The following is a 55,625-nucleotide window of genomic DNA, read 5'->3' on the forward strand; positions in this document are numbered from 1 at the left end:
GCCGGCACTACCCGGGTCTGGATGTGCGGGGAGCCGGCCAGCGGCCGGCACTACCGGGGTCTGGATGTGCGGGGAGCCGGCCAGCGGCCGGCACTACCCGGGTCTGGATGTGCGGGGAGCCGGCCAGCGGCCGGCACTACCGGGGTCTGGATGTGCGGGGAGCCGGCCAGCGGCCGGCACTACCCGGGTCTGGATGTGCGGGGAGCCGGCCAGCGGCCGGCACTACCTGGGTCCGGATTCACTAGGAGCCGGCCAGCGGCCGGCACTACCCGGATGGTGCATGCTTCGGGCGGCGGTTACGCCGCTTCCGGGGCCGGCTTGTTCAGGCCGAGCCAGCCGCCGATGATGCCGCGGGCCTCGTCCACGCCCTGGCGGGCCGGGCCGGAGAAGGACTGCACGCTGACCGTGTCGCCAAAGGAGGATTGCAGTTCCTTGCGCACCTTCTGCAAAGCGATACCCTGCTGGCCGCGGCCGAGCTTGTCGGCCTTGGTCAGCAGCGCGTGCGCGGGCAGGCCGCGCTGCACCGCATAGGCCAGCATCTGGCGGTCGTAATCCTTGAGCGGGTGACGGATGTCCATCACCACCACCAGGCCGCGCAGCGCCTCGCGCGTGCGGAAGTACTGGTCGATGAAGGCCTGCCAGTGCGCCTGCAGGTCCAGCGGCACCTTGGCATAGCCGTAGCCAGGCAGATCGACCAGCTTGGCCTCCGGGGTGACCTCGAAGAACACCAGCTGCTGGGTGCGGCCGGGGGTCTTGGAGACCCGGGCCAGGCTGTTCTGGCGGGTCAGGGCGTTGAGGGCGCTGGATTTGCCGGCGTTGGAACGACCGGCAAAGGCGACTTCGGCCCCGACATCCTCCGGCAATTGCCGGGTGTTGTGGGCCGAAAGCAGGTAGTGAGCACGTTCGAGGAGCAATGACATGCCCATAGGATCGCATGTCCGGGCCGGATTGGCGCTGTCGGCGCCGGTTTTGCTGCACCCTGCGTTGACCTTGGCGCGAAACCGCATGGATAATCGGGCGATCCCCGCAAGTGCAGCCTGCACCTGCCAGGCCGGTCCACACGGAGCTTCCGCATGCGCCATGCTCGCGTTCTTGCCGTTTCCGCTGTTGCTGTCTCATTGCTGGCCGCCGTCGCGGTGGCCCAGACCTCGATCACCCCGTTGCCCGACAACGGTCCGATCAAGACCGCCTCGTTGGAGGTGGACTTCAGCAAGACCACCTGGGGCGACCCCAAGGCCGGCCAGACCAAGGCCGCCGCCTGCGCGGCCTGCCATTCGGCCGACGGCAATGCCACCGTGGAGATGTACCCCAGCATCGCCGGCCAGAGCGAGCGCTACGTGGCCCAGCAGATGGCGTTGATCGCCAACGGGCAGCGCACCTCGGGTGCCTCGGCGGCGATGGTGCCGTTCGTGCAGGACCTCACCCCGCAGGACATGCGCGACATCGGCGCCTATTTCGCAACGCAGAAGGCCAGCGCCGGGCTTGCCGACGACGGCCTGGTCGGCGAGGGTCCGTATGCCGGCAAGAAGTTCTACGAGATCGGCCAGCAGCTGTATCGCGGTGGCGATGCCGCGCGCGGCATTCCCGCCTGCATGGCCTGCCATGGCCCCACCGGCGCCGGCAACCCGGGCCCGGCCTACCCGCACATCGGTGGCCAGCACGCGTCGTATGTCGCGCGCCGGCTGCAGGAGTACCAGGCCGGGGTCACCCAGGAAACGGACAAGGCGCACTTCCAGATCATGGCCACCATCGCCAGGCAGCTCAGCGAGCAGGAGATCCAGGCGCTGGGCAGTTACCTGCAGGGCCTGCACAACCGCGCCGACGACGTGGCCGCCGTTGGCCAGCAACCGGCCAGGGCCCCCTAGGCACCGCTCGGCGGCTGGCCGGCCGCCCCGCCCTCGCGGCGGGTTATGTTCAACGCCACGCCGGCACTGGGCCGGCGTTGTTTTTTCCGATGGAGATGGATGTAGATGAAGTTGATCCCCCGCGTGATGCTGTTGCTGCTGGCCCTCAGCCCGCTGTCCACCCTGGCCGCCGCGCCGGTCAAACTGGTCGAAGGCACCGACTACGAACTGATCGAAGACGCCGGCCCGTATGCGCCGCTGGCCGGCAAGATCGAAGTGGTGGAGATGTTCGGCTACACCTGCCCGCACTGCGCGCGCTTCGAGCCGCAGCTGGAAGCCTGGGCGGCCAAGCTGCCCAAGGACGTGCGCTTCACCCCGGTGCCGGCCGCGTTCGGCGGGATCTGGGATTCGTTCGCACGTGCCTACCTGGCCGCCGACCAGCTGGGCGTGGCCAAGCGCAGCCACCGCGCCATGTTCGATGCCCTGCATGAAACCCGCTCGGTGCCGATGCAGAACGTGTCGCCGGAAGAACTGGCCGCCTTCTACAAGGCCTACGGCGTGGCGCCGGAGCGTTTCCTGGCCACGATCAAGGGCGATGCGGTGGACACCCGGCTCAAGGCCGCACGCGCCTTCGCCCAGCGCACGCAGGTGCCGGGCACCCCGGCGCTGGTGATCAATGGCCGCTACCTGGTCAAGGGCGATTCGTTCGAGGCCATGCTGCGCAACGCCGATGCCCTCATCGCCCAGGCACGCACCCAGCCCAAGCGCTGAGTGCAGCCTCGCTGAACCGTCACCTACCGTGCACGCAGGGCGCGCATTGCCGCGTGCCATCATTCCCCCCTGGCTGGCGCATGAAGCGCCGGCCCAATCCGTTCCTCCGCTGGAGACGCCTAGATGAAGACCCGTTTCGCCCTTTCGCTGATGGCCCTGCTGCCGATCCTGGTGGCCTGCAAGGCCCAGGACGGCACCGCCAACACCGCCGCGCCGACCGAACCGGCGGCCCCGACCGCCGCCCCGGCCGCCGAGACCACCCCGGCCACCAGCGAAGCGCCCGCCGCCAGCGGCGAAACGGCTGCGGCTGAAACCGCTGCCGCCGAGGCCACCACCCCCGCCCCGGCACCGGCGTCCTCGCGCCCGACCGGCCCGGAGCCGGTGGCAGGCACCGACTATGTGCTGATCGAAAACGGCCAGCCGTTCCAGCCGGCGACCGGCAAGATCGAAGTGGCGGAAATCTTCGGCTACGTGTGCCCGGCCTGCGCCGCCTTCCAGCCGCTGATCGGGCCGTGGAAGGCGGGCCTGCCCAGCGACGTGAACTTCGTCTACGTGCCGGCCATGTTCGGCGGCACCTGGGACAACTACGCGCGTGCCTTCTATGCGGCGCAGAGCATGGGCCTGCAGGAAAAGACCCATGAGGCCCTGTATGCGGCCATCCACGCCGACCAGACCCTGAAGGGCGAGCGCGGCCGTGATTCGGTCGAGGACATCGCCGCCTTCTACGCCAAGCACGGTGCCGATGCCAAGCAGTTCGCCAGCACCATGAGCAGCTTCGCCGTGGGTGCCAAGACCAACGCCGCCAAGAACTTCGCCCAGCGCAGCCAGATCACCGGCACCCCGTCGGTGATCGTCAACGGCAAGTACCTGGTCAAGGGCAAGAGCTTCCCGGACATGCTGCGCATCGCCGATCACCTGATCGCCCGCGAACGCGCCGCCAAGGGCGGCTGATCGAGCGCCCCTTGGCAACCGTCGTGAATTCCCCCACCACGCGGACCCTGCGCCTGCTGACGGCCAACATCCAGGCCGGCAGCAGCACCCGCCGCTACAGCGACTATGTGACCCGCAGCTGGTCCCATGCGCTGCCGGCGGGGCGCAAGCGCACCAGCCTGGACGCCATCGCCCAGCTGGCGCGCGGCCACGACATCGTCGGCCTGCAGGAAGCCGATCCGGGCAGCCTGCGCTCGGGTTTCACCAACCAGACCCACTACCTGGCCGAGCGCGCCGGCTTCAATTACTGGAGTCACCAGCCCAACCGCCGCATGGGCGGGGTCGCCTCCAGCGCCAACGGCCTGCTGAGCCGGCTGGAGCCGGTGGAAGTGCAGGACCACGCCCTGCCCGGCCGCATCGGCGGGCGCGGCGTGCTGCTGGCCAAGTTCGGCGAGGGCGCCGAAGGGCTGGCGGTGGCGGTGGCGCACCTGTCACTGGGCACCAACTCGCGGATGTCCCAGCTGGCCTTCATCGCCGACCTGCTGAGCGACCACCCCAACGCGGTGCTGATGGGCGATTTCAACTGCCTGGCCGACCGCCCGGAAATGCAGGCGCTGTACCAGAAGACCACCCTGCAGCCGCCCGGCTGCGCGGTGCCCACCTTCCCCAGTTGGCGCCCGGACCGGGCCATCGACCACATCCTGCTCAGCACCGGGCTGCAGCAGCGCAGCGCCGAGGCGGTCCCGGCCGCGTTCTCCGATCACCTCGCCCTGGCGATGTCGATCGACGTGCCCGGCAACGCCCTGCGCTGAATCCGACACCCCGCCGCCCTGGTGCGGCGGGCATCGCCGGATGTGCACACGCAGCATCCACGGCCGCTGTGCGATAACGCTTCGCCTGAGCCCACCGTGGCAGCGCGAGCAATCCCTACCCCATGAGTACCGTGGAGCCGCATCCCTCGCCGGTGCGCACGCTTCGTCCCGTGTTCCTGCTGGCGGCCACCCTGGTCACCGCCTTCGCCGTGCTGGTGGCCGTGTTCCCCATCCAGGCCGGCGCGCTGCTGCTGGATGCCCAGACCTGGGCCTCGCGCAACGTGGGCTGGTATTACCTGCTGGCGATGACGGTGTACCTGGTGTTCGTGGTCGGGGTGGCCTTGTCCGGCTATGGCAACGTCAAGCTCGGTGCCGACCACGACGAACCGGAGTTCAGCTATCTGTCCTGGGCCGGCATGCTGTTTGCCGCCGGCATCAGCATCACCCTGTTCTTCTTCTGCGTCTCCGAACCGCTCACCCACTACCTGGTGCCGCCGCAGGGCGGCGTGGGCAGCGGGGAAGCCAGCGCGCGCCAGGCCATGCAGCTGCTGTTCCTGCACTGGGGCCTGCACGGCTGGGGCGTGTTCGCGCTGGCCGCCATGGCGCTGGCCTACTTCGCCTACCGCCACAACCTGCCGCTGGCGCTGCGCTCGGCGCTGTATCCGCTGATCGGCAAGCGCATCAACGGGCCGATCGGCTACACCGTGGATGCCCTGGGCATCGTGGCCACCGTGTTCGGCCTCGGCGCGGACATGGGCTTTGGCGTGTTGCACCTCAATGCCGGGCTCAACACCCTGCTGCCGGTGCCGCACGCGGCGTGGGTGCAGGTGGGCCTGATCGTGCTGATGATGGGCGCGGCGATCACCGTGGCCGTGTCCGGCGTGGAAAAAGGCGTGCGCTGGATGTCCAACATCAACATGCTGCTGGCCATCGCGCTGCTGCTGTTCATGCTGTTTGCCGGCCCCACCCAGTACCTGCTCAACGCCTTCATGCAGAACATGGGCGACTACCTGGGCAACGTGGTCGGCAAGAGTTTCGACGTCTATGCCTACGGCGGCCGCCCGGACTGGCTGGGCAACTGGACGGTGTTCTACTGGGCCTGGTGGATCGGCTGGGCGCCGTTCGTGGGCCTGTTCATCGCGCGCATCTCGCGCGGGCGCACCATCCGCGAGTTCGTGCTGGGCGTGCTGCTGATCCCGCTCGGGTTCACCCTGGCGTGGCTGTCGATCTTCGGCAACAGCGCGCTGGACCAGATCCTGCACCACGGCCATGCGCACCTGGCGCAGATGGCCGTGGACAATCCCCCCACCGTGCTCTACGCGCTGCTGGAAAGTTACCCGTGGAGCCGGGCGGTGATCGCGGTGACCGTGTTCGTCAGCTTCGTGTTCTTCGTCACCTCGGCCGACTCGGGCACGGTGGTGCTGTCCACGCTGTCCTCGCACGGCGGCGCGCCCGAAGACGATGGCCCGCGCTGGCTGCGCGTGTTCTGGGGGGTGATGACCGGGCTGGTCACCGCCGGGCTGCTGCTGGCCGGCAGCATGGATGCGCTGAAGTCGGCGGTGGTGCTGGCCTCGCTGCCGTTCTCGGTGGTGCTGCTGCTGATGCTGTGGGGGCTGACCCGCGCGCTGGGCGAAGAATCCCAACGCAAGAAGGCGTCGCAGTATTCGCCGATCCCGCTGATCGGCCAGTCGCGGCACCAGCGCGGTTGGCGCCAGCGCATCACCCAGGCCGTGCACTTCCCGGTGCGCGATGAGGTGTACCGCTTCATGGATACGGACGTGAAGCCGGCGCTGGAGGCGGTGGCCGCGCAACTGGGCGAACAGGGCCTGGACGTGCAGACCCGCTTCGAGCCCGGCCACATGGAACTCACCGTGGATCACGGCGAGCAGCAGGTGTTCACCTACCAGGTGATCATGCGCGGCTACCTCACGCCCTCCTTCGCCGCCCAGCGCTTCCGCAACCTGCGCTATTACCGCGCCGAAGTGCACCTCTACGAAGGCGGGCAGGACTACGAGCTGTTCGGCTACAGCCGGCAGCAGATCATCAACGACATCATCGACCAGTACGAGCGCCACCTGCAGTTCCTGCACCTGACCCGTTGAACCCCTGGTCTCCCGCTGCAAAGGAGTCATCGACATGCCCCGTTTCCCCGACCAGCTGCTGTACATCGGCGGCCGCTACGTTCCCTCCCAGGGCAAGCGCACCTTCGAGGTGGTCAACCCGGCCACCGGCGAGGTGCTGGCCAACGTGCACAGCGCCAACAGCGACGACCTGGATGCCGCCGTGGAAAGCGCGCAGGCAGGCCAGAAGGCCTGGGCCGCGCTGACCACCGTGGAGCGCTCGCGCATCCTGCTGCGCGCGGTGGCGCTGCTGCGCGAGCGCAACGATGCGCTGGCCGAGCTGGAAACGCTCAACACCGGCAAGGCGCTGAGCGAGACCACCACGGTGGACATCGTGACCGGCGCGGACGTGCTGGAGTACTACGCCGGGGTGATGCACGGGCTGGAAGGCAGCCAGGTGCCGCTGCGCGAGGGCAGTTTTTTCTATACCCGCACCGAACCGCTGGGCGTGGTCGGCGCGATCGGCGCCTGGAACTACCCGATCCAGATCGCACTGTGGAAGGCCGCCCCGGCGCTGGCCGCCGGCAACGCGATGATCTTCAAGCCCAGTGAAGTGACCCCGCTGACCGCCTTGAAGCTGGCCGAGCTGTTCACCGAAGCGGGCCTGCCCGACGGCGTCTTCAACGTGCTGCCGGGCGACGGTGCCGGGGTGGGCGCGGCGCTGACCGAGCACCCGGGCATCGAGAAGATCTCCTTCACCGGCGGCACCGCGACCGGCCGCAAGGTGATGGCCAGTGCCTCCAGCTCCACGCTGAAGGAAGTGACCATGGAACTGGGCGGCAAGTCGCCGCTGCTCATCTGCGCCGACGCGGACATCGAGCTGGCCGCGGACATCGCGATGATGGCCAACTTCTACAGCGCCGGCCAGGTCTGCACCAACGGCACCCGCGTATTCGTGCCGCGCGCGATGCTGACCGACCTGGAACAGGCGCTGCTGGAACGCATCGCGCGCATCCGCATCGGCGACCCGTTGGCGGCCGACACCAACTTCGGCCCGCTGGTGAGCGCGGCGCACATGCAGCGCGTGCTCGACCACATCGCCAGCGGCACCGCCGAGGGCGCGCGCCTGGTCTGCGGCGGCACGCGCCTCACCGAGGGCGCGCTGGGCAAGGGCTGCTACGTGGCCCCCACCGTGTTCAGCGACTGCCGCGATGACATGCGCATCGTGCGCGAGGAGATCTTCGGGCCGGTGCTGAGCCTGCTGACCTACGAAACCGAGGACGAGGCCGTGGCCCGCGCCAATGCCACCGACTACGGCCTGGCGGCCGGCGTGGTCAGCGCCGACCTGAGCCGCGCGCACCGGCTGATCCATCGCCTGGAGGCGGGCATCTGTTGGGTGAACTGCTGGGGCGAATCGCCGGCGCAGATGCCGGTCGGCGGCTACAAGCAATCCGGCGTGGGCCGCGAGAACGGCCTGGCCACGCTGCGCGCCTATACCCGCACCAAATCCATCCAGATCGAACTGGACCGCTACGCGTCGGTGTTCTGAACCGGCCTGACAGGAGACCACCGCGATGAAGCGCGAGTACGACTACATCATCATCGGCGCCGGATCGGCCGGCAACACGCTGGCCGCGCGCCTCACCGAGGACGCCGGGGTGAGCGTGCTGCTGCTGGAAGCCGGTGGCCCCGACTACCGGGCCGACTTCCGCACCCAGATGCCTGCCGCGCTGGCCTACCCGCTGCAGGGCCGGCGCTACAACTGGGCCTATGAGACCGAGCCGGAACCGCACATGGACAACCGGCGCATGGAGTGCGGGCGTGGCAAGGGCCTGGGCGGGTCGTCGCTGATCAACGGCATGTGCTACATCCGCGGCAATGCGCTGGACTTCGACAACTGGGCCCGCTTTGATGGCTTGGAGGACTGGAGCTACGCCGACGTGCTGCCCTACTTCCGCAAGGCCGAGACCCGCGACATCGGCGCCAACGACTACCACGGCGGCGACGGCCCGGTCAGCGTGGCCACCCCGAAGAACGACAACAACGTGCTGTTCCACGCCATGGTGGAGGCCGGCGTGCAGGCCGGCTACCCGCGCACCGACGATCTCAACGGCTACCAGCAGGAAGGCTTCGGCCCGATGGACCGCACCGTGACCCCGCGCGGGCGCCGCAGCAGCACCGCGCGCGGTTACCTGGACATGGCCAAGGGCCGCGAAGGGCTGCAGATCGTGGTGCATGCCACCACCGACCGCATCCTGTTCGACGGCAAGCGCGCGGTGGGCGTGCGCTACCTGGCCGGCACCAGCGCCGCGCCGATCGACGCGCACGCGCGCCGCGAAGTGCTGCTGTGCGCCGGCGCGATCGCCTCGCCACAGATCCTGCAGCGCTCAGGCGTTGGCGCACCGGCGCTGCTGGCCACGCTCGGCGTGCCGGTGGTGCACGACCTGCCCGGGGTGGGCGAGAACCTGCAGGACCATCTGGAGGTGTACATGCAGTACGCCTGCAAGAAGCCGGTCTCGCTCTACCCGGCGCTGCAGTGGTGGAACCAGCCGGCGATCGGCGCGGAGTGGCTGTTTGCCGGCACCGGCATCGGCGCCAGCAACCAGTTCGAGGCCGGCGGTTTCATCCGCACCCGCGACGACTTCGAATGGCCCAACATCCAGTACCACTTCCTGCCGGTGGCGATCAATTACAACGGCACCAACGCGGTCAAGGAGCACGGGTTCCAGGCCCACGTCGGCTCGATGCGCACGCCCAGCCGTGGCCGCGTGCATGCCCGGTCGCTGGACCCGCATGCGCACCCCTCGATCCTGTTCAACTACCAGTCCACCGACCAGGACTGGCAGGAATTCCGCGATGCCATCCGCATCACCCGCGAGATCATCGCCCAGCCGGCGCTGGACGAATACCGCGGGCGTGAGATCAGCCCGAGTGCGGACTGCAAGAGCGATGCGGAGCTGGACGCGTTCGTGCGCGCCCGCGCCGAGACCGCCTACCACCCCTCGTGCTCGTGCGCGATGGGCACCGATGCGATGAGCGTGGTGGATGGCCAGGGCCGCGTGCATGGCATGCAGGGCCTGCGCGTGGTGGATGCCTCGATCATGCCGCGCATCATCACCGGCAACCTCAACGCCACCACGATCATGATCGCCGAGAAGATCGCCGACCGCATCCGGGGCCGCGCGCCCTTGCCGCGCAGCACCGCCGCCTATTACGTGGCCGGCGATGCCCCGGTAAGGCGCTGAGGCACCACGCCAAGGTAGTGCCGGCCGCTGGCCGGCTCCACGCACCGCTGGATCACAAGGTAGTGCCGGCCGCTGGCCGGCTCCCAGCACCGCCGGACCACAAGGTAGTGCCGGCCGCTGGCCGGCTCCCAGCACCGCCGGACCACAAGGTAGTGCCGGCCGCTGGCCGGCTCCCGATACCGTTGGATCGCAAGGTGGTAGTGCCGGCCGCTGGCCGGCTCCCGATACCGTTGGATCCTGAGCAGCCGGCCAGCGGCCGGCACTACCGGGTCATACGGCCGGCACGGCCGGCGCCACCCGCCGCGCCGTCAGCGTACTCCCCACCGACGCCGCCACCGTGCAGCCGATGGCGGCCCACTGCAGCGCGGTCAGGTGTTCGGCCAGCAGCCCCATCGCCAGCACCGCGGCCACCGCCGGCTCCATGCTGATCAGGATGCCGAAGGTTTCCTTGGGCAGCCGCTTGAGCGCCATCATCTCCAGCGACATCGGGATCGCGCTGGAGACGATCGCCACGCCCAGCCCGAACAGCAGGATCTTCGGGTCCAGCAGCGCCATGCCCGCATGCGCCACGCCCACCGGCACCACCACCAGCGCGGCCGCGCACAGCCCCAGCGACACCGTGTGCCCGGCGTGCAGGTGCCCGGCGCGCTTGCCGAAGATGATGTACAGCGCCCAGCACAGCGCCGCCCCCAGCGCGAACATCACCCCCACCGGGTCCAGCGGATCGCCGTGCCCCAGCGGCAGCAGCAGCAACAGCCCGGCAACGGCGCAGCCCACCCAGACAAAATCCACCGGACGGCGCGAGGACGCCATCGCCACCGCCAACGGCCCGCAGAATTCGATGGCCACCGCGATCCCGAACGGGATCGTGCGCAGCGCCATGTAGAACAGCAGGTTCATCACCCCCAGCGTGATGCCGTAGCGCAGGATCGCCCCGGCATCGGCGCGCGTGGTGGTCCAGCGCCACGGCCGGAACACCGCCAGCAGCACCAGCGCCGAAAACCCCACGCGCAGCGCACTGGTGCCCTGCGCGCCGATCAGGGGAAACAGCTGCTTGGCAAAGGAGGTGCCCACCGACAGGGCAGTGACCGAGCCGAGCACGGCCAGGACGGGAACGAGGGAAGAAAGGCGGGAGGTCGACATCGGCATAGGATAGTCAGCCGCGCGCGAAGCACCGACTCGATTGCACCCCGCCGGCTGCATGTTTCGCTCACCCGGCCGGGCTGGACGCCGATGCGGGCATCTGACACGCTGCCGCCACTTCCCGCCAAGGATTGGCTTGATGACCCACGTCGGCAAACTCGGACTGTCGTTGGCCACGACGCTGCTGTCGCCGCCGCTGGCGGTCATCACCGGCCAGTGGTTTTTCCTGCTGCTGTGCCTGCTCAGCCTGCCCACCTCGATCCTGTACTGGATGGACGTCGGCCGTGCACTGCGCAACGGCGATGTGCCGGGCCGTGCGCGCCGCCTGGCCGGCCTGTTGATGGGCCTGCCCCAGGCGCTGTTCGGCCTGCTGAGTGCAGGCATGGGACTGAGCCTGATCGGCTGGGTGCTGTACAACAGCCTGGTGGAGCGGCAGCCGTCCTACAGCGGTGGCTTCCTGACCTGGGGCCTGGGACCGGCATTGACCTGGATCGGGGTGCACTGGGCACTCTCGGCGTTCCGCCGCGACAGGCCCGCCGATTCCCCGTCCTGATGCGCGCGCGCCGGGGCGGTTGCGTGCATTGACCCGGGCAGGCTCAATGGTCGCTGCCTGCCCCTCCCTGCCGCGACCATGACTGCGCCCCTCCACAGCCCCGACGACTTCGACCGCGCCATCCTGGCCATCCTCCAGCGCGACAACACCACCGCCCAACGCGAAATCGCCGAGGCCGTGCACCTGTCCGCGCCGGCGGTACAGCGCCGGATCAAGCGCCTGCAGGAGGCCGGGATCATCCGCGCGAATGTGGCCGTGCTCGATCAAGCCCGCCTCGGCCGCCCGCTGACGATCATGGTGGAGGTGCGGGTGGCCAGCGAACAACCGCACCGGGTGGCCCCGTTCCGCCGTCGCGTGCAGGACGACCCGGCGGTGCAGCAGTGCTATGCGATCACCGGCGACGCCGACTTCCTGCTGATCCTCACCGCCGCCTCGATGGAGGAGTACGAGGCCATCAGCGAGCGGCTGTTCGGCAACGACGACAATATCGAACGGTTCCGCACGGCGGTGGCGTTGAGCACGTTGAAGCGGGGGCTGGAGGTGCCGTTGGCAGTGTGATCCCGTCAGCGCATGGCCGGCAGCGCCGCGCTGAACAGAGCGTTGGCTTCCCTGATCGTCGCGTCGTGCGTGGCCTGCTGGTCCGAGGTGCCCTGGCAGAGCGCGCCGATGCGCGCATGGCCCAAGGCGGTGCATCGGGACAGGAAATCGTAGTGACCAACGGCCGGCAAACGGGTCAGTGTCGCCTGCGGCAGCGCCGCGGCCACGCTGTCGCTGTTGCTGTCAGGTGCTGCCACCGTATCTGCCGTACCGACGATCATCGATACAGGCTGGGTGAGTTTCTCCAGGTCCTCCGGTGCGAAGGCCTGGATCATCGCCGGCGCGATCAGGAACACCGCACTCACGCCCGCAATCGCGCGATCGTCACCGGCCTTGGCGGTCCACGGTGCCAGTGCGGGCGTCTCCGCGACGATCATGCGGCGGGCCAGCGTCAGCGTCGGGTTCTCGGCCTGCGGTACGCACACCCCATCAGCGGGATGCGCGCGGCAGAACGCCAGCAGGCGCGGCAGCGCCGGGCGGGCACCGGCCGCAACCAGGGCGGTGAACCCACCGGCCGAGTAGCCCGCCACGCCCAATCGCGTGGCATCCGCGTGCGGGGCCAGCACGGGATCGGCCTGCACCGCCGCCAACCCAGCCGCCAGATCGTCCACGCGGTTCCACATCAGGATGCTGCCGGCCTCGGTCATCGGGTCCACCCCGTTGTTGCCGGGATGATCCACCGCGATGACCACGTACCCGGCCCGCGCCATCGCGGTGCCGAACCAGCCCATCATCCGCGCAGTGCCGCCATTGCCATGGGAGAGCAGCAGCACCGGCCAGCGGCCCTTCGCCACGGGAGCATTGGCCGCGGCGGTGCCAACCTCGAACAACGGCGCGTCCGGCGGCCCGATGGTCAGCGCCGTCTCCTGCGCGCCGGCCTGGGCCGGATACCACACCGTGTACCGCACGCTGTCGCGATGCTCGGCATCACGCACGGCCGCACTGGGGGTATGCGCAACGCCGTGCCGCTCGCCAACGGGCAGGACAGTCGCAGCCGCGGACATCGGCAGGCACAGCGCCAGCAGCGCGGCACAGCACCGGGCGGTTATTGGCATGGGGCATTCTCCTTGTCGTGCATCGTATCGGCCAGCGGCAGCCAGATCTCCACCCCGCCGTGGCCGCTGCGGTCATCGAAGCGCGCGTCGTAGCGCTCCAGGTCCGGTGCATCGGCCAGGGTCAGGCCGGAGGCCGGCAGATAGTCGTTCAACAGCCAGTACCAGGTGGAGCGGATGGCGGAGATGTGTCCGCCGTGCCAGGCCACCAGATACGTGCGGGCCGGGATCGAGATCGCCTGCCAGCCGGCAGGGACAGCCGCCAGGGCACCGATACCCACCCCGGCGATGTAATCGAAGCGGCCGTCGGTATCGCTGTTGCAACACACGCCATAGGCAATCTCAGTGCCCAGGCCATGGACCTGGCCCAGGCGCTGCCACTGCGAGGGAATCGAGGCGACAGTCGCCGACGTGTGGCGGGCGCCGATGCCGGCCACGCGCAGGACACCCTGGTGGTGGAGGTGGGGTGCGATCGAGCACGGCGTCGATGTATCCACCAGCTTCAGCGCCTCGACCAGTGCAATACCCGAAAGTCCCTGCGTGCGGACCTGCTCGGGCGAGCAGCCAAACTGCTCGCAGAATGCACGCGTGAATGCGGCATGCGATGCGTAGCCGGCGGCCATCGCCACACTGAGAATGTCGACGGCGCCGGCCGCCAGGTGACGCGCGGCCTCGGTCAGTCGACGGCCGCGCTGATAGCGCACCACCGACGTTCCGGTGGCAAGCTGGAACAACCGCGCAAGATGGAACGGCGACAGCCCGACCACACCGGCGATCTCGGCCAGCGAAGGGGTTTCAGCGAAGTGGCTTTCGATGTACCACAGGGCCCTGCGTACCGCACCCATGCCGCCAGATCCATGCCGATGAACGGGTGCGCAGCGTAACCCGGCCCGCCACGCGCCATTTGATCGTTCTTGCTGCGGGCCTCTTGGAGCGCGGCCAGGTCAGCCGCGCACCGCCGCCTCGATCTGCGCCACGTCGATCCTGCGCATCGTCATCATCGCCTCGAACGCGCGCCGGGCCACCGCCGGGTCCGGGCTGGTCACCGCCTCGGTCAGCACGCGCGGGGTGATCTGCCAGGACAGGCCCCACTTGTCGCGGCACCAGCCGCAGGCGCTTTCCTGCCCGCCATTGCCGACGATGGCATCCCACAGCCGGTCGGTCTCGGCCTGGTCGTCGGTGGCGATCTGGAAGGAGAACGCCTCGCTGTGCTTGAACGCCGGGCCGCCGTTGAGGCCGATGCAGGGAATGCCGACCACGCTGAAGTCCACGGTGAGCACATCGCCCTGCTTGCCGGCGGGGAAGTCGGCCGGCGCGCGGTGCACCGCATGGACGGCGCTGTCGGGGAAGGTGGCCGCGTAGAAGGTGGCCGCCTCCAGCGCGGTGCCGTCGTACCAGAGGCAAAGGGTGTTCTTGTGGATCATCGCGGTGCTCCCAACGGGCCGAGGTCCGGCCACGCTAATGGCACAGGAGTTAAGCGGGTGGAACGGCGGCCAGGGGTCCGAGCGGGCGGCAGAATGCTTCAAGGCATCTGCCATCGATCCAAATGCGGTTGATGATGCGAATGATTCCTTTTAATATTGTGTGATCCCGGTCGCGCAGCGGATGCGCAGCCGGGCCCAGTTCGCGCCCGCGCAGCCCCCTCCAAGGCCCCGCCAGCCGCCCACTGCCCCCACTCTGTGTCGTCAGGCCACCGGGACGCCCGGCCAGACGCCTGCTGCCGCCTGCCTGGAACCGTCCATGACCCGTGCCTCCGTATCGCCCTCCCCTGCCCGCCTGCCGCATGCCCTGCTGATCGCGCTGTGCGCGCTGGCGGCCACGCCCGCCTTCGCCGAGGCCCCCGCCGACGATGCCACCACGCTGGACAAGGTGGTGGTCAAGGGCGAACGCGCCGAAGGCTATTCGGTGCGCCGGACCTCGGCTGGCACCCGCTTCGACCTGGCCCCGCGCGAGATCCCGCAGTCGGTGAGCATCATCAGCCACCAGCGCATCGAGGACCAGAACCTGGATGACATCCTGGACGTGCTGGCCAACACCACCGGCGTGACCAGCACCCAGTCCGACAGCGAGCGCACCGAGTTCTACGCGCGCGGCTTCTACATCGACAGCTACCAGTACGACGGCCTACCCACCCAGATGGTGCAGAACTGGAGCTACGGCGACTCCGGCCTGGACCTGGCCCTGTATGACCGCGTGGAAGTGGTGCGCGGCGCCACCGGCCTGCTCAGCGGCGCCGGCAATCCCTCGGCCTCGGTCAACCTGGTGCGCAAGCACGCCGACAGCGCCGAACTCACCGGCAGCGTGTCGCTCAACGTGGGCAGCTACGGCCGCACCCGCACCACCGTGGACGTGGGCAGCGCGCTGAATGCCAGCGGCACCGTGCGCGGCCGCGTGATCGGCAGCTACCTGGATACCGACGCGCAGATGGACCGCTACAACCAGCACAAGACGCTGGGCTATGCGGTGATCGACGCCGACCTGACCCCGGACACCCAGCTCAGTGTGGGCTACGACTACCAGCAGAAGCGCGCCAACGGCGCGACCTGGGGCGGCTTCCCGATGATGTATTCCGACGGCACCCCCACCGACTATTCCTCCGCGTTCAATCCGTCGCCGGACTGGACCTACTGGGACACCACCAGCAAGCGCGCGTTCGCCACGCTGCAGCATGGTTTCGCCAACGGCTGGAAGTTCAAGATCGGCGCCACCCACGACAAGACCGACGCCAACGACAAGCTGTTCTACCCGTCCTACACCGCGTTCAACAAGACCACCGGCGAGGGCATCACGCCGATGGCCGGTTACTACAACACCCACCGCAAGGTGGACAGCGTGGACGGCTACGTGGACGGCCCGTTCCAGCTCTTCGGCCGCGAGCACCAGTTCATGGCGGGCTTGAGCTACAACAAGCGCGAGTTCGCCAACTACGGTGATTTCCAGGTGGGCTGGGCGCCACTGGACAACTACCTGGGCTGGACCGGCAGCTTCCCCGAACCGAACTGGGCCCAGACCCTGCCGCTGCAGAGCCAGGGCACCATCACCCAGAAGGCCGGCTATGCCGCCGCCCGCCTGTCCCTGGCCGACCCGCTCAAGCTGATCCTCGGCGCGCGCTACACCGACTGGAAGAGCGAGGACGAAGGCAACGACCGCCAGCACAAGGTCACCACGCCGTACGCCGGCCTGGTCTATGACCTCAACGACACCTACTCCACCTATGCCAGCTACACCGAGATCTTCCAGCCGCAGACGCTGAAGAACCGCGAAGGCAGCTACCTGGACCCGGTGGATGGCAAGAGCTACGAGGTGGGCGTCAAGGCGGCCTGGTTCGACAGCCGCCTGAACGCCTCGCTGTCGGTGTTCCGCATCGAACAGGACAACGTGGGCCAGGCCACCGACGAACTGGTGATCGGCGGCACTGCCGGCGAGAAGGCCTACATCGCCGCGCGCGGCACCGTCAGCCGCGGTTTCGAGTTCGAGTTGAACGGCGAACTGGCCCCGGGCTGGAATGCCAGCTTCGGCGCGTCGCGTTACGTGGCCAAGGACATCAACGACGCCGACATCAACACCCGCCTGCCGCAGACCGCGATCAAGGCCTTCACCAGCTACACCCCGCAGACCCTGACCGACCTCACCGTGGGCGGTGGCGTGAACTGGCAGAACGGCATCTATTACGCGGTCAGCGGCGTGGGCCGGATCGAGCAGGACGGCTATGCCCTGGTGAGCGCGTTCGCCCGCTACAAGCTGGCGCCGCAGTTCAGCGTGCAGGTCAACCTCAACAACCTGCTGGACAAGAAGTACTACGCGCAGATCGGCGGCTACGGCGGCTACGGCGACGGCCGCAACGGCTCGATCAGCTTCAACTGGTCGTTCTAAGCGGTCATTGGTTGCGAGGTGGTGGCGCAGAGCGCCGGGCATTGCCCGGCGTTTTGCGTTCTGCACGGCGCGCGCGGGATGCGCAGCCACGCATGGCGTGGCGCTGGTTGGGGCGCGATGCGTCGGCCGGGAGCCGGTAGTGCCGGCCGCTGGCCGGCAACCTCATGAACGATGACGGTCTTGCCGGGTTGCCGGCCAGCGGCCGGCACTACGGCCGCGCGCGCAGCAGCGCCAGCCCGAAGCCGATGAAGATCGTGCCGACCACGCGGTCGAACACCTTGCGCAGCCCCGGCCGCGCCAGGTGGCTGGCCAGCCCGCGCCCGCCGGCCGCATACACCGCATACCAGAACATCTCCATCACCGCGAAAGTGCCCACCAGGATCACGAACTGCGGCAGCTGCGGCTGGGTGAGATCGACGAACTGCGGCAGGAATGCCGAGGCGAACAGCAGCAGCTTGGGGTTGCTGATGCCGATGATGAAGCCGTCGCGGAACAGGATGCGGCGCCGGGCCGGGGCAACGGCCTCGGGGCTGCCCACGTCCAGCGGCGCATCGCCACCACGCCAGGCCTTGATGCCCAGGTACACCAGGTAGGCAACGCCGGCATAGCGCAGCACGTCGAAGACCATCGGCGAGGCCTTGAGCACCGCACCCAGCCCCGCGGCGGAGATCGCCAGCGCCAGCACCAGCGCGCTGAGGCAGCCGGCCATCGCTGCCACGCTGCGGCGGAAACCCACGCGCACGCTGCGGGTCATCACGTGCAGCATGTTCGGGCCCGGCGTGCCGCACAGGACGAAAACGGTGATGGCGAAGATCCACCAGGTATGCAGGTTCATGGCAATGCGCTTGCAGAAGAAGGGGGGCCGGCCACTGGCCGGCTCCCCATGATGCCTGACGCAACAGGCCTGGGCGGCCACAACCACGCGCAATGGCCGGTTCTGGCCACACACCTGTCCGGTATCCAGGCGGCCAGGCATCGCCCGCGCCCAGCGAAAACCGCGGGGCGCCCGGTAAGCGCCCCGCGGCCCCGCACCTCATCCGGCCTCGATCAGAAGCGCAGGTCCGCGCGCAGATACCAGTAACGCCCGCGCGGGATGTCGTAGGTGGAGGCGTCGTAGCCGTTGAGCGAGCACGACAGGCAGATCGGCGGGTCCTTGTCGAACACGTTGTTCAACCCGGCGCTGAGCTGCAGGCCCTTCATCCAGTCGAACTTGTAGCCCACCTGCATGTCGTGGAAGGTGGTGGCATCGAGCGTGTTGGTGCCCGCCGTCTGGTCGCTGCACACCGGGAAGGCCACCGCGTCGCCGCAGTCTTCGGTCAGCTCGGAGATGTGGCGCACGGTCCAGGACGCACTCCACTTGTCCAGCGCCCAGCTCAGCGTGGCGTTGCTGGTCCACTCCGGGATCGAGCTGTCGGCTACTTCCACGCCCGGCTTCTGCGGCTGCCGCTGGCCGGCGGCGCCGAGGGCCTCGTAGCGGCCCACGAAGGTGTTCTGCCAGCCCAGCTTGAACTGGCCGATGTCGCTCTGCGGGAAGGTCCAGAACAGGTCCACGTCCCAGCCATCGGTCTTGATCGAGCCCAGGTTGGTGAGGCGGTTGTTGAAGCTGCTCACCGCACCGGTGGAGGCGCGGCCGATGCCGGCGCAGTAGATCGGGTCCAGGGTGTCCACGCACAGGTCGAGCTGGGTCTGGGCGTTGATGGCCTGGATGGCGCCTTCGATGGTGTGACGGTAGAAGGTCACTTCCACGTCGAAGCGCTCGGACCAGGCGGCATCGTTGCCGAACCACGGGCTCCACACGAAGCCGGCGCTGAAGCTGCGCGAGCGCTCCGGATCGAGCTCGGCGTTGCCGCCGGTGGTGACCGAGATCTGCGAGTTGGCCTGCTGGAAACCGGCCGGCACGCCAAGCGCGGCGCAGTTGGCCGGGTTGCCTCGCGGCGCGGTGCCGCCCAGCCCGATCGAGCACGGGTCGAACAGCTGCAGGTCCGCGCGCGCGGCCGAACCGTACAGCTCGCCGATGGACGGGGCACGGAAGCCTTCGGCGTAGCTGGTGCGCAGGACCAGGTCGTTGGTCACCTGCCAGCGCAGGCCGTACTTGGGGGTGAACTCGCCGCCGAAGGTGGAGTAGTCCGAATACCGCCCGGCCAGGCTCAGGTCGAGCTTCTCGCCGATCGCACTCTTGGCGAAGATCGGGATGCTCAGCTCCAGGTAGGCCTCGTTGACGTCGTAGGAACCGGAGGTGGGCAGCGACGGCACGCCGTTGTAATGGCCGATCACGGTGAGCGGATCGGGATCGTAGCGGCCCTCGTACTTGCGGTGCTCCAGGCCGGTGGCGAACGCGAGCGGGCCGGCCGGCAGGTTGAACAGCTCGCTGCTGAGGTTGGCGGTGAACAGGGTGAGTTCGTTCTGGCTGCGGTCGCGCACCACCGGCTGGATCCACGCCAGCATCGCCGGGGTGATCGACCCGGCGCCGCCGAAGATGTTCAGCGGCACGCAGCCGGGCGTGGCCGCGCAGATGGACGGATCGCCCAGGGCCATGTTGACCTTGAAGATGTCATAGCTGCCGTAGTTGGTCTGTTCGGCCTTGTTCTTGCTGTACATGCCGTTGACGTCCCAGAACCAGCTGCGGTCGCCCGCCTCGAACTGGCCGACCAGGCCGGTGGCGAAGTACTGGGTGTTGACCTCCTGCTCGAACACGCGCGCGCCGCCTTCCACCGGGCGCCGGCCGATCAGGCTCATGTTGCCCGAGGACACCAGGTCGAACCCGAACGGGTTGTACGGGTTGAGCGCGGACACCACGATGTTGTCGGCCAGCGGGTTGCCGGTGGCACCGTCGGGGCCGAAGAACAGCGGCTCGGGGCCGGCCTGGTTGGTCGATTCGCGGCGGTTGCCCAGCGCCTTGATGTACCACTGCACGTTGTCGGTGAGATCGAAGCGGAACTGGCCGAACAGGCCCTTACGTTCGGACGGGGTCAGCACCATGTTGTATTCGGCGAAGTTGAAGCGGTCCGCCGAGGTGAAGCAGTGGTAGTCGTCGGTGCGGCTGCACCCGGCGCTGCCGTCGTAGCGCGGGTTGCTCACCCCGGTGTTGGGCACGATGTCCTGCTCGGCGCCGGTGTTGGGGTCCACGAAGGCGAAGCGGCCCTGCGGGATGCCGCCGCTGCCGAAGGCCAGCCCGGTGCCCGGGATCGGGAAGCGCGACTGCTCGCGGTCGCGCGCATAGACCGGGTCCTGCTTGGTGAAGCTGGCCCCCAGGAACAGGGTGTAGCGGTCGCCGCTGGTGCCCCAGGCCAGGTCCACGCCCTTCTGGGTGCCATCGCCCTTGCCGTACTCGCCGTAGTTGAGCGTGACCTGGGCGCCATCGAACTGGCGCCGGGTGATGATGTTGACCACGCCGGCGATGGCGTCAGAGCCATACAGCGAGGAGGCGCCGTCCTCGAGCACTTCGATGCGCTCCACGATCGCCAGCGGAATGGTGTTGAGATCGGTCGCCGCGCCCACGCCGGAGGCCGAGGATTCGTTGACCCAGCGGATGCCATCCACCAGCACCAGCACGCGCTTGGCGCCGAGGTGGCGCAGATCGACCTGGGCCGAGCCGGCGCCCACGCCGCTGCCATCGGGCGGGAAGCCGAAGTTGCCGGAGGAATTGAATTTGGCATTCAGCGCCGAACCGGAGCCGGTGAGCTGCTGCAACACCTCGCCGATGGAGTTCATGCCGGTGCGCTCGATCTCGGCGCGGGTGAGGGTCTGGATCGGGACCTGCCCTTCCACTTCGGCGCGCTTGATGCGGCTGCCGGTGACCTCCACGCGGTCCAGCTCGGTGGTGGCGCGGGATGTTTCCTGCGCGCCGGCCAACGCCGGGGCGGCCAACAACAGGCACAGCGATACAGCGACCGCCAACGGGCGGTGGTGCAGGTCGTTCATTCGCTCTCTCTCCAAAGCAATGTTGGGCGGGGACCGCCACGCCCTCCTTCGCGGCAGCGTCTCCTTTGTAAACAAACGGTAAAGTCGGCGTCGTGATGAGCGACACTTTTTCACGCCGGTGCGACAAATCCGAACAGGCGACATGCAGGCGCCCCAACGCAAAACGCCCCTGCAGGCAGGGGCGTCGTTGATGCACTGCAATGCGGCGCGGCGCTACTGGACGAAGGCGATCCGCTCCAGGCGGGCGTTGTTGGCGGCGGCCAGCACCTTGGCCATCACCTCGTACTCGGCGTTGGGGTCGGTGGCGATGCGCAGCTCGGGCAGGTTGCCGGCATGGGTCTGCGCCTGCGCCTGCATGCGCGCCTGCAGGCTGGCCACCGGCACCGCCTGCCCGTTCCAGCTGACCTGGTTGGACGCATCCACGCGCAGCTCGATCGGCGGCGGCGGCTCGATGGGCGGGGCCACGGTGGTCGTGCGTTGCGGCAGGTTGACCGGGATGGGCAGGGACACCATCGGGGCGGTCACGATGAAGATGATCAACAACACCAGCATCACATCGACCAACGGGGTGACGTTGATCTCGGCCAGTGGTTTGGATGTCGACGCTGCGCTGAATGCCATGTCTGCGTTCTCCCTGGAGCGGGGTGCCCCACGGCCGACAGTACGCCTGCGGCCGCCGCGCCTGGCGGGGCTGTCTAGCGCTCGTTCATGATCGAGTCGGCTTGCCCTCACCGCCGTTCACCCCGCGCCGTTATGCTTTCGGCCATGACTCGACTTCCCCTGTATTTCCTGAGTGCTTCCGTCCTGCTGGCCTGCACGGGGGTCAGCCCGGTGGCCGACGCCCAGAACCTGGATGCGCAGCGCGCCCAGCTCAAGGCGGCCATCGACAACGCCGAGCGCGGCCAGTACGACCCGGCCCAGGCCGCCGCGCTGGCCCGGCACCCGCTGTATGGCTGGCTGGAATACACCAACCTGCGCCGCAACATCGATACCGTGGGCACCGCCCAGGCCCAGGACTTCCTCAAGCGCTACAACGGCCAGGCCGTGGCCGGCAGTTTCCGCAGCGTGTGGCTGCCGGCGCTGGCCCGTCGCCAGGACTGGCCGACCCTGCTGGCCAACTGGGCGCCCACCGACAATGTCGGCCTGCGCTGCGCCCAGCTCAATGCACGCCAGGCCACCGGCAAGGCCGACGCGCAGTGGACCAGCGAGGCCCAGGCGATCTGGCGCAGCACCGGCAAGTCGTTGCCCGATGCCTGCGATGCGGTGTTTGCCGTGCTCGATGCCAAGGGTGGGCTGACCACCGAGCTGCGCTGGGCACGCATCGATGCGGCCGCCGACGCGCAGCAACCGGCGGTGATGCGCAGCGCCGCACGCGGCCTGCCCGCCGCCGACCTGGCCCTGGCCAACACCTATGCCGGCTTCGTCGACAAGCCCAATGCCAGCGCGATGAACTGGCCGCGCAACGAACGCAGCCGGCGCATCGCCACCGATGGCCTGGCCAAGCTGGCCAAGGCCGATCCGGCCGCCACCGAACAGCAGCTGCCGCAATACGCGTCGGCGTTGCAGTTGAGCGGCGACCAGCAGGCCCAGGTGCTGTACCAGATCGCGTTGTGGACCGTGGCCAGCTACGGGCCGGAGTCGGCGCGACGCTTGAACGCGGTGCCCGAGGCGGCCTATGACGAACGCCTGCACGAGTGGCGCGCGCGCGAGGCGATGTCGCGCGGCGACTGGCCGCAGGCGCTGACCGCGATCCGCAAGATGGGCGCCCCCCAGCGCAGCGACTCGCGCTGGCGTTACTTCGAGGCGCGCATGCTGGAGAAGACCGGCAAGCGCGGCGAGGCGCAGCCGCTGTACCGCGAGGCGGCCCGCGCGGCCACCTTCCACGGCTTCCTGGCGGCCGACCAGCTCGGCCAGTCCAGTTACACGCTGTGCCCGGTGGAACCCAACGACAGCGCCCAGGCCCAGGCCGCGGTGGCGCGCGACCCGGCCATCGTCCGCGCGATGGAGCTGTTCAAGATCGAACGCAGCGGCTGGGCGGTGGCCGAGTGGAACGATGCGCTGAGCCGCTATGACGCCACCCAGCGCCGCATCGCGGTGGAAGTGGCACGCGACAACGGCTGGTTCGATCGTGCGGTGTTCTCGCTGGGCAAGACCCCGGACGAGCAGCGCCTGTATTCGCTGCGCTTCCCGCTGCACCACGACGAGGCGATCCGCCGCGAGTCGGCGCGCAATGCGATCGACCCGGCCTGGGTGGCCGCCGAGATCCGCGCCGAGAGCATCTTCAACCCGAAGGCACGCTCGCCGGCCAACGCGATGGGCCTGATGCAGGTGCTGCCGGCCACCGGCGCCAGCGTGGCCAAGTCGATCGGGCTGAGCAACTACGGCGGCGCGGCCAGCCTGTACGACCCGGACACCAACATCGCCCTCGGCACGGCCTACCTGCGCCAGCTGATGAACAAATACGAGGGCCTGCCCTACGTCACCATCGCCGCCTACAACGCTGGCCCCACGCCCACCGCGCGATGGCAGGCCCAGCGCCCCGGCTTCGATCCGGACATCTGGATCGAGACCATCAGCTACAAGGAAACGCGCGAATACGTGGCCCGTATCCTGGCCTTCAGCGTGATCTACGACTGGCGCTTGAACGGCAACGCCCTGCCGGTCACCGACCGCATGAACGGCCGCCTTCAGGCCAAGCGCAAGACCTTCGCGTGCGCCGCCAACGCAGACAAGGGCGGCGACTGACCGCCGCCCCGGTAGTGCCGGCCGCTGGCCGGCTCTTCGCCATGCCCGAAGATTCCCAGGAGCCGGGTCAGCCCCGCCGCGTGGCCGTATCTACCAACCCCCCAAATAACCCCTCGAGCGCCCCCGCGCCCGCCACTACCGGATGCCCCGAAGATTCCCAGGAGCCGGCCAGCGGCCGGCACAACGTCCACGGGCCGGCATCGGTTCGCATCGCCTTGGCCCACTGCGGCATCATGGGCACATGAAGATCTATCTCGTGGGCGGCGCCGTGCGCGACCGCCTCTTGCAGCAGACCCCCGGCGACCGTGACTGGGTGGTGGTGGGCTCCAGCCAGGCGCAGATGGAAGCGCAGGGCTACAAGGCGGTGGGCCGCGACTTCCCGGTGTTCCTGCACCCGGACACGGGCGAGGAATATGCGCTGGCCCGCACCGAGCGCAAATCCGGCCGCGGCTACCGCGGCTTCGTGGTCGATGCCGATCCCTCGGTGACCCTGGAAGAGGACCTGCTGCGCCGCGACTTCACCATCAACGCCATCGCCTGCGACGAGGCGACCGGCACACTGGTGGACCCCTATGGCGGCGCGGATGACCTCCAGCAACGCGTGCTCCGGCACGTGGGGCCGGCCTTCGTGGAAGACCCGTTGCGCGTGCTGCGCGCGGCCCGCTTCATGGCGCGCCTGGCACCGCTGGGCTTTACGGTGGCGCCGGACACCATGGCGCTGATGCGCCAGATCGCCGACAGCGGCGAGCTGGATGCGCTCGTGCCCGAACGCGTGTGGCAGGAACTGCGCCGCGCCCTCACCTGCGCCCGCCCCTCGGCCTTCCTGCGCACGCTGCACGAGGCCGGCGCGTTGCGCGCGATCCTGCCCGAACTGGAGGCCCTGTACGGGGTGCCGCAACGGGCCGAGTTCCATCCCGAAGTGGACACCGGCGTGCACCAGGAAATGGTCAGCGACATGGCCGCGCGCCTGGCGCCCGGCAATGACCTGATCGGTTTCGCCGCGCTCACCCACGACCTGGGCAAGGGCCTGACCCCGCCGGCGGAATGGCCGCGCCACCTCATGCATGAGCAGCGCGGCCTGGCGCCGCTGCAGGCCCTGTGCGACCGCCTGAAAGTGCCGCTGGACCATCGGCAGCTGGCCGAGGCGGTGTGCCGCGAGCACCTCAACGTGCACCGCATCGACGAGCTGCGCAACAGCACGGTGCTGGCGCTGCTGGGCCGCTGCGATGGTTTCCGCCGGCCCGAGCGCATCGCGCAGATCGCGCTGTGCTGCGAGGCTGACAAGCGCGGCCGGCTCGGTTTCGAAGACAGCGACTACCCACAGGGCGCCACGCTGCGGCAATTGCACCAGGCCGCCCTGGCCATCCAGGCCCGCGACCTGGACCTGACCCACCTCAAGGGCCCGGCCGTGGGCGAGCAGCTGGCCAAGGCCCGGACCCAGGCGATCGCCGCCGCGCGCGGCGCCGTGGGTTAGCGGGGGCGGCCATGGCCCGGGCGGCGCGGCGGCTCGGACAACCGGGCCAGCACCTGCGCGGCGTGGAACACGCGGCCCCATCGGCGCCCGTCCCCCGGGTCCACCAGGATGCCCTTGTCCACCAGCAGGCGGACCGCCGCCGAGGCCGTGGGCATCGAGACAGCCAGCAGTTCGGCCACCTGCCGGATCGAGACGATCGGTGAGGCGATCAACAGATCCGGCAAGCGGCGTGCGGCGGCATCGGTACGCAGGCTTGCCAGTTGCAGCTCCCAACCGCGCTTGATGGATGCCATATCCTGGCCCAGCGCCATCGCGTCCTCGCACGACTCGCTCACCGCCGTCGCCAGCAGCGTCACCCACGCATCCCATTGGCCCCGGAGCTGCACGCTGGCCAGGCAGTCGTAGTAATGCTGCCGGTTGCGCAGCAACGTGCCGGACAGATAAAGCGGTGGCAGCGCTTCGGCCGCCAGGATCAGCGGCAACAGCAGGCGCCCGGTGCGGCCATTGCCGTCTTCGTAGGGATGGATGGTTTCAAACTGCGCATGGGCGATCGCCAGTTGCGCGGTGATGACCAGCGCGTACTGCTCGTCTTCGGCAGGCTGGTACTGCAGCATGCTGGCGATGAACTCCTCCATCAGCGTCGGCACTGCGGCCGGTGGCGCCGGCACCAGCGTTGCGTCTTCGATGCGGAGCCCGCCGATCCAGACCTGATGCCGGCGGTACTGCCCGCCAAGGAACGGCGCCGGCTTGTCCTGCATCAACACCTGATGCAGGCGATGCACCATCGCGGCGCTCAACGCCGGGCGCCCCTGCTGCTGGACCGCCTCCAGCCCCAACCGCAGCGCCTGCACGTAGCGCCCGGTTTCCTGGACGTCCGCCGGTAGTCCTTCGGTGCCGCGGGTCGCCTGGTAGGTCAGCAGGTCGGACAAGGTGGCGTGGGTGCCCTCGATCTGCGAACTCTGCACCGCCTCGCGTTGCTGCAATGCGCGCGACAGCGGCTGGTCCAGCCCGGTCCGGGCCAGGTATCCCTGCAGGCGTGCGATGGCCAACTCCGCCTCCCGCAGCGCCGCCCGGGCGGTTGGACCGATGTCGAGGTTGCGCGGGGTCGGCGGTGCCACCAGGGCGCTGACGTGGGGCCGGTCGTCACAGGCCACCAGATAGCGGCGGCGGTCGGCCGAAAGATCGGTCTTCCTCATGGCGCCATCCTTTCAAAGCATCCGGAGAAATGAAAGGATAACCCAATAACCTTTCAAAGCCCCCCGACGCTTTGAATGGTTATCCGGCCCCGATCGAATGCCCGAAATACGCCAGAAGCCCCGTCGGCCGGGGCTTTCCGCATCACCGCCCCACGCTCTTCGCTCAGCACTGCACCATGAACAGCCCGCCGGAATGCGGGTACCGTGCCAGCTCGCGCTCGCCCAGCCGTGCCCGTGCGGTGCTGATATACAGCCGCCGCGCGTCGTCGAAACACAGCGCGCCCACGTGCAGCGCAGCCACCGGCACCGTGCGCAGGATCGCGCCGTTGGCGGCCAGCTCGACCACCGCCGCCCCGCCCCACATCGCCACCCACAGGTGGCCGTCCGCTGCCATTGCCAGCCCGTCGGGCTTGCCGGGCACGCCGAGGAAATCGGTGACCACCTTCGGTTCGCCCAGGCTGCCGGCGCGGGGGTCGGCCGGATAGGCCAGCAACGTGCGCGCCAGGGTGTCGATCACGAACAGCGTGCCGCCGTCGGCCGAGAACACCATGCCGTTGGCCACCCCCAGGCCATCGGCGACCTGGCGTGCGGGCGCATCCACCGAGGGCGCATGGAACAGCGCGCCGCGCCCGGCCAGCAGGCCTCGGTGCATCGACCCGGCCCACAGCCCGCCGTGCGCGTCCACGGTCATGTCGTTGAGCCGGCACCCGGCGCCCACGGCAATGGCCGGACCGGGCCGCAGCGCGCCATCGTGGCCCACCTGCACGAAGTGTTCTTCGCCATTGCCCACCCACTGCCCGTGCGACAGACCCAGCGACCAGACCGGCTCGGACAGCGCAATCCGCTCGCAGGCCTGCCCGTCCCAGCGCAGCAGGCAGGGCACGGTGGGGTCCACCCACAGCACCGCGCCATCGGCGTCCACCACCGGCGACTCGCCGACCGTGGTGCGCGCATCGTGCAGCAGCGTGCTGCTGGCCGGTGCCGCTGCCTGCAGGGCCTGCACCCAGCGCCGCGCGCGCGCGCCCACCTCGGCGGCACTGCGCCCGGGCGCGTACAGGTCCGTGCCCACCCCGAAGGCATCCACGCCGGCGGCGGCGAAGGCATGCACCTGCGCCGGGGCGGCGCCGCCCACCGCGATCAGGCGGATGCCGGCCGGCAGCACCGCGCGCAGGGCCGACAGCGTCGGCAGCGCAGTGTTGGCGGGAAACGCCTTGAGGTGGCGCGCGCCCGCGGCGATCGCGGCGAAGGCTTCGGTGGCGGTCGCAAAGCCCGGCAACGGCAGCATGCCGTGGCGCAGCGCGGCGGCGATGACCGCCGGATCGGTGTTGGGCGCCACGCAGAACGCGCAGCCGGTGGCGGCCAGCCGTTCCACCTGCGCCACCTCGAGCACGGTGCCCGCGCCGATCAGCATGCGGCCGTCGAACTGCGCAGCCAGGCGCTCGATGGTGGTGAACGGATCGGGCGAGTTGAGCGGCACTTCGGCCAGTGTCACGCCGGCCTCGTACAGGGCCTGCACGACGTCGCCGGCATCGTCGGCCGACAACCCGCGCAGGATCGCGATCAGGCGCGTGTCGGCCAGCGCGCGCTCGAAGGCGGCATGGCGGGCGCTCATGCCAACGCCTCGGCGGCCTGGTGCAGCGCATGGAAGCCACGCGTGGAGGCCGCATGCGAGGCGATGCCGTGGCCCTGCCCGCCCAGCGCCTGCACGGCGTGTGCGTACAGGCTGCACACCGGCGCGGCCCCCACCAGCGGAATATCGTGCGCGAGCGCTGCCGGCCACAGCCGCACCACGTCGGCCAGCTCGGCGCCGATCAGCACCCCGCGCAGGTAGGAAGCGCCGTCGCGCCGCGCCAGGTCGCCACGGATCACCCGCGCGCGCGCGCCGAACAGCAGCGTGCCCAGGCCCGCGCCATGGTGCCCGGCCTGCACGCCGGCCCGGAACGCCGGGCCATCCTCGGCGGGGCCATCCACCACCGAGGCCAGCAGGCCGGCCGCGGTAAGACGGTCGAAGATCTCGCCGGACATCGCGGTGACAAACGACGCCACTGCGCCGTCCTGCAACTGCACCCACTTGCTGTGCGTGCCCGGCAGCGCGACCAGGCCGTTGGCCGGCAGCGCACCGGCGGCGATCAGCCCCAGCAGTTCGGTTTCCTCCCCGCGCATGATGTCCGGCGCGCCGTCGGCGCGGCGGCACGCCAGCCCCGGCACGATGGCCACCGCATGCGCGCCGATCTGCGTGCGATGCAGGTGCGCGGCCAGCACGTCCAGCGCGGCCGGGCACTCCACGTAACCGGCATCGCGCCAGCCGATGTTGGAGCCGATCATGCCGCTGGCGTAGATCCGCGCGGCGTGCGGCCATTGCGCCACCACCTCTTCCAGCAGCGCCTGCATCTGCGCACGCTCCAGCCCGGCGATGCCGCGTGGCTGTTCGATGCGGCCGCTGACGGTGCCGTCCAGGCCGATCCGGAACGCGCGGAAATTGCTGCTGCCCCAGTTGATGCCGATGATGTACGGGTCCACGTGTGTCCTCATTGCCGTGTGATGCCGGCGCCACCATCGAGCGGGATCACCGCGCCGGTGATCCAGGCGCTGCGGGGCGAGGCCAGGAACAGCGCCAGCTCGGCCGCGTCCCCGGGCGTGCCCAGCCGTCCCAGCGGGTGGCGGGTGATGTTGCGCGCGCGGGCGGCGGCGGGGTCGTCGCTGCGGGCGAAGCCGGCCTGCAGCATGGGGGTGTCCACCGACGCCGGGGCGATGCAGTTGACCCGGATGCCGTCGGCGGCAAACTCCTGCGCGGCGGTGCGTGCCAGCTGCTCCAGCGCCGCCTTGGAGGCGGCGTAGGCGGCCAGACCCGGGGTCGCGAAGCGGGCGTTGATGGACGACACCAGCACGATGCTGCCGCCCCGGCCGCGCATGCCCGGCACCACCTGGCGGATCACCCGCAACGCGCCCAGCACGTTGACGGTATAGACCTCCAGCCACAGGGCATCGTCCCCGTCCAGGGTGGCGCCGGGCGGGCAGATACCCGCGCAATGCACCAGCGCATCGAACGGTCCGAGGCGGCCGGCCAGGTCGGCCACCGCCGCGCCCACGGCGGCGGCATCGCGCAGGTCGGCCACGGCACTGGCATCGGCCGTGGCGGCGCTGCGGTCCAACGCGGCCACGCGGGCCCCGTCGGCCTGCAGCCGCGCCACCACCGCCGCGCCGATTCCACTGGCGGCGCCGGTCACCAGCACCGCCCTGCCCTGCATCGTCACCTCGTTCATCGACTGCCTGCTCCCCGCAGATACCGCGTGCTCAGAACCGGTAGGTCAGGCTGGCCTTGTAGGACCGCCCGAACACCACGTTGGTACGCAGGCCCTCGGGATAGCCGTCGAAGGTGCGCTGCTCGCTGTCCAGCAGGTTGTTGCCTTCCAGCTTCAGGGACAGGCGATCGCTGAAATCGTAGCTCATCGATGCCGACAGGTCCTTGTAGGTGTCGTTGTAGATGCCGGTGGAGGCGGCCGACAGACCGACCAGGTACTCGTCGCGCCAGTTGTAGGCCACGCGGATGCCGAACGGGCCGTTCTCGTAGTAGCCGATCAGGTTGGCGTTGTTCTTGGACAGCCCCGGGAAGGTCATGGCATTGCCGTTGACGTCGGTGATCGGGGTTTCCGAGTCGATCCAGGTGTAGGTGGCCACCACGCCGAAGCCATCGAGCATGCCGGTGAGCGGCACCTGCGCCAGCAGCTCCACGCCCTTCACCTTGGCGCTGTCGCCGTTGATCTTGCGCAGCACCAGGTAGTTGGTGTTGTTGTAGGTTTCCGCGCTCTGGCGCTGCACGATGAAGGTGGAGACATCCTTGTAGAACAGGCCGGCCGAGAGCAGCCCCTGGCCGCCGTAGTACCACTCCAGCGACAGGTCGTACTGGGTGGCCTTGAACGGGTCCAGGTCCGGCGCGCCGCCGCTGCCGGTACCCGGCGAGGTCTGCACGCCGTTGGCATCGAACACGGCGTTGTTGTTGAGGGTGACGCCGTTGTTGAGGTCTTCGGTGTTGGGGAAGGCCACCACCTTGGCCGCGCCACCGCGCAGCACCAGGCTGTCGGTGATCTGCAGCTTGGCCACGGCCGAGGGCAGCACCTCGCGGTCGTCGCGCTTGAAGCTGGAGGCGGTGAGTGCGCCGGTGCCGCTGATCAGGTTGCCGCGCGAGGTCAGGTCGCGGTCGACCATGCGCACGCCGACGTTGCCGCCCAGTGGCATGCCGCCCACTTCGGTGTCCCAGTCCAGCTTGGCGTAGGCCTCCAGGAAATCCTCGTCCACCCGGAAGGTGGCGGCATAGGCCAGGGCGGTGTTGGCCGGGTCCAGGCACTGCGCGTTCTGCGCGATCTGCGGCAGCGTGGTGAAACTCCCGCAACCGCCGAAGGTGCTGCGGAACGCGCCGAGGTACTCACGCGGCAGGCCGCTGAACTCGCCCGGCAGGAAGTCGTCATTGCGGTACACGCGGATGTACGGCGCCATCTGCGAGACCGGAATGCCGCCGGCCGGGCGGATGTCGGCGCGGCGCGGGTCCTGCACGCTTTCCAGGCGGTTGAAGCGCGCGCCGAAGTCCAGCGAACGCAGCACGCCGTCGCCGAAGGCCAGGCTCCAGTCGGTGCGCAGCGCGCGCGAATCGGTCTGTGCGCGCCAGTCGTTGTCGAACATGATCGTCATGCGCCACTGCGACGGATCGGTGAGGTCCACGCCGCTGACGTTGAAGCTGCCGAAGCTGCCGCTGCGCAGGTCGAAGTCGGTGATCGAGGTGCGCCCCGCCACCGGGGCCAGGCGCATGTAACGCTGGTTGTAACTGGCGGTGGAACGGCCCCAGTCCAGCTCGGCCGAGCCGTCCAGGCGGTCGCCGACGCGGAAGCTGGCGCGCAGTGCGCTGGACAGCGTGTCCGAATCGATGTCGGCCACTTCGGTGTTGAGCAGCACCGTGCCGGTGGAGCGCCCGGCCAGCAGGATGTCGTGGTCCGAATAGACCGCATTGCTCAGCCCCGCCGAGGGATTGAACGCGATCCAGTAGCGATCGCGCTCGGCCTTCTGCCGTGAGTAGAAGGTGTCCCAGGTGAGCTCCACGCCATCGGCCGGGCGCCACTGCAGCACCGCGCTGACCCCCACCTTGGTGCGGTCGTCGTCGATGTTCTGCGCGCGCATGTCGGTGCTGCCGAAGCGGCTGCGGGTGGGGTCGGTGGGATCGGTGTAGCGGGCATAGCCGGAGAACGTGTCCAGGCCCTGCTGGACCACGTTGCGGCGCCCGTAGGTGGCGGTCAGCAGCGCGCCGAACGTGCGCGATTCGTTGCGCCGCGACAGCAGCCCGAAGGCGTTGTGGCCCCAGGCATCGGACATCTCGTCGTAGGTGCCGGCCAGGCTGACCACGTTCTGGTCGCTGTCCCCGGACAGCGGCTGGCGGGTATGGATGTCCACGATGCCGCCGAGGCCGCCGGAGAGCTGGTCGGCGCCGGCCAGCTTGGTCACTTCCAGCCGCGAGATCAGTTCGGACGGCACCAGCGACAGCAGGCCGTAGGTGGAGGTGGCCAACTGGTCCAGGCCGTTGCCGCCGCGCCCGGTGGCATCCACGATCTGGCGGCCGTTGTAGAGCAGCACGTTTTCCTTCAGGCCGCGCACCAGGATGTCGCTGCCCTCGCCCATGCCGCGCTCGATCTGCACGCCGGCCACGCGGCCCAGCGATTCGGCCACGTTGGTATCGGGCAGCTTGCCGATGTCATCGGCCACGATCGCATCGACGATCTGCGCCGAATCGCGCTTGAGGTCGCGCGAGGCTTCCAGGCTGCCACGGATGCCCACCACGCTGACCGCATCCAGGGTCTGCGCCTGGTCCTGCGCGGTGGCCGTGGCCGGGTCGGTTGCGGGCGCCTGCTGCGCCGAGGCCATCAATGGCGCCAGCAGGCAGGTGCCCACCGCGGTGAACAACATCGAACGTCGAAAACTACGCATGTGTTGGGCCCTCTCCCAAAAGTGGGGACCGGTTCGCCCCCGCGAACCGCATCCCGGATCCAGCGCTGTCCGGTCGTACTGTTGCGCTGCACCTTGGCAGCGTGTCGCTAATATAGCAATATGATTTGGACGCGCACGCTGCACTGCAACGTAAATGCAAGGGCCTTTTTGCGAGGCGCGCGATCCATCCTCTCCATCGTGTTGCTGCAAACGGTACATTTCATGCACAAGGGACCGGCTATGACTGAACTCCAAGGCGTTTTCCCCATCCTGCCCACCATCTTCGACCGCCATGGGGCGATCGACGAGGCGGGCACGGCGGCCGTGTTCGAGTACATCCTCGGCGCCGGCGCGTCCGGCGTGGTGTTTCCCGGGCTGGCCAGCGAATACGACATGCTCTCCATTGAAGAGCGGTTGCAGCTCACGGCCAGCATCGGCCGCTGGAACCGCGGCCGCGTGCCCTTCATCGTCGGGGCCAGCGCGCGCACGCTGGCCGATGCGGTGCTGCTGGCGCGCGCCGGTGCGCAGGCCGGCGCCTGCGCGGCGATGGTGCTGACCCCACACGCGCATGCCGGCCAGCCCGAGGCCATGGCCGCGTTCTTCGGCGCGCTGAGCGAGCAGGCCGGCATCGCGGTGATGCTGCAGAACGCACCGGCGCCGATGGGCGTGGGGCTGGGCGTGGACGAGGTGCTGGCGCTGACCGCGCAGGTGCCGGCCATTGCCTACGTCAAGGAAGAAACCATGCCGTCGGGCCATCGCATCACCGCCCTGGCCGAGCGCGGCAACGGCAGCATCGGTGCGGTGTTCGGCGGCGCCGGCGCGCGCTATGTGCTGGACGAACTGGCACGCGGCGCGGTGGGCACCATGCCGGCCTGCGAGATCACCGAAGTGCACGTGGCGATGCTGGCGGCCTGGGCGCGCGGCGACCACGGGCACGCGCGCGACCTGTTCGAGCGCACGCTGCCGCTGCTGAGCATGCAGGCGGTGTTCCGCTGGCGCCTGACCAAGGCGATCCTGCTCCGCCGCGGGCTGATCCAGAGCGACCACGTGCGCGCGCCGGGCCCGGCGCTGGACCGCTACGACGCCCGCGAACTGGATATGCTGCTGGACCGTATCAGCGACCTGCTGCCGATGGACGCCGTCCCCGGCCAGGCCAGGAGCGTCCAGGCGTGAGTGCCGTCCAGTCGATCGAGACCTTCATCCTCACCGTGCCGCGCAGCACGCCCTACCTGGGCCCGCTGGGCCCGGGCGAGCGCGTCAACGCGCGCGGCTACCTGGTGCGCCATGGCAACGGCACGCTGTACCCCACCGTGGACCGTTCGGTGCTGGTGCGCATCACCACCGCCGATGGCGCGGTGGGCTGGGGCGAGACCTACGGCATCTGCGCGCCGCGCGCCACCTGCGAAATCATCAACGACCTGCTTGCGCCGGAGCTGATCGGGCGCGACCCGCAGGACGTGGAGGCGATCTGGGACGACCTGTACGGCCTGATGCGGGTGCGCGGCTGTGGCAGCGGTTTCCACACCGATGCACTGGCCGCGCTGGACATCGCGCTGTGGGACCTGCGCGCCCGCGCCGCCGGGCAGCCGTTGTGGGCGCTGCTTGGCGAGCGCCAGCGCGAGCTGATCCCCGGCTATGTGTCCGGGCTGCCGGCGGCCAGCGTGGCCGAGAAGGTGCGCATGGCGGAGGCCTTCGCCGCCGAGGGCCACGATGCGTTCAAGGTGCACGCGGTGGTCAGCCATGACGGCATCGTGGAAGAGATGGCCGCCCTGCGCGCGGCACTCGGGCAGGAGGCCATGTTGATGGTGGACCTGCACTGGAAGTTCGACCACGCCCAGGCGTTGGCCCTGGCGCGGCAGCTGCTGCCGACCGGGCTGACCTTCATCGAGGCGCCGCTGAAGCCGGAGGACGTGGCCGGGCTGGTCGCGCTGGGCCAGGACAGCCCGATCCCGATCGCCGCAGGCGAGGAGTGGCCCACCGACTACGTGGCGCAGCTGCGCCTGCACGGCGGCACGCTGCGCTACGTGCAACCGGAGATGGGCCATACCGGCATCACCCAGTTCCTGCGCATCGCACGGCTGGCCGCACGGCACGGCGTGCAGGTGGCCCCGCATGCCACCATCGGCGGCGGCATCTTCATGGCCGCCAGCCTGCATGCGTCGGCGGTGATCGGCGGACTGTGGCGGCACGAGTGGCAGCACTCGATCTTCTCGCGCTCGGTGGAGATGCTCGACACCGACATGGCCTACGCCCCCGATGGCTACCGCCTGCCCACCGGCCCCGGGCTGGGCGCCGCCCCGAACGCACGCTTCTGGACCCACGCCACCGCCGTCGCCTAGCGCCTGTCGTGGGTTGGCCGCGCGTCGCGCGCCGCCGACCCACGGCCAGCGTTACGCCGGGGTGGCCGGCGACGGGCCGATGATGGTCATCTTCGAGCGCCGCGCCTGCTTGAGCGCGATCCATGCCAGGACCACGGCGATGGGATGCAGGAAGGCCATCAGCACGAAGGCCCGGTCGAAGTTGCCGCCGGCCACCAGGTGCCCCACCACCTGCGCCGAGACCATGCCGCCCAGCGCGCTGCCGCAGCCGACCAGGCCGGCGACCGAGGCGATGTAGCGCGAGGGGAACAGGTCCACCGTCATCGTGGTGAGGTTGATCTGGTAGGTGAGGTGGGCGAACGTGACCACGCAGGCCAGCCCCAGCAGCAGCGGGATCGGCGGATGCAGGGCCACCAGGATGCCGATCGGTGCCAGGCAGGCCGCGCCGATCATGGTGCACAGGCGCGCACGCACCGGGTCCATGCCACGCTTGACCAGCCGCCCCGAAATCAAGCCGCCGCCCACGCTGCCGATGTCCGCGGCCACGTACACGATCCAGGCCAGCGAGGCGATCGCCATCAGGCTCATGCCGCGTGCATCGCCCAGGTACTTGGGGAACCAGAACAGGTAGAAATACCAGACCGGGTCGGCGACCGCGCGCGAGGCGACCAGCGCCCACACCGTGCGGTCGCGCGCGAGTTGGCCCCACACCCCTTTCATCGACGGCGGCGGGGCGGCGGCCACCGGCGCCTCCAACGCAGGCGTGGCCACGGCCTCGGCAACCACGCCCGGCGACGGCGACGGCGACGACGCAGCGGCCGCGCGCGGCGCACGCGGGTACGCCCAGTACCACGCGATCATCCACAGCAGCCCGGCCACGCCGGTGATCCAGAACGCACTGCGCCAGCCGTAAGCCAGCGCGATGCCGCCGATCAGCGGCGGTGCCAGCGTCGCGCCGATCATCGCCCCGGCGGTGTACAGGCCCAATGCCAGGCCGCGCTGCGGCGCCGGGAACTGCTCGGACACCACCTTGGTGCCCACCGTGTAGTTGCCCGGCTCGCCCAACCCCAGGGCAAACCGCGCCGCGCCCAGTTCAACGGCACTGCGCACGAAGCCGGTGGCGATGTTGGCCAGCGACCACCAGCCCACGAACAGCAGCAGCGCCACCCGCGCCCCCAGCCAGTCGGTGACCCGCCCGGCCATGACATAGGCCGCTGCATAGGCGAACAGGAAGACCTGCACCACGCGCGCGTATTCCAGGTCGCTCATGCCCAGGTCGGCCTGGATGGTGGTGGCCAGGATCGACAGCGCCTGGCGGTCCAGGTAGTTGATGACCGTGGAGAAGAACAGCAGGGCCAGCAGCACCCACTTGGTTTTCGCGGTCCCGGTCACCGGCCTGCACGCTTGGACATCGCTGACGCCTCCCCCTCGGAAGGCTGCAACGTATTGCTATTGTAGCAACATGTCAAACCGCACTGCGGCAAACTCCTCAGCCGATTTCCGCCGCCGCCACGCGCAGCGCCGCCACCAGTTCGGCGGTGGCCGCCTCCGGGATCCAGCCGGACATCGCGATGCCGGCGTGCACCGGATCGCCCATGGCGATGGCCACGATGTGGTGGTCGCGCTCGTCGGCCACGTGCACCCGCGCATGGCCCTGCGCGCGGGTCAGCGCCAGGGTGGCCAGCAGCTGCTCGATGCCCTCGGGGAACATCGGGATCGGCCGGTCGGCGTACAGCTCGCGCACTTCCTCGTCGGACAACTGCGCCAGCAGCACGATGCCGATGCCGCTGGTGGTGGCCGGCAGCAGGCCGATGCGGCCCAGCCCGCGCGCGGCCTCGATCCCCGGCGGCGCATGGAACAGGTAACTCACGCTGTCATTCCACAGCACGCCCAGTGCCACGGTGTGGCCAAACCGACGCAGGTGCTCCAGCACCGGCAGCGCGCGCCGGATCAACCCGGAAGCGAACAGGCTCTGCGCGGCCAGCACGTGCATGCCCGGGCCGGCGGTGTACTTGCGGTCGGCGGTCTGGCGGGCGATGCCCAGGTAGGCCAGGGTCTTGAGCAGCCGGTTGACCCGGGTGGGGTTGGCATCCAGTTGCCGGGCCAGCTCGCGGCAGCCCACCGGCTCGGGTGAGGAGGCCAGCGCCTGCAGCGTGGCGATGCCGTCGATCAGGCTCTGGTTGGGCTGTGCATTGGGCTTGGTTCGCATCGGGAAAGCGTACTGCGCCCCTGCGGGTAATGCCACCAATAGCAACACGCCAGCCCGCGGCGATCGCCGTTCACGGCGCCTTGCAGGCCGGTTGCGCCAGCAGCCAGGCGCGCGCGGCGACGGCGGCGTCCTCGCCCTCGGGCAGGGTCACGTCCGGCTGCAGCTTGTGTCCGTCACCGGCCCCGGTGCGGTCGGCCGACACGCTGCGGGTGAGCAGCAGCAGGCTGCCATCGGCCAGCATGGGCGTGGTGTTGGCGGTGGAAAAACCCGCGCTGGGCTGGCCAAAGCTGCGCGCGGCCAGGCGCCCGCGGAAGGCCAGCACGAGGGCCTCGCCGGAGCTGGCGGTGCGCGCACCGAACAGCACCGCCACCGGCGCGCCGGGCTGGCGCAGTGCGTAGGCGGTCTCGCGCGAACCGACCACCGGCCGGTTGTCGACCCAGGCCGCGCCATCGCGGTAAGCCCACGGCTGGCGCTGGCCGCCGCTGAGGAACATCCCCACCGGGTCGGCACCGCGCGCATCGCCCAGCAACGGCCCCACGCCCAGCAGCATCGGCCACATGTTGCCGCCACGGTTGCCGCGCAGGTCCACGATCCAGCCGCAGCGCCGGCCATCGTCCTGGTCGCGGATGCGCGCCTGCAGCGCGATGGCCGCGCGCGTGCTGGCCTGGTTGATCTGCGCGCGCGACTGGGTGTGGTCATTGAGGTAGGTGTCCACGGCGATCCAGCCCAGCTGCGTGGTCGGGCCGCCATCGGCCTTGGTCGCGGAGGACGTCTCGGGCGCGGCCTGCATCGCCGCCTGGGTCGCCTTCGCGTGTCCGGCCCCGTTGCGCAGCTGCTGCGCCGATATCCAACGCCCATGGCCGTCGCTGCTGGTCCGGATCGCGGCGTCCAGCAATGCGCGCTGCCGGGTCGCATCGGTGGCAGCGGCCAGGTCGGCGCGAAGCCGTGACCAATCCACGCGGTCGCGGTACAGCGACTGCTGCTGCAGCAACTGCAGCATCTGCGCCTGCGCGGCGGCGCTGGGCACCTCGGCCGCGACGGCCGGCGACGCACGCGGTACCTCCTGCGCCGTGGCCAGGCCCGCCACCGTCAGTGCCAGCGTCATCACCCACCCGCATCGGGCTATCGGCATCGCGCTACATCCATGTAGAAGAGACGCCGAAGCTTAGCAGCGGCCACCAACGCTGGCGGGCAGGCGATCACGCTTCGCCGCGTCACCGCGTTGATCGCGCGCCCACTTGCTGGGTATGCTCTGTGCGGGGCGGCTATGGAGGCGCTTCCTTCCACACCTCGAACTAGTGCCTCCGCTTTCCGCCCCACCTCTTTCCCACGCCCGACAGTCCGCCATGAACCCGATGCTGTTGCGGCGCCGTTCCAAGGTCATCCTCCGTGCCGGCCGCGCGTACCAGTCGCGCGAGGTGATGGCCACGTTGCAGACCAATCTCGACGCGCTGGGGTTCGAGATGTCGCCGGCCCTGTGCGAACGCGTGGCCACGCTGTCGCGCAGCGCGCTGGACACCTTCTACCGACAGCTCATCCACCTGCTGCGCGAGATGCTGGGCGCGCACCGCGCCTATGCGCCGCTGTACCCGGATTTTCCGGCGCAGGTGATGAATGCCAGCGAGGCCCAGCGCTACTGGAACGCGTGGCAGCACTACCAAGGCCTGCTGGACCAGGTGGGCAGCGCCACGGCACGTGCCGCGCTGGCCCACCGCCCGCGCCGGCGGGTGCTGGACCTGGGCACGCAGGAGGAACTGGACGCGCTGTTCGCGCAGCTGGTGGCTGCGCGCACGCCGTACTCGCCCGAAGACCGCGCCGATGTGCGCTGGTATGTGGCCCAGTATCGCGAGCGCGCGCTGGGGCTGCTGCCGGACGCGATCACCTGCAGGGAAAACCTGGCGGTAGTGGTGGCCGCGCTGCTGGCCGAGGACGGCGTGGCCGATCCGCGCGTGCTTGCGCTGGGGCGCCATGTGCGCACCGCGACCGACGTGCTGCGCATCGCGGTGGCCCTGGACGATGGCGATGTTTCACTGGCCGCGCCCACCCGATTCGGCCGCTATCGCCGCCCGCTGCGGCGCGCATTGCTGGACTGGCTGGAGCGCGTGCCCAACCGGCTGGAAGACCTGCAGCGCTGGACCCCGCGCTGGGTGCGCCTGGCCGAACGCCTGCACCCGGGCGAGCACGCGGCGCGCTGCCCCGGCGTGGCCGCTGATTTTTCGGCCCTGCGCGATGGCCGCCGCCTGCAGGGCTTCAACGCGCAGGTCGAGCGTGCGCTCGGCGCCGATGACATGCCCGCCGCGCTGGCCCTGCTGCGCACCCGGCCGGGCGAGCTGGCGCGGCGACTGGATGTGATGGCGCGCCGCAGCGCGGATCCGCAGGCCGTGGTGGCCGCGTTCGGCCAGGCCGCGCCGTCGGTGTCCACCCCGGTACTGCTGCAGGTGATGACCCATTTCCAGCATCGCAGCGCGCCGCGACCGCTGCGCGCCTTCCTGCCCAAGGGCGAGGTGGGCAAGCTGTATGCCATCGCCGATACCCTGGCCCCGCTGGATGCCGCGCTGTGCGAGGCGCTGGCCAGCTGCTGCGAACAGGCGCTGCTGGCCCGCTTTGCCACGTTGCCGGCGTTGGGCGCCAGCTATATCGACCCGGCCCTGCACCGCTACCTGGTGCCGTTCTCGCAGCGCTCGGCGTCCAAGGCACTGCGCACCCTGGTGCGCGGCAGCCGCGTGCCGCTGCCCAAGGACAACACGCTGCGCTTCTTCACCTGGTGGCGCAACGGGCGCAGCCGGGTCGACATCGACCTGTCGGCCGCGCTGTTCGGCGAAGACCTGGCGTACATCGATACGCTGGCCTATTACAACCTGGTCACCTATGGTGCCCATCACAGCGGCGACATCGTGGATGCGCCACACGGTGCCAGTGAATTCATCGACGTGGACATCGACGTCTGCCGCGCGCGCGGCGTGCGCTGGGTGGTGATGTGCCTGACCAGCTTCAGCGGGCAGCCGTACTGCGACCTGCCCGAATGTTTCGCCGGCTGGATGGCGCGCACCGCACCGGGCTCCGGCGAGATCTACGAGCCGGCCACCGTGGTGGACCGTTTCGACCTGGCCTCCAACACCACCTTCTGCCTGCCGATCGCCTTCGACCTGGTGGAGCGCCAGGCGCTGTGGCTGGACATCGGCCTGTCCAGCCACCCGCGCATGCTCATCAACGTGGACAGCAACCTGGCCGGGGTGTCGCTGATGCTGCGCGCGATGTCCTCGCTGCCCAAGACCACGCTGCACACGCTGTTCGACCTGCACGTGCGCGCCCGCGGCCATGCCGTGCAGGACCCCAACGCGGCGCGGAGCGTGTTCGCCGTGCATCGCGGCATCACCCCCACCGACCTGCCGACCATCACCGCGGAGTACCTGTAGCCGGCGACCGGGCCGCCGGTTACCAGTCCAGGCGCAGGCCGATGTTGCCCTCGACGATGCGGCGTTCGCGCTGCGCACTGCTTTCCAGGTCGCGGGTGTAGTCGGCCACCGCGAACGCGCTGACGTTGGCGTTGAAGCGCGCCACCACGCCCACGCCCACCTCCAGCGCACGCGCGCCCTGCTGGTTGCCGATGCGGTTGCTGTCGAAGTCGATGCGGTCTTCGCCGTCCAACGTCTGCCAGTAATTGAGTTTGAGGTAGGGCTGCCAGCCGTTGCCGGCGATGTCGTAGTCGGCGGCCAGGCGCAGGCCGACGCGTCCGGTCCAGGCGCTGTCGGTGTCGAAGCGCAACGCAGACACCGCATCGCCCGCATCATCGACCGACGTGCGCTGCCAGATCACCTGCAGCTGCGGCTCCAGCCACCACGCACTCTGCCCGAACCGCAGCAGCGGCTTGCCCACTTCCAGCGAGGCGGTCGTGCCATCACCACGCACGTCGATGCCCAGCCCGCGCGAGGAGGTGGCCTCGCCGTCGTAGCGGCTCTGCATCACCACCGCGTCCAGATAGCCACCGGCACTGCCGGCGCGGGTCCAGTACAGGCCCACGTGTTTGTCATCCAGCCGTGTGCGACCGACCGCCACATTTTCCCAGCCGATCGCAAAACCGGTCACGTTGCCCTGCGCGCGGGTGCGCCCGACGAACACGCCGAGCTGGTCGCGGTGGGTATCGCTCGCATTGGCGTACAGGTCCACGCCGGCCTGGAGGCCCTGCACGTCCCCGTCGAAGCCGGGCTGTGCGTCGCCTTCCCAGTGTTGTTCGTGGCTCTGCCCCACCAGCCGCGCCCAGGCCGCGCGCACGCCGCCCTGCCCGGCCAGCAGGCGTTGCTCGCCCTGGCGTTCGTGGAACGTGCCGAGGCTGGCCAGGCTGGTCTGCCGCAGCAACGGCGGCACCACCGCGTACAGGCCGGTCTCCACGCGGTACAGCGGAATGATGTCGCCCTGCGCGGGCCGCGCGCCAGGCGTGGGCGGCACCGCCAGCGGCCCGGGTACCGCAGCCACGTCGGCGGGCACCGGCGGCGGGGTGTCGATGGTGGGCGGCGCCACGTCGGGCGGTGGGGGTGGCGGCGGTGGCGGGGCCGGCTCGGGTGCGGCCGGGTTGGGATCGTCGGGCGGGTTGACGTCCGGCGGCGGCGGCGGGGCCGGCGGCAGGACCACCGGCGGGGTGCCGGTGCTGTCCGGTGGCGGCGGCGGTGCCGGGGTGCCGCCGCCGGGCGGTGGCGAGGGCGCCGGGGTGACACTGGCCACCAGGGTCGAGCGCAGGTACCAGTTCTCCGCCGTGCCGTCGCTGACCCCGCCCTTGAACAGGAAGTACTCATACGCGCCGGCCGCGACCGGGTTGTACAGCGCGAACGCCGCAGGCGCGGTGGTGGCGCCGTTGATCGCCTGCACCACCAGGATGCCGTCGGCCACCGTGGCCGCGCCCGCGCCGCCGGCGTTGAGGATGCCCACCCCGGTGGTGCCGCTGGCGCTGCCGGTGGAGATCACCAGCCTGTCCGAGGCCGCGTTGTCGCCGCCCAGCACCGTGTCGAGATACAGCGCGCCACCATTGCCGACGTAGTTGCCGACCACGGTGAAGGTGTCGCCGGGCCCGCCACCGTTGCTGAGGTCGATGCGGCCGGCATTGCCGAGGGTGGCCAGTTGCCCGGCCATGAACGGGGCGATGCCGCCGTTGCTGCCCCCACCGAACACGGCGCTGGTGGCATCGATGTCCAGCCGGCCGCTGCCGGTACCACTGTCACCGAGCACCAGCGTGCCATCGAAGGTGAGCTGGGTATCGTCGCGCAGGGCCACCTGCTCCCAGTTGCCCAAGCGCGCCACGCCGCTGGTCTTGACGTTGTCCAGCCCGAGCACATCGTTGCCCGGCCCACCGTCGAAGGACGGCAGCGCGCCCAGGTGGGCATTGTTGAGGTTGGTCAGCTGCGCCACGTCGTCGCCTTCACCGAAGTCGATGGCGCCGTACACCACGCCGCCGCCCTCCCAGGTGAGGCGATCGTTGCCGAAGCTCAGCCGGATCTCGCCGCGCACGGTGCCGCCGGTAACGGTCACCGCATCGTCGCCGCCGCTGACGCTGATGTTGCCGCCGATGTAGCCGTCGGACAGCACGATGGTGTCGCGGCCGAAGCCGGTGACCAGGTTGCCGTCGATGGTGCCGCCGGACATCAGGAAGGTGTTGTCGTCCAGCTTCATGTTGACCCGGCCGATGCGGCCGCCGGTCATCTCGGCGTAGTCGCCATCATCGAACGCCCCCACGATGCGCCCGCCGGTCATGCGGAAGCGGTCCAGCGCATCGCCCTGCAGCAGGGCGCCGATGCTGCCGCCGGTCATCAGGAAGGTGTCCACCCCACTGCCCTGCTGCACGGTGCCGGTGACGCTGCCACCGCTGATCTCCAGGCTGTCTTCGCCATCGCCCTGGTCGACGCTGTCGATCACCCCGTCGCGGATGACCAGCACGTCGTTGCCGGCGCCCTGCAGCACGCCACACTGCAGGCTGCCACCCAGCATGTCGATGCGGTCGTTGCCGCTGCCGGAGACCACCGCGCCGGTGCTGCCGCTGATGGTGCCGCGGTTGACCAGCCAGGTGGCCCCGTTGAGCTGCAGCGCGCGGCCGGCCGTGGCGATGAGGCTGCCATCGTTGGTGATCTGGTGGCCGCTGCCATCCTGCACGGTGAGCGCGGCGCCACTGGCCACGGCCAGCTGCGCGCCGGGCAGGATGTTGAAGGTGACCGAGGACGCACCGGCCACCGTGCCGATGGCGACCGTGGCCGGGTTGGGCGGCGCGCTGGAACAGGTGACGGTCTGCCCCGAGGTGGCGCCTGGGGTATCGCAGCCGGCCCAGGCCAGCGATGCGGTGGTGAGCAGTACGGTGCCAAGGGCGCCGCGGCGGCCCTGGCGCACGCAGGCGCCGAGGCGGTCGGCCAGCAGCAGGCGTGCCGGCATGGAGAGCGTGGGGCGCATACACCAGTCCTGTTCAACAAGAGGAGTACGGCACAGGCGACATGCGAAACAGGGGGACGCCGGCACCGGTACTGTCCCTGCCGATGGGTGAGGAACCCGTAAACATGTGATGTCGGTTGTGGGGGTGTCTCAGATCTTCAGGTAGATCCGGCGCCGGTCCAGCGCCCACACCACGCCCCACCACACGGCCACGAACAGCACCGCGCAGAGCAGCGAGGCCAGCCGTGGCGCGGCCGGGAGCAGCGCCGACAGCGTCGCATACAGGCCTGCCCAGGCGCCGCTGGCGATCAACACCAGCGCCATTGCCGAGGAGCCCAGGTAGGCGGCAATCGCATTGACCCCGAAGCGGCGGCCGATCGCCGGCACCCCGGCGCGGTCCACCAGCCCATGCGCCAGCAGCAGCGCGGCCACCGACAGGCCACCGGCCCACAGCACGAAGCTGGGCGTCCACAGCTGCTTGTTCAAGGGCAGCACCGTAGCCACCAGCGCCCCGCCGAGCAGGCAGGCCAGCGCCAGCAGCGCCAGCGCGCGCCACCGCCCGGCGCGCAGCCAGCCCCCGGCCAGCAGGCCCAGCAGCGTGCTGGCCAGCGCGCCGGCGCTGCTGAGCAGGCCTTCGGGGTCATGCCCCAGCCCGGTGAGGGGGTCGTAGCGGTACAGCAGCGGCGCGAACAAGGCCGTGTCCACGCGGCTGGCCGGGTTGTGCCACGGCGCCAGCGACGCCGCGCCCAGCAGCACCACGGCGTACCCGCCCAGCAGGCCGAGCAGCACCGCCCATTGCACGCGCACGGACGCGTAGATGGCCAGCAGGCCCACGCCGGCCACGCACAGCGCGATGCGCTGCAGCACGCCCCACAGCCGGTATGCCGGCAGGTCGAGCAGGCCCCACGCGAGCAGGTGCAGCAGCGCGCCGGCCACCAGGATGCGCAGCGCACGCTGCAACAGCGCGCGGCGCAGCGCCGGTCGCCGCGCGGCATCGGTGGCGCGCGGGGCCAGGCTGAAGGCCATCGACACCCCGGCAATGAACAGGAACAGGGGGAAGATCAGGTCGGTGGGCGTGAAGCCATGCCAGTCCGCATGCAGCAGCGGCGCATACACGTGGCCCCAGTCGCCGGGATTGTTGACCAGCAGCATCGCCGCCACGGTCAGCCCGCGCAGGGCATCGATCGAGCCCATGCGCGGAGCGGCGGCCGCGCTCATGCGTCCTCGCGCTGGCCGGCGATCCAGGTGCTGCGCACCTGCAGCGCGTCGTCCAGCAGCACCAGGTCGGCCTGGTAGCCCTCGGCGATCTCACCCAGGCGATCATCCAGGTTGAGGAACTGCGCGGGATAGCGCGAGGCCATGCGCGCCGCTTCGGCCAGCGGCAGGCCGAGCAGGTGCACGGCATTGCGCACCGCCGTGGCCATGTCCAGCGCCGAACCGGCCAGCGACCCGGCCGCGTTGCGCACCACCCCGTCCACGGCGGTGATGACCTCGCCATACAGTTCATAGCTGGGGCTGTCCGCGCCCACCGGCGGCATCGCATCGGTCACCAGCATCACCTTGCCGCGCGGCTTGGCCGCCAGCGCCACGCGCAGGCTGGCCGGGTGCACGTGCACGCCATCGGCGATGATCCCGATCCAGCTGTCGCGGTCTTCCAGCGCCGCGCCCACCGCGCCCGGCTCGCGCCCGGTCAGCGGCGACATCGCGTTGTACAGGTGGGTGAATCCGCGGATGCCCGCCTCCAGCCCGGCGCGCGCTTCCTCGTAGGTGGCCGCGGTGTGGCCGGCGGCCACGATCACGCCGCGCTCGACCAGCGCGCGGATGCTCTCCAGCGGCACCCGCTCCGGGGCCAGGGTGAGCAGGGTGACGCCGTTGTCCAGCGAGGCCGCCATCGCGATCTCATCGGCATCGGGCACGCGGAACTTGTTGGCGTCGTGGGTGCCCTTGCGTGCCGGGGCGATGTACGGCCCCTCCAGGTGAATGCCGAGCACGCCCGGCACGCCCTGCGCGATCGCCGTGCGGGTGGCGTCGATGGCCTGGCGCATCACCTGCACGTCGTCGCTGATCAGCGTGGGCAGCAGCCCGGTGGTGCCGAAGCGGCGATGCGCGGCGGCCAGCCGGCGCAGGCTGTCCACGTCGGGCGTGTTGTTGAACAGCACCCCGCCGCCACCGTTGACCTGGGCATCGATGAAGCCCGGCAGCAGCCAGCCGCCGCCCAGGTCCACCTGCTCGTCGGCACTGCCCAGCTGCGGGGCTGCGTCGGACAGCAACGCGGTGATCACCCCGTCTTCGATCACCACGGCCAGGTCATCGCGGAACTCGTCGCCGGCCAGCAGGCGGGCATTGCGCAGCACGGTCTTCATCAGACGGTTTCCGTCACCTTGTTCAGATGCGGCGGCAGGTCCGGGTTGTGGCCGCGGCGCAGGGCGAGTGCGTTGATGGCGCGATAGAACGCCTGCACGGTGAGCAGTGGCGCGCATGCCGGGTGCGGCGCGGCCGGCAGCGCCAGGTCGCCGCCCTCGTCGGCCAGCCACACCTGCGCATCGCGCGCGCCGAACTCGGCCAGCACCGCGCGGGTGCCGGCGCCGGTTTCATCCGGCTGGGCGAAGGCCAGCACCGGGAAGCCGGGGCCCACCAGCGCCATCGGGCCGTGTTTCACCTCGGCAGAGCTGTAGGCCTCGGCATGCAGGCCGCAGGTTTCCTTGAATTTGAGCGCCGCTTCCTGCGCGGCGCCCAGGCCCAGCCCACGGCCCAGCACGAACAGGTTGTGCGCCGGCACCAGGCCGTCGGTCAGTGCGGACCAGTCGCTGTTCCATGCCGCGCGCAGGGCGTCGGGCAGCGCGCGCAGCGATGCGATCAGCGCCGCGTCCTGGCTCCAGTAGGCCACCAGCTGCAGGATCGCCGACAGCGAGGCCAGGTAGCTCTTGGTGGCGGCCACGCTGCGCTCGGCACCGGCGCCGAGCGGGATCACCGTCTCGGCCAGCTGCGCCAGCGGCGAATCCTCCACGTTCACCAGTGCCACCACGCGCGCGCCGGCGGCGCGCGCGGCCTCGGCGTTGCGCAGCAGGTCCGGGCTCTTGCCCGACTGGGAAATCACGATGTAGAGCGCGCCGCGCAGCTTCAGCGGTGCCTCGTAGACCGAGCCCACCGACGGCGAGGCCGAGGCGGTGACCAGGCCCAGCCGGGTTTCCAGCAGGTACTTGGCATAGGTGGCGGCATGGTCCGAGCTGCCCCGCGCGCAGGTGACCACGAACGGCGGCGGTGCCGCGCGCAGGCTGGCGGCCAGCGTTTCCACCGCGGCCTGGTTGCGCGCGAACTGCGCGGCAATCACGTCGGCCGCTTCGGCCGCCTCGCGGTACATCAGGGTGTCGTGGGGGGCAGGCAGGGACATGCGGGACTCAGGTGGTTTCAAGGGAAGGAGGGCGCGCGCCCTGCGGGCGCATCGGCGCGGTGGAGCCACGCACCACCAGCTGCGGCACGAAGCCCTGGTTCTGCAGCTGCAGCGGTGCGTCGTCGTAGGCATCGCTGCGCAGCTGGGCGATCAGCAGGCGCGCGGCATGCCGGGCGATGTCTTCGGTGGCCTGCTTGGCCGTGGTCAGCGGCGGCCACGACTGGCGCGAGAACGGGCTGTCCTCGAAACCGGCGATGGACAGGTCGTAGGGCACGTTCATGCCGGCGGACTTGGCCGCGGCCAGCACGCCGGCGGCGATTTCATCGTTGGAACCGAAGATCGCGGTGGGCGGCTCGCGCAGCGCCAGCAGGCGCCGCGCGCCGCGGAAGCCATCGTCGAAGGTGTAGTCGCCCTGCACCACCAGGTGCTTGTCGATGCTCATGCCGTAATCGCGCAGCGCCGCCTCGTAGCCGGCATGGCGCTCGCCACTGGAGCGGTGCGAACTGCCGCCCCACAGGAACCCGATGCGTTGGTGGCCCAGCTGGATCAGGTGCTCGGTGATTTCATACGCGGCCTCGCGGTCGTCCACGAACACGCAGGCGCCGTCTTCCGGGTCGGCGGTGGCGGCGATGATCCGCACCAGCTTGATCCCGCGCGCGGTGAGCGCGGCCACCAGGTCGCGGCGCTCGGACATCGGCGCAGTCAGCACCAGTCCGGCCAGCCGCGAGCGCTGCACCCAGTCGGCCAGTTCCTCGGCCAGCATCGGGCTGCTCGAATCGCAGGGATGGATCTGCAGCCCGAAGCCGGTCTCGCGGCAGGCCGCCAGCACGCCGTTCTGCACGCCGATGATGTGGTACGGGTTGGGGTTGTCGTACACCAGCCCCACCACCAGCGTGGTGCCGGTGCGCAGGTTGCGCGCGGCCGGATCGGGCTCGTAATCCAGCTCGGCGATGGCGCGCAGCACGCGTGCCCGGGTGGCCTGCATCACCGACGGTTCGTTGTTGATGACGCGCGAGACGGTCTTGAGCGAGACCTTGGCCCGCTCAGCCACATCCTTGATGGTCGCTCTGCGCATGCTCTTTTCCTGCCGCTCCGGTGGGACGTCCATGATCGCCGATCACTGCCCGTCGCGGGGGAGCCCGACCCGATGGCCGCGCATGGAATAGAACAGGATGTACAGGTAGCACGGCACCATCAGCCCGGCGAACACGATCTGGAAGTCGACGTGCTGCTTGAGCACGGCAAACGCCTGGGGAATGATCGCGCCGCCGGCGATGGCCATCACCAGCAGCGCCGAGCCGGTCTCGGTGAAACGGCCCAGGCCGCGGATCGCCAGCGGGAAGATGGCCGGCCACATCATCGCGTTGGCAAAGCCCAGCGCGGCCACGAAGCCCACCGACACGTAGCCATGGGTGAGCAGCGCGCCGATGCTGAACAGCACGCCCAGCACGGCGGAGATGCTCAGGTAGCGCGACTGCGACACCCGGTGCGGGATCAACGCCAGGCCGACCAGGTAGCCCACCAGCATCGCGCCCAGGGTGATCGAGGTGAACATCTTGGTCTGGTCCAGCGGCAGGTCGAAGCCATGCCCGTAGGTGCCGATCGCATCGCCGGCCATCACCTCCACGCCCACGTAGACGAACAGGCACAGCACGCCCAGCCACAGGTGCGGGAACTGGAAAATGCTGGTGCGCTCGGCGGTGCCGGGCGCGCGCGCCGGGGTGGCGTTGGCTTCGGCGGTCTTCAGCTCGGGCAGCGGCGAGAACAGCACGCCGATGGCCAGCACCACCAGCAGCCCGGCCATGGCCATGTACGGCAGCTGGATCTTGGCGGCGAATTCATCCAGCAGCACGGTCTTGGCCGCCGCATCGGCCACCTTCACCTGCGCGTCCAGGTCGCCGATGCCATGCAGCACCAGCGTGCCGATCAGTACCGGGGCAAGCATGCCGGCGATCTTGTTGCAGATGCCCATCAGCGCGATGCGCCGCGCCGCCGTCTCGATCGGGCCGAGGATGCTGATGTACGGGTTGACCGCGGTCTGCAGCAGGGCCAGCCCGCTGCCGATCACGAACAGGCCGCCGAGCGCGCCGGGATACCAGCGCTGCTGGGCGTAGTGGGCAAACACCACCGCGCCGGCGGCCATCACCAGCAGGCTCAGGCTGAGGCCCTTCTTCATGCCGGTGCGGCGCAGGATCCACGAGGCCGGCAGCGCCAGGAAGAAATAGGACAGGTAGAACACCATCAGCACCAGGAAGGCGCCGACTTCGTCCAGCTCGAAGGCCAGTTTGACGAAGGTGATCAGCGGACCGTTGAGCCAGGTGAAGAAGCCGATCAGGAAGAACAGCACGCCGATGATCAGGATCGAGGTGAGCACGCTTGAACGCGCGGAAGCAGCAGGCACGGCAGACATCAAGAGAGCTCCTGCATCGACGGCGCGGGGCGGCGTCGGAAGAGTGGCTGGGAACAACGTTGTCACATTTATTCGTCGGCGCCGCCGGGTTTGTCAACACGTGGTGTCGGCGACGGTGCGCGCGGCGCGCATGCTGCACCTGCGCAGAGGCCACGCCCCGCCACGCCTCGCGGTACTCCGCGCCCTATTTTCAGCGGCGTTGCAAAAACATGACGGGGGTTGGATGAAAACGTTTTCTGATGACAGCGCCCGCTGCGCCGCAACATCGAAAGTGTGAGGTTATCGTTGACATCGTTGTCAGAACGATTACAGACTCCGCCTCAATCGCCGGGTCAGCCCGGCCGCGCACATCCAAGGGAGCCCGTGTGACCGCAGCCGCCCACTCTGTACCGGCCCATGCCCTGCCCGCCGCGGTGCCGCCGTTCCTGGCCGCCGACGTGGGCGGCACGCATGTCCGCGTGGCCAGGGTGCAGGCCGCCGCCGATCCCGAGCATCCGGTGCAGCTGCTGGAATACCGCAAGTTCCGCAATGCCGATTACCCCGGCCTGAGCGCGATCCTGGCCGAGTTCCTCGGCAGCGGCCCGCGCCCGGCCCATTGCGTGGTGGCCACCGCCGGCGTGGCCCGGCTCGATGGCACGGTGATCAGCGCCAACCTGCCGTGGCCGTTGTCGGCCCGCCGCATCGAACAGGACGTCGGCCTGGACCAGGTCTACATCGTCAACGACTTCGAAGCCGTGGCCTATGCCGCCGCCCAGGTCGATGCCAGCGGCGTGCTCCAGCTCACCGGCCCGGCCAGCGCCCCGCGCGGCCCCACGCTGGTGGTCGGCCCGGGCACCGGGCTGGGCGCGGCGGTCTGGATTCCCACCGCGCATGGTGCGGTGGTGCTGGCCACCGAAGCCGGCCAGCCCACGCTGGCCACCACCACCGAACTGGAAATGGCGATCGTGCGCCAGATGCAGCGCGAACACGCGCACGTCTCGGTCGAGCACGCGCTGTCCGGCCCGGGCCTGATGAACCTGTATCGCGCGTTGTGCGCGCTGGAAGGACGCAGCCCCACCCTGGCCACGCCCGATGCGGTGACCGCCGCGGCGATGGCCGACCAGGACGCCACGGCCCGGTTGAGCCTGGAGGTGTTCTGCGGCCTGCTCGGCAGCACCATCGGCGACATGGCCCTGCAGTACGGCGTCACCGGCGGGGTGTACCTGGCCGGCGGCATCCTGCCGCAGATCCGCCAGTTCCTGTTGAACAGCACCTTCGTGCCCCGCTACCTCAACAAGGGGCCGATGCGCGAGGCGCTGGAACGTATTCCCGTGAAGGTGGTCGAGCACGGGCAGCTGGGCGTCATCGGCGCCGCCAGCTGGTACCTGGGACATAGGGACCACCCGAACGCCTGACGGCGCGCCGGGCAAGCACTACGCAGTACGTGGCACCCATGGCGCGGCCCCGGTTTGGGACGCGCGGCAAAGTCGTACCAGACGCAAGAAGACACGCCGTCGCCGGCGAACCATCGGATTGATGAGGAGAGACATCATGAACCACCGCAAGAGTCTGCTTTCGGCAGCCATTTTCAGCTGTCTGGCATTCGGCGCGCAGGCGCAGGAAGCGGCCAGCACCCCGACCGACCTGGACACGGTCAGCGTGGTGGGCATCCGTGCCAGCCTGGAAAAGTCGCTGGACACCAAGCGCAACAACGTGACCGTCTCCGAGGCGATCACCGCCGAGGACATCGGCAAGTTCCCCAGCACCAACGTGGCCGAGGCGCTGTCCCAGCTGCCCGGCATCTCGCTGGACCGTCGCTTCGGCCAGGGTGAGCGGGTCAGCATCGACGGCACCGATCCCAGCCTCAACCTGTCCTTCCTGGACGGCCACCCGGTCGCGCAGGCGATCTGGCTGTACGGCGAGCAGCCCAACCGTGGCTTCGACTACACCCTGCTGTCGCCGCTGATCCTGGGCCGCATGGAAGTCATCAAGTCCTCCGAAGCGCGCCTGACCGAAGGCAGCCTGGGCGGCACCATCCTGATGCACACCCGCCAGCCGCTGGACATGCGCGCCAACGAAGTGGCCGCCTCGGTGGGCTACAGCTACAGCGACCAGGCCAGCAAGGGCAAGCCCAACGCCTCGGCGATCTACAGCTGGAAGAACAACGACGAAACCTTCGGCATCAACGTCGCCGCCCAGCATTACGAAGAGCGCGTGGACCGCCAGGGCATGGAAGTGTTCGGCTACGCCAAGGCCTCCACCTTCACCAACGCCACCGGCGTGGACCCCAACGCGGACGTGCCCAACTCGGTCAACGCCGCGTGGTTCCAGCAGGACCGCAAGCGCGACAGCGCGGTGGTCAACCTGCAGTTCAAGCCCAACGAGCAGCTCGAGTTCAACCTGAGCGGCCTGTACATCAAGGAAAACTTCGACAACTACAACCAGTCGATGTACTCCTTCCTGACCTGGAACCCGGGCACCGTCAACGCCGTCAACCAGCTGGGCGACGTGCGCAATGGCGTGGTCAGCAGCGGCCATTCCAATGCCAGCGCGATCGCCAACAGCGGCACGGTGATCTACGACAACAACGTGCGCGAATCCGAAGTGGTCACCAAGGGCCTGGACCTGCGCGGTGCATGGAAGGGTGAAGGCTGGGGCATCAGCGGCCAGGCCGGCCAGAGCAAGTCGGACAACAAGGCGCTGGCCCAGTACTTCATCGAGCCGTTCTACAACGGCGGCTTCAGCTGGAACCTGGACAACGGCATCACCTTCGACAACCCCGATGCGGCCCGCAACCCGGCCAACTGGGGCTCGGCCGGCGGCTGGTTCGGCAACAACGGCATCTTCTCCACCAGGAGCAAGGACACCTACGCCCAGCTCGACTTCAACGTGCAGTTCGACAGCATCTTCAACTCGCTGCAGTTCGGCGCGCGCCACGGCAAGCATGAAGAAAGCTTCGACCTCAACGTGTACGGCGGCGTACGCCCGGGCACCCTGGCCGACGTGGGCACCATCGGCCTGACCAACATCCAGGGCTTCGCCGACGGCCAGGGCCGCCACGTGCAGGCCGGCCGCGACAACGTGCTGAACTGGGTCAAGGGCAGCCCACTGGACTTCGCCAACCCCGATGCCGCCAGCTACCTCAACAACAGCTGGGCACTGGAGCAGACCAACAACGCGGCCTACGCGCAGTTGAACTTCTCCAACGGCCCGGTGCGCGGCAACGTCGGCGTGCGCTACGTGGATTCCAAGACCGCCGGCAGCGGCTTCGTCTACGGCGGCACCCCGACCCTGACCGACCTGGACGCCAAGTGGCAGACCCGCACCCGCAAGGAAGACTTCGTACTGCCCTCGGTCAACCTGGTGTATGACACCGACAACGACTGGGTGTTCCGCTTCGGCGCCAGCAAGGTCATCGCCTGGGCTCCGTACAACCAGATGGTGAACAACACCTTCCTCAACGACACCACGCTGACCGGCAGCGGCGGCAACGCCGACCTGTCGCCGTACGAGTCCTGGAACTACAACGTCTCGGCCGAGTACTACTTCGCGCCGCAGTCGGTGGTGGCCTGGTCGCTGTTCTACAAGAAGATCGACAACTACATCGACACCAGCGCGGTGATCGAACGCCAGTACAACTCGATCCGCGACACCTCCCCGGCCACCTGGGCGAACATCGTCGGTACCAACGGCTGCGCGGCCGACGGTTACTGCGATTACAGCATCCAGCGTCCGCGCAACGCCGGCAGCGGCCACGTCAAGGGCTTCAACCTCAGCTTCCAGCAGCCCTTCGGCGAGAGCGGCTTCGGTCTCACCGCCAACTACACCTATGCCAACGGCGAGAACAACTCCGGCGATCCGCTGCCCTACCAGTCGCGCAACTCGGTGGCCTTCAGCCCGTACTACGAGAAGGGCCCGATCAACGCGCGCCTGACCTACAACTGGCGTGACAGCTACCTGGCCGGCGGCTACGTGGCCGGCTCCGCACCGGCCAGCGTGGACGACTACGCCGAACTGGGCGCCAGCTTCGGTTACACCTTCAACGAGAACTGGTCGCTCACCCTGGACGCGCAGAACCTGCTGGATGAGGAATACTTCCAGTACGCCGGCGACAAGGAACACCTCGCCTCGCGTTACAAGAGTGGCCGCCGCTACATGGCCACGGTGCACTTCAAGTTCTGATCCAGGCCGCACCCTGTTGAACGCCTGAACGACGGGCCCGGACCTCCGGGCCCGTTTTTACAGGTGGAATCCGATTCGCTACAAAGGAATGACCCGATGCACACCCGCACCCGTCGTACCTCGCTGTCGCTGCTGTCCTTCGCACTGGCCCTGTCCCTGGCACCGCTCGCGCACGCCACCGATGCACAGGCGCCCGATGGCCCGCGTGCGCGGCCCGGTGCCCTGCCGCTGATTCCCGCCCCGGCCCACGTTGAGCGCCTGGAAGGCGCCGCCTTCAAGCTGGCCGCCAGCACCCCCGTGCGGGCGCGCGGCGAGGCAGCCACGCGCGTGGCCGGCCAGTTCAGCACCCTGTTGCGCAACAGCGGCGGCCCCACGCTGCAGGTGAGCAAGGGCAACGGCAAGAACGGCGTCAACTTCGTGCTGGACACCGCGCTGAAGACCGGCGCCGAAGGCTACCAGCTGCGCAGCAATGGCGACGGCGTGACCGTTGCCGCAGCCACCGAGGCCGGCCTGTTCTACGGTGCGGCCACGTTGTCGCAGCTGTTCACCAGCACTGCCGACGGTGCCCTGCCCGCACTGCGCATCGACGATGCCCCCCGTTTCAGCTGGCGCGGCCTGATGCTCGACTCGGCCCGCCACTTCCAGAGCCTGGACGAGATCAAGCGCGTGCTCGACGCGATGGCCGAACAGAAGCTCAACACCTTCCATTGGCATCTCACCGATGACCAGGGCTGGCGCATGGAGATCAAGCGCTACCCGAAGCTGACCGAGGTCGGCAGCTGCCGCATCCCGGCCGGCGATGGTGGCCGCGACCCGGTGACCGGCGCGGACCGGCCGTACTGCGGCTTCTACACCCAGGCGCAGATCCGCGAGGTGATCGCCTATGCGGCCGCGCGCCACATCCAGGTCATCCCCGAGATCGACGTGCCCGGCCATGCCACCGCCGCGATCGCCGCCTATCCCGAGCTGGGCACGCTGGCGACCCCGCTCAAGCCGCTCAGCGAATGGGGCGTGTTCCCCAACCTGTTCAACACCGAAGAGAGCACGTTCCAATTCCTCGAGAACGTGCTGGAAGAAGTGATCACCCTGTTCCCGGCGAAGTATGTGCACGTCGGCGGCGACGAAGCGGTCAAGGACCAGTGGGAAGCCTCGGCGCGCGTGCAGGCGCGCATGCGCGAGGTCGGGGCCGGCAATGAAATGGAAATGCAGAGCCACCTGATCAAGCGCCTGGAAACCTTCCTGGAGCAGCACGACCGCCGCCTGATCGGTTGGGACGAGATCCTCGAGGGCGGCCTGCCGCCGGAAGCCACGGTGATGTCCTGGCGCGGCACCGAAGGCGGCCTGAAGGCAGCCAGCGAGGGCCACGACGTGGTGATGTCGCCGGTCACCGACATGTACATGGACTACCTGCAGACCACCTCCGACAACGAGCCGCCGGGGCGCCCGCTGATCACTCCGCTGGCGCGCGTGTACGGCTTCGAGCCCGTGCCCGACGCGCTGGCCGCCGACAAGCGGCAGCACATCCTGGGCCTGCAGGCCAACATGTTCACCGAGCACACCCGCAGCTACGCGCGCCTGCAGCACAACCTGTTCCCGCGCCTGGCCGCCGTGGCCGAGACCGGCTGGTCGCCGCGCGGGCGCCGTGACTACGCCGACTTCCTGGCGCGCCTGCCCACCCAGCTGCAGCGCTGGCAGGCGATGGGCCTGGCGTATGCGCAGACCCCGTTCCAGGTGGAACAGGACAGCCGCGAGGACCGCAAGGCCGGCACCGTGACCGTGGCCCTGCACACCCCGCTCAACTATGAGGTGCGCTACAGCGTTGATGGCAGTGCGGTCACCGCGCAATCGCCGCGCTACACCGCGCCGCTGACCGAGGCCCTGCCGGTGACGGTGCAGGCGGCCACCTTCTTCCAGGGCAAACCGCTGGCCAGCGCCGCCAGCCGCTTCGAGCTCACCGCCGCCTCGCTGCTGCGCCGCAACGACCAACAGCTGGCGATGTGCCCGGGTGAGGGCAAGCTGCTGCTGCGTCTGGAAGATGACGGCCCGGCCGACGGCGAGCGCGCCATCTTCAACGTCAACATCTTCAACCCGTGCTGGGCGTGGAAGGACGCCGACCTGGCGGGCATCGCCACGGTGCGCGTGCGTGCCGGCCAGATTCCCTACTACTTCCAGCTGGCCCACGACGAGCCGCAGCGCCGGTTCCATCCCGCGCGCAGTGCGCATGGCGAGATGGACGTGCTCGCCGGCACCTGCGAGGGCACGCCGCTGGCCACGGTGACGCTGCCGGCCGCGCCGGGTCCGGATGGCTTCATCACGCTGGACGCGCCGCTGCCGCGAACGGTGAAGGGCACCCAGGACCTGTGCGTGCGTTTCACCGGCGACACCCGCCCCACGATGTGGGTGCTCGACGAGCTCACCCTGGTGCCCCGCTGACCGGTAGTGGCGGGCGGGGGGCCGGGGGGCGGGGCCGCCCCGCGCGCCGGGGTGGGGGGCCGCCGGCCCCCCCCCCCCACCACCCGGCCCTTGTCGATGACCGCAATGC

Annotated in this window: 40 protein-coding genes and 1 CRISPR repeat array; of the genes, 18 read left to right on the top strand and 22 right to left on the bottom strand. The window is 69.6% G+C overall.

Going from position 1 to position 55,625, the window contains the following annotated elements:
* Positions 1–296: 296 nt before the first annotated feature.
* Positions 297–920 carry a ribosome biogenesis GTP-binding protein YihA/YsxC gene (gene yihA, locus RSA25_RS03715; protein ID WP_332807566.1) on the bottom strand — a complete coding sequence of 208 codons (624 nt, stop codon included), beginning with the start codon at positions 918–920 and terminating at the stop codon, positions 297–299.
* Between the two features lie 153 nt (positions 921–1,073).
* Here yihA and RSA25_RS03720 point away from each other — a divergent pair, with 153 nt between their 5' ends.
* The 7 genes from RSA25_RS03720 to betA all read left to right on the top strand — a co-directional run bounded on the left by RSA25_RS03720 (position 1,074) and on the right by betA (position 9,662).
* The gene (locus RSA25_RS03720; protein WP_332807567.1) at positions 1,074–1,865 is read left to right on the top strand and encodes a c-type cytochrome; all 792 of its coding nucleotides are present in this window, start codon (positions 1,074–1,076) and stop codon (positions 1,863–1,865) included.
* Between the two features lie 105 nt (positions 1,866–1,970).
* On the top strand, positions 1,971–2,615 hold the full coding sequence (locus RSA25_RS03725; RefSeq protein ID WP_332807568.1) for a thiol:disulfide interchange protein DsbA/DsbL: 645 nt from the start codon (positions 1,971–1,973) through the stop codon (positions 2,613–2,615).
* A 123-nt stretch (positions 2,616–2,738) separates the two neighbouring features.
* Positions 2,739–3,566, top strand: coding sequence for a thiol:disulfide interchange protein DsbA/DsbL (locus RSA25_RS03730; RefSeq protein ID WP_332807569.1), 828 nt, complete (start codon positions 2,739–2,741; stop codon positions 3,564–3,566).
* 53 nt (positions 3,567–3,619) lie between these two features.
* Positions 3,620–4,357 carry an endonuclease/exonuclease/phosphatase family protein gene (locus RSA25_RS03735; RefSeq protein ID WP_332807607.1) on the top strand — a complete coding sequence of 246 codons (738 nt, stop codon included), beginning with the start codon at positions 3,620–3,622 and terminating at the stop codon, positions 4,355–4,357.
* Positions 4,358–4,479: 122 nt separating this feature from the next.
* Positions 4,480–6,459 (top strand): choline BCCT transporter BetT, encoded by a 1,980-nt coding sequence (gene betT, locus RSA25_RS03740; RefSeq protein WP_332807570.1) that lies wholly within the window; start codon positions 4,480–4,482, stop codon positions 6,457–6,459.
* A 34-nt stretch (positions 6,460–6,493) separates the two neighbouring features.
* Positions 6,494–7,966: a betaine-aldehyde dehydrogenase gene (gene betB, locus RSA25_RS03745; RefSeq protein WP_332807571.1), complete on the top strand. Its 1,473-nt coding sequence runs from the start codon at positions 6,494–6,496 to the stop codon at positions 7,964–7,966.
* A 25-nt stretch (positions 7,967–7,991) separates the two neighbouring features.
* Complete coding sequence (betA, locus tag RSA25_RS03750; protein WP_332807572.1) at positions 7,992–9,662, top strand: choline dehydrogenase; 1,671 nt, start codon at positions 7,992–7,994, stop codon at positions 9,660–9,662.
* 14 nt (positions 9,663–9,676) lie between these two features.
* Positions 9,677–9,885: direct repeats of the CRISPR family, unit length 26 nt; unit sequence GTAGTGCCGGCCGCTGGCCGGCTCCC.
* A 47-nt stretch (positions 9,886–9,932) separates the two neighbouring features.
* Here betA and RSA25_RS03755 read toward each other — a convergent pair.
* A complete protein-coding gene (locus tag RSA25_RS03755) occupies positions 9,933–10,805 on the bottom strand; it encodes an EamA family transporter (RefSeq protein ID WP_332807573.1) in 873 nt (290 codons plus the stop codon).
* Between the two features lie 139 nt (positions 10,806–10,944).
* On the opposite strand from RSA25_RS03755, the gene RSA25_RS03760 reads away from it, so the two are divergent.
* Both RSA25_RS03760 and RSA25_RS03765 read left to right on the top strand, forming a co-directional pair.
* On the top strand, positions 10,945–11,358 hold the full coding sequence (locus RSA25_RS03760; RefSeq protein WP_332807574.1) for a hypothetical protein: 414 nt from the start codon (positions 10,945–10,947) through the stop codon (positions 11,356–11,358).
* A 78-nt stretch (positions 11,359–11,436) separates the two neighbouring features.
* A complete protein-coding gene (locus RSA25_RS03765) occupies positions 11,437–11,916 on the top strand; it encodes an Lrp/AsnC family transcriptional regulator (RefSeq protein ID WP_332807575.1) in 480 nt (159 codons plus the stop codon).
* 5 nt (positions 11,917–11,921) lie between these two features.
* Here RSA25_RS03765 and RSA25_RS03770 read toward each other — a convergent pair whose 3' ends face one another.
* From RSA25_RS03770 to RSA25_RS03780, 3 genes are all read right to left on the bottom strand, one after another.
* A complete protein-coding gene (locus tag RSA25_RS03770) occupies positions 11,922–12,959 on the bottom strand; it encodes an alpha/beta hydrolase (RefSeq protein WP_332807608.1) in 1,038 nt (345 codons plus the stop codon).
* A 41-nt stretch (positions 12,960–13,000) separates the two neighbouring features.
* A complete protein-coding gene (locus RSA25_RS03775) occupies positions 13,001–13,852 on the bottom strand; it encodes an AraC family transcriptional regulator (RefSeq protein ID WP_332807576.1) in 852 nt (283 codons plus the stop codon).
* A 99-nt stretch (positions 13,853–13,951) separates the two neighbouring features.
* A complete protein-coding gene (locus RSA25_RS03780) occupies positions 13,952–14,431 on the bottom strand; it encodes a VOC family protein (RefSeq protein ID WP_332807577.1) in 480 nt (159 codons plus the stop codon).
* Positions 14,432–14,747: 316 nt separating this feature from the next.
* Here RSA25_RS03780 and fhuE point away from each other — a divergent pair, with 316 nt between their 5' ends.
* Complete coding sequence (gene fhuE, locus RSA25_RS03785) at positions 14,748–16,880, top strand: ferric-rhodotorulic acid/ferric-coprogen receptor FhuE (protein ID WP_332807578.1); 2,133 nt, start codon at positions 14,748–14,750, stop codon at positions 16,878–16,880.
* A gap of 208 nt (positions 16,881–17,088) precedes the next feature.
* Here the strand turns inward: fhuE and RSA25_RS03790 are convergent, their stop codons facing one another.
* The 3 genes from RSA25_RS03790 to RSA25_RS03800 form a co-directional block, all read right to left on the bottom strand.
* Positions 17,089–17,715: a LysE family translocator gene (locus RSA25_RS03790; RefSeq protein ID WP_332807579.1), complete on the bottom strand. Its 627-nt coding sequence runs from the start codon at positions 17,713–17,715 to the stop codon at positions 17,089–17,091.
* 212 nt (positions 17,716–17,927) lie between these two features.
* Positions 17,928–20,801 (bottom strand): TonB-dependent receptor, encoded by a 2,874-nt coding sequence (locus RSA25_RS03795; RefSeq protein WP_332807580.1) that lies wholly within the window; start codon positions 20,799–20,801, stop codon positions 17,928–17,930.
* A gap of 213 nt (positions 20,802–21,014) precedes the next feature.
* Positions 21,015–21,422 carry a biopolymer transporter ExbD gene (locus RSA25_RS03800; RefSeq protein ID WP_332807581.1) on the bottom strand — a complete coding sequence of 136 codons (408 nt, stop codon included), beginning with the start codon at positions 21,420–21,422 and terminating at the stop codon, positions 21,015–21,017.
* Positions 21,423–21,554: 132 nt separating this feature from the next.
* Between RSA25_RS03800 and RSA25_RS03805 the strand changes: the two genes are divergently transcribed.
* Positions 21,555–23,546 (top strand): transglycosylase SLT domain-containing protein, encoded by a 1,992-nt coding sequence (locus tag RSA25_RS03805; protein WP_332807582.1) that lies wholly within the window; start codon positions 21,555–21,557, stop codon positions 23,544–23,546.
* A gap of 241 nt (positions 23,547–23,787) precedes the next feature.
* Entirely contained in the window at positions 23,788–25,020 is a 1,233-nt protein-coding gene (locus RSA25_RS03810) for a multifunctional CCA addition/repair protein (RefSeq protein WP_332807583.1), read from the top strand.
* Here the strand turns inward: RSA25_RS03810 and RSA25_RS03815 are convergent.
* The 5 genes from RSA25_RS03815 to RSA25_RS03835 all read right to left on the bottom strand — a co-directional run bounded on the left by RSA25_RS03815 (position 25,017) and on the right by RSA25_RS03835 (position 32,186).
* Complete coding sequence (locus RSA25_RS03815) at positions 25,017–26,216, bottom strand: Fic/DOC family N-terminal domain-containing protein (protein WP_332807584.1); 1,200 nt, start codon at positions 26,214–26,216, stop codon at positions 25,017–25,019. The genes RSA25_RS03810 and RSA25_RS03815 overlap by 4 nt on opposite strands.
* Positions 26,217–26,379: 163 nt before the next feature.
* Positions 26,380–27,828: a 2-dehydro-3-deoxy-6-phosphogalactonate aldolase gene (locus RSA25_RS03820; RefSeq protein ID WP_332807585.1), complete on the bottom strand. Its 1,449-nt coding sequence runs from the start codon at positions 27,826–27,828 to the stop codon at positions 26,380–26,382.
* Positions 27,825–28,736 (bottom strand): 2-dehydro-3-deoxygalactonokinase, encoded by a 912-nt coding sequence (locus RSA25_RS03825; protein ID WP_332807586.1) that lies wholly within the window; start codon positions 28,734–28,736, stop codon positions 27,825–27,827. The genes RSA25_RS03820 and RSA25_RS03825 overlap by 4 nt, the downstream gene beginning before the upstream one ends.
* An 8-nt stretch (positions 28,737–28,744) precedes the next feature.
* On the bottom strand, positions 28,745–29,479 hold the full coding sequence (locus RSA25_RS03830) for an SDR family oxidoreductase (protein WP_332807587.1): 735 nt from the start codon (positions 29,477–29,479) through the stop codon (positions 28,745–28,747).
* A gap of 31 nt (positions 29,480–29,510) precedes the next feature.
* Complete coding sequence (locus RSA25_RS03835) at positions 29,511–32,186, bottom strand: TonB-dependent receptor (protein WP_332807588.1); 2,676 nt, start codon at positions 32,184–32,186, stop codon at positions 29,511–29,513.
* A 240-nt stretch (positions 32,187–32,426) separates the two neighbouring features.
* On the opposite strand from RSA25_RS03835, the gene RSA25_RS03840 reads away from it, so the two are divergent.
* Together RSA25_RS03840 and RSA25_RS03845 are read left to right on the top strand one after the other, a co-directional pair.
* Complete coding sequence (locus RSA25_RS03840) at positions 32,427–33,359, top strand: dihydrodipicolinate synthase family protein (protein ID WP_332807589.1); 933 nt, start codon at positions 32,427–32,429, stop codon at positions 33,357–33,359.
* Positions 33,356–34,525, top strand: coding sequence for a mandelate racemase/muconate lactonizing enzyme family protein (locus RSA25_RS03845; RefSeq protein WP_332807590.1), 1,170 nt, complete (start codon positions 33,356–33,358; stop codon positions 34,523–34,525). The genes RSA25_RS03840 and RSA25_RS03845 overlap by 4 nt, the downstream gene beginning before the upstream one ends.
* 51 nt (positions 34,526–34,576) lie before the next feature.
* Here the strand turns inward: RSA25_RS03845 and RSA25_RS03850 are convergent, their stop codons facing one another.
* The 3 genes from RSA25_RS03850 to RSA25_RS03860 all read right to left on the bottom strand — a co-directional run bounded on the left by RSA25_RS03850 (position 34,577) and on the right by RSA25_RS03860 (position 37,845).
* Positions 34,577–35,896 (bottom strand): MFS transporter, encoded by a 1,320-nt coding sequence (locus RSA25_RS03850; protein ID WP_332807591.1) that lies wholly within the window; start codon positions 35,894–35,896, stop codon positions 34,577–34,579.
* A gap of 97 nt (positions 35,897–35,993) precedes the next feature.
* Entirely contained in the window at positions 35,994–36,713 is a 720-nt protein-coding gene (locus tag RSA25_RS03855) for a helix-turn-helix domain-containing protein (protein ID WP_332807592.1), read from the bottom strand.
* Between the two features lie 70 nt (positions 36,714–36,783).
* Positions 36,784–37,845, bottom strand: coding sequence for a S41 family peptidase (locus tag RSA25_RS03860; RefSeq protein ID WP_332807593.1), 1,062 nt, complete (start codon positions 37,843–37,845; stop codon positions 36,784–36,786).
* Positions 37,846–38,059: 214 nt separating this feature from the next.
* On the opposite strand from RSA25_RS03860, the gene RSA25_RS03865 reads away from it, so the two are divergent.
* Positions 38,060–40,129 carry a TerD family protein gene (locus RSA25_RS03865; protein ID WP_332807594.1) on the top strand — a complete coding sequence of 690 codons (2,070 nt, stop codon included), beginning with the start codon at positions 38,060–38,062 and terminating at the stop codon, positions 40,127–40,129.
* 19 nt (positions 40,130–40,148) lie between these two features.
* Here RSA25_RS03865 and RSA25_RS03870 read toward each other — a convergent pair whose 3' ends face one another.
* From RSA25_RS03870 to RSA25_RS03895, 6 genes are all read right to left on the bottom strand, one after another.
* Positions 40,149–43,142, bottom strand: a complete 2,994-nt coding sequence (locus RSA25_RS03870) for an autotransporter domain-containing protein (RefSeq protein ID WP_332807595.1) — start codon at positions 43,140–43,142, stop codon at positions 40,149–40,151.
* Positions 43,143–43,271: 129 nt separating this feature from the next.
* Positions 43,272–44,339: a heparan-alpha-glucosaminide N-acetyltransferase domain-containing protein gene (locus RSA25_RS03875; RefSeq protein ID WP_332807596.1), complete on the bottom strand. Its 1,068-nt coding sequence runs from the start codon at positions 44,337–44,339 to the stop codon at positions 43,272–43,274.
* The gene (gene nagA / locus RSA25_RS03880) at positions 44,336–45,484 is read right to left on the bottom strand and encodes an N-acetylglucosamine-6-phosphate deacetylase (RefSeq protein ID WP_332807597.1); all 1,149 of its coding nucleotides are present in this window, start codon (positions 45,482–45,484) and stop codon (positions 44,336–44,338) included. The genes RSA25_RS03875 and nagA overlap by 4 nt, the downstream gene beginning before the upstream one ends.
* The gene (locus tag RSA25_RS03885; RefSeq protein WP_332807598.1) at positions 45,484–46,512 is read right to left on the bottom strand and encodes an SIS domain-containing protein; all 1,029 of its coding nucleotides are present in this window, start codon (positions 46,510–46,512) and stop codon (positions 45,484–45,486) included. The genes nagA and RSA25_RS03885 overlap by 1 nt, the downstream gene beginning before the upstream one ends.
* 7 nt (positions 46,513–46,519) lie before the next feature.
* Positions 46,520–47,587: a LacI family DNA-binding transcriptional regulator gene (locus tag RSA25_RS03890; protein WP_332807599.1), complete on the bottom strand. Its 1,068-nt coding sequence runs from the start codon at positions 47,585–47,587 to the stop codon at positions 46,520–46,522.
* Positions 47,588–47,629: 42 nt separating this feature from the next.
* The gene (locus RSA25_RS03895) at positions 47,630–48,922 is read right to left on the bottom strand and encodes a sugar MFS transporter (RefSeq protein ID WP_332807600.1); all 1,293 of its coding nucleotides are present in this window, start codon (positions 48,920–48,922) and stop codon (positions 47,630–47,632) included.
* 365 nt (positions 48,923–49,287) lie between these two features.
* Here RSA25_RS03895 and RSA25_RS03900 point away from each other — a divergent pair, with 365 nt between their 5' ends.
* The 3 genes from RSA25_RS03900 to RSA25_RS03910 all read left to right on the top strand — a co-directional run bounded on the left by RSA25_RS03900 (position 49,288) and on the right by RSA25_RS03910 (position 55,516).
* The gene (locus tag RSA25_RS03900) at positions 49,288–50,316 is read left to right on the top strand and encodes a glucokinase family protein (RefSeq protein WP_332807601.1); all 1,029 of its coding nucleotides are present in this window, start codon (positions 49,288–49,290) and stop codon (positions 50,314–50,316) included.
* A 136-nt stretch (positions 50,317–50,452) separates the two neighbouring features.
* Positions 50,453–53,083 carry a TonB-dependent receptor gene (locus RSA25_RS03905; RefSeq protein WP_332807602.1) on the top strand — a complete coding sequence of 877 codons (2,631 nt, stop codon included), beginning with the start codon at positions 50,453–50,455 and terminating at the stop codon, positions 53,081–53,083.
* Between the two features lie 96 nt (positions 53,084–53,179).
* On the top strand, positions 53,180–55,516 hold the full coding sequence (locus RSA25_RS03910; RefSeq protein ID WP_332807603.1) for a family 20 glycosylhydrolase: 2,337 nt from the start codon (positions 53,180–53,182) through the stop codon (positions 55,514–55,516).
* The last annotated feature ends 109 nt before the right edge of the window (positions 55,517–55,625 follow it).

It is taken from the genome of Stenotrophomonas sp., from assembly GCF_036662295.1.
Lineage (GTDB): Bacteria > Pseudomonadota > Gammaproteobacteria > Xanthomonadales > Xanthomonadaceae > Stenotrophomonas.

Bases quoted from the DNA above. Each gene is read 5' to 3' on its own strand.
- yihA (WP_332807566.1), bottom strand. From the start codon at position 920: ATGTCATTGCTCCTCGAACGTGCTCACTACCTGCTTTCGGCCCACAAC.
- RSA25_RS03720 (WP_332807567.1), top strand. From the start codon at position 1,074: ATGCGCCATGCTCGCGTTCTTGCCGTTTCCGCTGTTGCTGTCTCATTG.
- RSA25_RS03725 (WP_332807568.1), top strand. From the start codon at position 1,971: ATGAAGTTGATCCCCCGCGTGATGCTGTTGCTGCTGGCCCTCAGCCCG.
- RSA25_RS03730 (WP_332807569.1), top strand. From the start codon at position 2,739: ATGAAGACCCGTTTCGCCCTTTCGCTGATGGCCCTGCTGCCGATCCTG.
- betT (WP_332807570.1), top strand. From the start codon at position 4,480: ATGAGTACCGTGGAGCCGCATCCCTCGCCGGTGCGCACGCTTCGTCCC.
- betB (WP_332807571.1), top strand. From the start codon at position 6,494: ATGCCCCGTTTCCCCGACCAGCTGCTGTACATCGGCGGCCGCTACGTT.
- betA (WP_332807572.1), top strand. From the start codon at position 7,992: ATGAAGCGCGAGTACGACTACATCATCATCGGCGCCGGATCGGCCGGC.
- RSA25_RS03755 (WP_332807573.1), bottom strand. From the start codon at position 10,805: ATGTCGACCTCCCGCCTTTCTTCCCTCGTTCCCGTCCTGGCCGTGCTC.
- RSA25_RS03760 (WP_332807574.1), top strand. From the start codon at position 10,945: ATGACCCACGTCGGCAAACTCGGACTGTCGTTGGCCACGACGCTGCTG.
- RSA25_RS03765 (WP_332807575.1), top strand. From the start codon at position 11,437: ATGACTGCGCCCCTCCACAGCCCCGACGACTTCGACCGCGCCATCCTG.
- RSA25_RS03770 (WP_332807608.1), bottom strand. From the start codon at position 12,959: ATGTCCGCGGCTGCGACTGTCCTGCCCGTTGGCGAGCGGCACGGCGTT.
- RSA25_RS03775 (WP_332807576.1), bottom strand. From the start codon at position 13,852: ATGGGTGCGGTACGCAGGGCCCTGTGGTACATCGAAAGCCACTTCGCT.
- RSA25_RS03780 (WP_332807577.1), bottom strand. From the start codon at position 14,431: ATGATCCACAAGAACACCCTTTGCCTCTGGTACGACGGCACCGCGCTG.
- fhuE (WP_332807578.1), top strand. From the start codon at position 14,748: ATGACCCGTGCCTCCGTATCGCCCTCCCCTGCCCGCCTGCCGCATGCC.
- RSA25_RS03790 (WP_332807579.1), bottom strand. From the start codon at position 17,715: ATGAACCTGCATACCTGGTGGATCTTCGCCATCACCGTTTTCGTCCTG.
- RSA25_RS03795 (WP_332807580.1), bottom strand. From the start codon at position 20,801: ATGAACGACCTGCACCACCGCCCGTTGGCGGTCGCTGTATCGCTGTGC.
- RSA25_RS03800 (WP_332807581.1), bottom strand. From the start codon at position 21,422: ATGGCATTCAGCGCAGCGTCGACATCCAAACCACTGGCCGAGATCAAC.
- RSA25_RS03805 (WP_332807582.1), top strand. From the start codon at position 21,555: ATGCTTTCGGCCATGACTCGACTTCCCCTGTATTTCCTGAGTGCTTCC.
- RSA25_RS03810 (WP_332807583.1), top strand. From the start codon at position 23,788: ATGAAGATCTATCTCGTGGGCGGCGCCGTGCGCGACCGCCTCTTGCAG.
- RSA25_RS03815 (WP_332807584.1), bottom strand. From the start codon at position 26,216: ATGAGGAAGACCGATCTTTCGGCCGACCGCCGCCGCTATCTGGTGGCC.
- RSA25_RS03820 (WP_332807585.1), bottom strand. From the start codon at position 27,828: ATGAGCGCCCGCCATGCCGCCTTCGAGCGCGCGCTGGCCGACACGCGC.
- RSA25_RS03830 (WP_332807587.1), bottom strand. From the start codon at position 29,479: ATGAACGAGGTGACGATGCAGGGCAGGGCGGTGCTGGTGACCGGCGCC.
- RSA25_RS03835 (WP_332807588.1), bottom strand. From the start codon at position 32,186: ATGCGTAGTTTTCGACGTTCGATGTTGTTCACCGCGGTGGGCACCTGC.
- RSA25_RS03840 (WP_332807589.1), top strand. From the start codon at position 32,427: ATGACTGAACTCCAAGGCGTTTTCCCCATCCTGCCCACCATCTTCGAC.
- RSA25_RS03855 (WP_332807592.1), bottom strand. From the start codon at position 36,713: ATGCGAACCAAGCCCAATGCACAGCCCAACCAGAGCCTGATCGACGGC.
- RSA25_RS03860 (WP_332807593.1), bottom strand. From the start codon at position 37,845: ATGCCGATAGCCCGATGCGGGTGGGTGATGACGCTGGCACTGACGGTG.
- RSA25_RS03865 (WP_332807594.1), top strand. From the start codon at position 38,060: ATGAACCCGATGCTGTTGCGGCGCCGTTCCAAGGTCATCCTCCGTGCC.
- RSA25_RS03870 (WP_332807595.1), bottom strand. From the start codon at position 43,142: ATGCGCCCCACGCTCTCCATGCCGGCACGCCTGCTGCTGGCCGACCGC.
- RSA25_RS03875 (WP_332807596.1), bottom strand. From the start codon at position 44,339: ATGAGCGCGGCCGCCGCTCCGCGCATGGGCTCGATCGATGCCCTGCGC.
- nagA (WP_332807597.1), bottom strand. From the start codon at position 45,484: ATGAAGACCGTGCTGCGCAATGCCCGCCTGCTGGCCGGCGACGAGTTC.
- RSA25_RS03885 (WP_332807598.1), bottom strand. From the start codon at position 46,512: ATGTCCCTGCCTGCCCCCCACGACACCCTGATGTACCGCGAGGCGGCC.
- RSA25_RS03890 (WP_332807599.1), bottom strand. From the start codon at position 47,587: ATGCGCAGAGCGACCATCAAGGATGTGGCTGAGCGGGCCAAGGTCTCG.
- RSA25_RS03895 (WP_332807600.1), bottom strand. From the start codon at position 48,922: ATGTCTGCCGTGCCTGCTGCTTCCGCGCGTTCAAGCGTGCTCACCTCG.
- RSA25_RS03905 (WP_332807602.1), top strand. From the start codon at position 50,453: ATGAACCACCGCAAGAGTCTGCTTTCGGCAGCCATTTTCAGCTGTCTG.
- RSA25_RS03910 (WP_332807603.1), top strand. From the start codon at position 53,180: ATGCACACCCGCACCCGTCGTACCTCGCTGTCGCTGCTGTCCTTCGCA.